The sequence below is a fragment of the Streptomyces sp. NPDC005811 genome (assembly GCF_040630405.1).
GTDB lineage: Bacteria > Actinomycetota > Actinomycetes > Streptomycetales > Streptomycetaceae > Streptomyces.
This window is the reverse complement of the sequence record NZ_JBEXXK010000069.1, coordinates 1-56997: the sequence shown is the minus strand read 5'-3', so window position 1 is coordinate 56997 and position 56997 is coordinate 1. Positions and strand designations below refer to the sequence as shown.

At 70.5% G+C, this 56997-nt stretch carries 51 protein-coding genes and 4 pseudogenes (1 of these 55 only partly in view); 29 read left to right on the top strand and 26 right to left on the bottom strand.

Annotation, left to right across the window (positions count from 1 at the left end; all coding sequences use genetic code 11):
* Positions 1-250: the 5' end (the start) of a restriction endonuclease gene (locus tag ABZ490_RS45450; protein WP_359004492.1), read on the bottom strand. 404 nt of this gene lie to the left of the window's left edge; the window shows 250 of its 654 coding nt (coding positions 1-250); it begins with the start codon at positions 248-250; the stop codon falls past the left edge of the window.
* A 102-nt stretch (positions 251-352) separates the two neighbouring features.
* Here ABZ490_RS45450 and ABZ490_RS45445 point away from each other — a divergent pair, with 102 nt between their 5' ends.
* Entirely contained in the window at positions 353-1747 is a 1395-nt protein-coding gene (locus ABZ490_RS45445; protein WP_359004489.1) for an HNH endonuclease, read from the top strand.
* A gap of 50 nt (positions 1748-1797) precedes the next feature.
* Here ABZ490_RS45445 and ABZ490_RS45440 read toward each other — a convergent pair whose 3' ends face one another.
* The 8 genes from ABZ490_RS45440 to ABZ490_RS45405 form a co-directional block, all read right to left on the bottom strand.
* Complete coding sequence (locus ABZ490_RS45440; RefSeq protein WP_359004486.1) at positions 1798-2982, bottom strand: Wadjet anti-phage system protein JetD domain-containing protein; 1185 nt, start codon at positions 2980-2982, stop codon at positions 1798-1800.
* A gap of 1 nt (position 2983) precedes the next feature.
* Positions 2984-6400 (bottom strand): ATP-binding protein, encoded by a 3417-nt coding sequence (locus ABZ490_RS45435; RefSeq protein WP_359004483.1) that lies wholly within the window; start codon positions 6398-6400, stop codon positions 2984-2986.
* The gene (locus ABZ490_RS45430; RefSeq protein ID WP_359004481.1) at positions 6397-7026 is read right to left on the bottom strand and encodes a DUF4194 domain-containing protein; all 630 of its coding nucleotides are present in this window, start codon (positions 7024-7026) and stop codon (positions 6397-6399) included. Before ABZ490_RS45430 ends, ABZ490_RS45435 begins: the two co-directional genes overlap by 4 nt.
* Positions 7023-8498: a DUF3375 domain-containing protein gene (locus tag ABZ490_RS45425; RefSeq protein WP_359004478.1), complete on the bottom strand. Its 1476-nt coding sequence runs from the start codon at positions 8496-8498 to the stop codon at positions 7023-7025. The genes ABZ490_RS45430 and ABZ490_RS45425 overlap by 4 nt, the downstream gene beginning before the upstream one ends.
* Positions 8499-8950: 452 nt before the next feature.
* Positions 8951-9706 carry a hypothetical protein gene (locus ABZ490_RS45420; protein ID WP_359004475.1) on the bottom strand — a complete coding sequence of 252 codons (756 nt, stop codon included), beginning with the start codon at positions 9704-9706 and terminating at the stop codon, positions 8951-8953.
* A gap of 261 nt (positions 9707-9967) precedes the next feature.
* Positions 9968-10288, bottom strand: a complete 321-nt coding sequence (locus ABZ490_RS45415; protein WP_359004472.1) for a hypothetical protein — start codon at positions 10286-10288, stop codon at positions 9968-9970.
* 148 nt (positions 10289-10436) lie between these two features.
* The gene (locus ABZ490_RS45410; protein WP_359004469.1) at positions 10437-11444 is read right to left on the bottom strand and encodes a M56 family metallopeptidase; all 1008 of its coding nucleotides are present in this window, start codon (positions 11442-11444) and stop codon (positions 10437-10439) included.
* Positions 11445-11448: 4 nt separating this feature from the next.
* Positions 11449-11874, bottom strand: coding sequence for a BlaI/MecI/CopY family transcriptional regulator (locus ABZ490_RS45405; protein ID WP_359004466.1), 426 nt, complete (start codon positions 11872-11874; stop codon positions 11449-11451).
* Between the two features lie 145 nt (positions 11875-12019).
* On the opposite strand from ABZ490_RS45405, the gene ABZ490_RS45400 reads away from it, so the two are divergent.
* The 8 genes and pseudogenes from ABZ490_RS45400 to ABZ490_RS45365 all read left to right on the top strand — a co-directional run bounded on the left by ABZ490_RS45400 (position 12020) and on the right by ABZ490_RS45365 (position 18303).
* Positions 12020-13396 carry a glycosyltransferase gene (locus tag ABZ490_RS45400; RefSeq protein WP_359004463.1) on the top strand — a complete coding sequence of 459 codons (1377 nt, stop codon included), beginning with the start codon at positions 12020-12022 and terminating at the stop codon, positions 13394-13396.
* Between the two features lie 107 nt (positions 13397-13503).
* Positions 13504-13758, top strand: a pseudogene (locus tag ABZ490_RS45395) (polysaccharide deacetylase family protein); the annotation flags it as partial.
* 76 nt (positions 13759-13834) lie between these two features.
* A complete protein-coding gene (locus tag ABZ490_RS45390; protein WP_359004504.1) occupies positions 13835-14119 on the top strand; it encodes a hypothetical protein in 285 nt (94 codons plus the stop codon).
* Positions 14120-14306: 187 nt separating this feature from the next.
* A complete protein-coding gene (locus ABZ490_RS45385) occupies positions 14307-14975 on the top strand; it encodes a DedA family protein (RefSeq protein ID WP_359004460.1) in 669 nt (222 codons plus the stop codon).
* Positions 14972-15577, top strand: coding sequence for a phosphatase PAP2 family protein (locus ABZ490_RS45380; protein WP_359004457.1), 606 nt, complete (start codon positions 14972-14974; stop codon positions 15575-15577). The genes ABZ490_RS45385 and ABZ490_RS45380 overlap by 4 nt, the downstream gene beginning before the upstream one ends.
* Entirely contained in the window at positions 15574-16314 is a 741-nt protein-coding gene (locus ABZ490_RS45375; RefSeq protein ID WP_359004454.1) for a phosphatase PAP2 family protein, read from the top strand. Before ABZ490_RS45380 ends, ABZ490_RS45375 begins: the two co-directional genes overlap by 4 nt.
* Positions 16268-16930, top strand: coding sequence for a response regulator transcription factor (locus ABZ490_RS45370; RefSeq protein WP_359004451.1), 663 nt, complete (start codon positions 16268-16270; stop codon positions 16928-16930). Before ABZ490_RS45375 ends, ABZ490_RS45370 begins: the two co-directional genes overlap by 47 nt.
* The gene (locus ABZ490_RS45365; RefSeq protein ID WP_359004448.1) at positions 16927-18303 is read left to right on the top strand and encodes a HAMP domain-containing sensor histidine kinase; all 1377 of its coding nucleotides are present in this window, start codon (positions 16927-16929) and stop codon (positions 18301-18303) included. Before ABZ490_RS45370 ends, ABZ490_RS45365 begins: the two co-directional genes overlap by 4 nt.
* Positions 18304-18309: 6 nt before the next feature.
* Here ABZ490_RS45365 and ABZ490_RS45360 read toward each other — a convergent pair whose 3' ends face one another.
* Positions 18310-19143 (bottom strand): hypothetical protein, encoded by an 834-nt coding sequence (locus tag ABZ490_RS45360; protein ID WP_359004446.1) that lies wholly within the window; start codon positions 19141-19143, stop codon positions 18310-18312.
* Between the two features lie 209 nt (positions 19144-19352).
* Complete coding sequence (locus ABZ490_RS45355; protein ID WP_359004443.1) at positions 19353-20192, bottom strand: hypothetical protein; 840 nt, start codon at positions 20190-20192, stop codon at positions 19353-19355.
* Between the two features lie 169 nt (positions 20193-20361).
* Between ABZ490_RS45355 and ABZ490_RS45350 the strand changes: the two genes are divergently transcribed.
* Positions 20362-21414: a sodium-dependent transporter gene (locus tag ABZ490_RS45350; RefSeq protein WP_359004440.1), complete on the top strand. Its 1053-nt coding sequence runs from the start codon at positions 20362-20364 to the stop codon at positions 21412-21414.
* Between the two features lie 45 nt (positions 21415-21459).
* Here ABZ490_RS45350 and ABZ490_RS45345 read toward each other — a convergent pair whose 3' ends face one another.
* Positions 21460-22944: an ATP-binding protein gene (locus ABZ490_RS45345; protein ID WP_359004438.1), complete on the bottom strand. Its 1485-nt coding sequence runs from the start codon at positions 22942-22944 to the stop codon at positions 21460-21462.
* Entirely contained in the window at positions 22941-23615 is a 675-nt protein-coding gene (locus ABZ490_RS45340; protein WP_359004435.1) for a response regulator transcription factor, read from the bottom strand. The genes ABZ490_RS45345 and ABZ490_RS45340 overlap by 4 nt, the downstream gene beginning before the upstream one ends.
* A 165-nt stretch (positions 23616-23780) precedes the next feature.
* Here ABZ490_RS45340 and ABZ490_RS45335 point away from each other — a divergent pair, with 165 nt between their 5' ends.
* On the top strand, positions 23781-24551 hold the full coding sequence (locus ABZ490_RS45335) for a hypothetical protein (protein ID WP_359004432.1): 771 nt from the start codon (positions 23781-23783) through the stop codon (positions 24549-24551).
* 111 nt (positions 24552-24662) lie between these two features.
* Here the strand turns inward: ABZ490_RS45335 and ABZ490_RS45330 are convergent, their stop codons facing one another.
* Positions 24663-25979 (bottom strand): HAMP domain-containing sensor histidine kinase, encoded by a 1317-nt coding sequence (locus tag ABZ490_RS45330; RefSeq protein WP_359004430.1) that lies wholly within the window; start codon positions 25977-25979, stop codon positions 24663-24665.
* A 155-nt stretch (positions 25980-26134) separates the two neighbouring features.
* Between ABZ490_RS45330 and ABZ490_RS45325 the strand changes: the two genes are divergently transcribed.
* The 5 genes from ABZ490_RS45325 to ABZ490_RS45305 are packed head-to-tail and all read left to right on the top strand — an operon-like array spanning position 26135 to position 31580.
* Positions 26135-26734, top strand: a complete 600-nt coding sequence (locus ABZ490_RS45325) for a hypothetical protein (RefSeq protein WP_359004427.1) — start codon at positions 26135-26137, stop codon at positions 26732-26734.
* A gap of 5 nt (positions 26735-26739) precedes the next feature.
* Positions 26740-27480 carry an ABC transporter ATP-binding protein gene (locus tag ABZ490_RS45320; RefSeq protein WP_359004424.1) on the top strand — a complete coding sequence of 247 codons (741 nt, stop codon included), beginning with the start codon at positions 26740-26742 and terminating at the stop codon, positions 27478-27480.
* The gene (locus ABZ490_RS45315) at positions 27467-28129 is read left to right on the top strand and encodes an ATP-binding cassette domain-containing protein (RefSeq protein ID WP_359004421.1); all 663 of its coding nucleotides are present in this window, start codon (positions 27467-27469) and stop codon (positions 28127-28129) included. The genes ABZ490_RS45320 and ABZ490_RS45315 overlap by 14 nt, the downstream gene beginning before the upstream one ends.
* Complete coding sequence (locus tag ABZ490_RS45310) at positions 28126-30777, top strand: FtsX-like permease family protein (protein ID WP_359004418.1); 2652 nt, start codon at positions 28126-28128, stop codon at positions 30775-30777. The genes ABZ490_RS45315 and ABZ490_RS45310 overlap by 4 nt, the downstream gene beginning before the upstream one ends.
* 56 nt (positions 30778-30833) lie before the next feature.
* A complete protein-coding gene (locus ABZ490_RS45305) occupies positions 30834-31580 on the top strand; it encodes a response regulator transcription factor (RefSeq protein ID WP_359004416.1) in 747 nt (248 codons plus the stop codon).
* A 122-nt stretch (positions 31581-31702) separates the two neighbouring features.
* On the opposite strand, the gene ABZ490_RS45300 is transcribed toward ABZ490_RS45305, so the two are convergent.
* The 3 genes and pseudogenes from ABZ490_RS45300 to ABZ490_RS45290 form a co-directional block, all read right to left on the bottom strand.
* Positions 31703-32581, bottom strand: coding sequence for a lysylphosphatidylglycerol synthase domain-containing protein (locus tag ABZ490_RS45300; RefSeq protein WP_359004501.1), 879 nt, complete (start codon positions 32579-32581; stop codon positions 31703-31705).
* Between the two features lie 65 nt (positions 32582-32646).
* Positions 32647-34134: a hypothetical protein gene (locus ABZ490_RS45295; RefSeq protein WP_359004413.1), complete on the bottom strand. Its 1488-nt coding sequence runs from the start codon at positions 34132-34134 to the stop codon at positions 32647-32649.
* A gap of 199 nt (positions 34135-34333) precedes the next feature.
* Positions 34334-34675, bottom strand: a pseudogene (locus tag ABZ490_RS45290) (helix-turn-helix transcriptional regulator); the annotation flags it as partial.
* A gap of 232 nt (positions 34676-34907) precedes the next feature.
* Here ABZ490_RS45290 and efeO point away from each other — a divergent pair.
* From efeO to ABZ490_RS45265, 5 genes are all read left to right on the top strand, one after another.
* Positions 34908-36071, top strand: a complete 1164-nt coding sequence (gene efeO, locus ABZ490_RS45285; RefSeq protein ID WP_359004410.1) for an iron uptake system protein EfeO — start codon at positions 34908-34910, stop codon at positions 36069-36071.
* A 29-nt stretch (positions 36072-36100) separates the two neighbouring features.
* A complete protein-coding gene (efeB, locus tag ABZ490_RS45280) occupies positions 36101-37339 on the top strand; it encodes an iron uptake transporter deferrochelatase/peroxidase subunit (protein WP_359004407.1) in 1239 nt (412 codons plus the stop codon).
* Positions 37340-37385: 46 nt separating this feature from the next.
* Positions 37386-38234 (top strand): iron uptake transporter permease EfeU, encoded by an 849-nt coding sequence (gene efeU, locus ABZ490_RS45275; RefSeq protein ID WP_359004404.1) that lies wholly within the window; start codon positions 37386-37388, stop codon positions 38232-38234.
* A 103-nt stretch (positions 38235-38337) separates the two neighbouring features.
* The gene (locus ABZ490_RS45270) at positions 38338-39207 is read left to right on the top strand and encodes an ABC transporter permease (protein WP_359004401.1); all 870 of its coding nucleotides are present in this window, start codon (positions 38338-38340) and stop codon (positions 39205-39207) included.
* A gap of 466 nt (positions 39208-39673) precedes the next feature.
* Entirely contained in the window at positions 39674-39970 is a 297-nt protein-coding gene (locus tag ABZ490_RS45265) for a hypothetical protein (RefSeq protein ID WP_359004399.1), read from the top strand.
* 48 nt (positions 39971-40018) lie between these two features.
* On the opposite strand, the gene ABZ490_RS45260 is transcribed toward ABZ490_RS45265, so the two are convergent.
* The 4 genes from ABZ490_RS45260 to ABZ490_RS45245 form a co-directional block, all read right to left on the bottom strand.
* On the bottom strand, positions 40019-41503 hold the full coding sequence (locus ABZ490_RS45260) for an ATP-binding cassette domain-containing protein (RefSeq protein ID WP_359004396.1): 1485 nt from the start codon (positions 41501-41503) through the stop codon (positions 40019-40021).
* Positions 41500-42342, bottom strand: a complete 843-nt coding sequence (locus tag ABZ490_RS45255; RefSeq protein ID WP_359004393.1) for an ABC transporter permease subunit — start codon at positions 42340-42342, stop codon at positions 41500-41502. Before ABZ490_RS45255 ends, ABZ490_RS45260 begins: the two co-directional genes overlap by 4 nt.
* Positions 42339-43229: an ABC transporter permease gene (locus ABZ490_RS45250; RefSeq protein ID WP_359004498.1), complete on the bottom strand. Its 891-nt coding sequence runs from the start codon at positions 43227-43229 to the stop codon at positions 42339-42341. Before ABZ490_RS45250 ends, ABZ490_RS45255 begins: the two co-directional genes overlap by 4 nt.
* Positions 43230-43345: 116 nt before the next feature.
* Positions 43346-44905 (bottom strand): ABC transporter substrate-binding protein, encoded by a 1560-nt coding sequence (locus ABZ490_RS45245; RefSeq protein ID WP_359004390.1) that lies wholly within the window; start codon positions 44903-44905, stop codon positions 43346-43348.
* 374 nt (positions 44906-45279) lie between these two features.
* Between ABZ490_RS45245 and ABZ490_RS45240 the strand changes: the two genes are divergently transcribed.
* Genes ABZ490_RS45240 through ABZ490_RS45220 form a run of 5 tightly spaced genes read left to right on the top strand, consistent with a single transcriptional unit; the run spans position 45280 to position 51142 of the window.
* Positions 45280-46269 carry a TauD/TfdA family dioxygenase gene (locus ABZ490_RS45240; RefSeq protein WP_359004387.1) on the top strand — a complete coding sequence of 330 codons (990 nt, stop codon included), beginning with the start codon at positions 45280-45282 and terminating at the stop codon, positions 46267-46269.
* Between the two features lie 25 nt (positions 46270-46294).
* Positions 46295-47290 (top strand): ornithine cyclodeaminase family protein, encoded by a 996-nt coding sequence (locus ABZ490_RS45235; RefSeq protein WP_359004385.1) that lies wholly within the window; start codon positions 46295-46297, stop codon positions 47288-47290.
* On the top strand, positions 47281-48654 hold the full coding sequence (locus ABZ490_RS45230) for a Y4yA family PLP-dependent enzyme (protein WP_359004382.1): 1374 nt from the start codon (positions 47281-47283) through the stop codon (positions 48652-48654). Before ABZ490_RS45235 ends, ABZ490_RS45230 begins: the two co-directional genes overlap by 10 nt.
* Before the next feature lie 46 nt (positions 48655-48700).
* The gene (locus ABZ490_RS45225) at positions 48701-49729 is read left to right on the top strand and encodes a cysteine synthase family protein (RefSeq protein WP_359004379.1); all 1029 of its coding nucleotides are present in this window, start codon (positions 48701-48703) and stop codon (positions 49727-49729) included.
* A 6-nt stretch (positions 49730-49735) separates the two neighbouring features.
* Positions 49736-51142, top strand: coding sequence for an MATE family efflux transporter (locus ABZ490_RS45220; protein WP_359004376.1), 1407 nt, complete (start codon positions 49736-49738; stop codon positions 51140-51142).
* Between the two features lie 78 nt (positions 51143-51220).
* On the opposite strand, the gene ABZ490_RS45215 is transcribed toward ABZ490_RS45220, so the two are convergent.
* Both ABZ490_RS45215 and ABZ490_RS45210 read right to left on the bottom strand, forming a co-directional pair.
* The gene (locus ABZ490_RS45215) at positions 51221-52228 is read right to left on the bottom strand and encodes a M56 family metallopeptidase (protein WP_359004374.1); all 1008 of its coding nucleotides are present in this window, start codon (positions 52226-52228) and stop codon (positions 51221-51223) included.
* Entirely contained in the window at positions 52225-52608 is a 384-nt protein-coding gene (locus ABZ490_RS45210; protein ID WP_359004371.1) for a BlaI/MecI/CopY family transcriptional regulator, read from the bottom strand. The genes ABZ490_RS45215 and ABZ490_RS45210 overlap by 4 nt, the downstream gene beginning before the upstream one ends.
* Positions 52609-52753: 145 nt before the next feature.
* On the opposite strand from ABZ490_RS45210, the pseudogene ABZ490_RS45205 reads away from it, so the two are divergent.
* Positions 52754-53156: pseudogene (locus ABZ490_RS45205) on the top strand (ABC transporter substrate-binding protein); the annotation flags it as partial.
* A gap of 263 nt (positions 53157-53419) precedes the next feature.
* Here ABZ490_RS45205 and ABZ490_RS45200 read toward each other — a convergent pair.
* Positions 53420-53644 carry a hypothetical protein gene (locus ABZ490_RS45200; protein ID WP_359004368.1) on the bottom strand — a complete coding sequence of 75 codons (225 nt, stop codon included), beginning with the start codon at positions 53642-53644 and terminating at the stop codon, positions 53420-53422.
* A 217-nt stretch (positions 53645-53861) separates the two neighbouring features.
* Here ABZ490_RS45200 and ABZ490_RS45195 point away from each other — a divergent pair, with 217 nt between their 5' ends.
* A complete protein-coding gene (locus ABZ490_RS45195) occupies positions 53862-54554 on the top strand; it encodes a hypothetical protein (protein ID WP_359004365.1) in 693 nt (230 codons plus the stop codon).
* A gap of 58 nt (positions 54555-54612) precedes the next feature.
* Complete coding sequence (locus tag ABZ490_RS45190) at positions 54613-55236, top strand: hypothetical protein (protein ID WP_359004362.1); 624 nt, start codon at positions 54613-54615, stop codon at positions 55234-55236.
* 31 nt (positions 55237-55267) lie between these two features.
* On the opposite strand, the gene ABZ490_RS45185 is transcribed toward ABZ490_RS45190, so the two are convergent.
* Together ABZ490_RS45185 and ABZ490_RS45180 are read right to left on the bottom strand one after the other, a co-directional pair.
* Positions 55268-55846 carry a hypothetical protein gene (locus tag ABZ490_RS45185; RefSeq protein ID WP_359004359.1) on the bottom strand — a complete coding sequence of 193 codons (579 nt, stop codon included), beginning with the start codon at positions 55844-55846 and terminating at the stop codon, positions 55268-55270.
* A gap of 806 nt (positions 55847-56652) precedes the next feature.
* Positions 56653-56997, bottom strand: a pseudogene (locus tag ABZ490_RS45180) (hypothetical protein); the annotation flags it as partial.

The window sequence follows — 56997 nt, the reverse complement described above, 5'->3', positions numbered from 1 at the left end:
GGTACTGCTTGCACTGCAGGATCACCAGGCGGTCGTCGCCGTCCCATACCGTGACGTCTGCGCCGAGATCGCTGGCACCTCCCACCCGCCTCGGCTTGGCGGAACCCGTCGCGCGCCTGGCCGGTTGGTCGCCAGAAGGTCTTCCTCGACTGGTTCGGCCCGCCCGCGGACTGCGCGGTGCCGTCCGACGACCCACGACACGCGCTCTGCTTCGGAGAACCGAAGGCGCAGGCTCGGAGCCAACGCTCATGTGAAAAGGACCTTGACCGGGCCACAACAGTTCAGGCCACGAGCCTGTCAGGTTAGATTCACTCCAGGTCCTCTTCCGTCGCCATGGAGTCACCAGCCTCACATGTCCGTACAGTTCGATGCCGTCTCGTTCAGCCCCGAGGGTGAGCAACATGTGCTGTGCGGCGCCACCCCCGCCGGATTCGGCGCGCCGGTCTACGTCCAGAATCCGGACGCACAGCCGAACGACGTCCTGAGGGGCCTGCTTCAGCGCTACCCTCGGCTACCGAAAGGGTTGAAGTCCGCGGGCCGGCTCAAGGCCGCAGGGCTGCGCGCGTCCAACCTCTTTCGCCCCGACGCCTACGTGCTCGGGCCTCCGCAGCTGGTCGCCGTCGCCGGGGTGACCACGAGCACCGGGCGCACGACGCAGGGATGGGAAGAGACCGTATATCCGCCGTCGCCTGTCTACCGCGCGGACCAAGCTGTCCCCTTCTCGGCGCCACCCGACGCCGACGAAGCCCAAGCCATCCGCCATGCTGCGATCCGTTGGGCGCGGGGCGTCCTCGACGACCCCGATGCGGTCATTCTGGCCGTCAGAGCCCTCGGGTCACCCGCTCCGTCCACCCCGCCCCTGGAACGGGCCGTGCCCTATGAGATAGCACTCACCTCGACCGGCGGCCACAAGAGATGGCATCAATTCATCAACCCCGAGTGGGATGCGACATTCCTGCGGCAGCTTCGACTAGGCCCTGCCGGCCCTGCGGACCTCGAAGCCGCCCCCCGTTTCCGCGAGGTAGCCGACACCCTGCTGCGCAGACTCCAGGGCAAGCGCGTCGTCACCTACGGACGCAACCTCCAGTACGCCGCGATCTACGCGGGGCTGGAGTACGCCTGGCTACGGGACGGCCTCCCCCACGGTGCCCTGTGGCCGGACACCGCGACCGCACTCACGAAGTTGAACGGAAGCCGCTGGGAGTGCGCACGTCTGCGCCACGGCGAGTTCGACAATAACTGGGACTTGGCCGCCGGTCACTTCGCGCTGCCGACCGAAGAACCGGCCACCGACGCACTCGATCGCTGCAGGATGACCGTTGCCCTGCTGCGTCGCATGGCAGATCCGGATCCGGCTCTGCGCTACGCGGAGCTGAATGCCCGGGCGGAGCGTGCCGTGCGAGACGGCAAGAGCCACCGCCGCCTGCCCCGAGGTGGTCAGCGGCTGAGCCGCATCGTCGCATCCCGTCATGCGGTGCTTGAGCGCAGCCAAGGGGGCTGCGAGAACCCTCGTTGCCCTGATCCCCGCTATACCTCGGCATTCAGCCGCAATGGCTCCTTCCTGTTGGAAGTGGATCACATAGACGATCACGCCAAGGGGGGCGCGGATCTTCCTGAGGTCATGATCGCTCTGTGCCCGAACTGTCATGCCTTGAAGACCCGTGGGACAGTGACCGACGAGTTCCGTGATCTCCTTCGCGCAACGGCTCTCGCCAGGCATCAGGAACTGCTCGCCGCGGTTCGATGAACCTGCCCCTTCATCGGCGCCGACAAGCCAGCTGGCCGTGTGTGCGGTGCCTAGCGGAGCTCGTTAAGGGCCTCTTCGAGCAGGTGGAACCGCACGCGTTCTTGTTCGAGTCGTACGTTGGGGCCGAACTCGCCGTCCACGAGGCTGTCGTAGACATCGGCCTCGTCCGGAGTGAGCGTGCCGAGAGGCTGGTGGGTGGGGGCGTCTTCCTTCACCCACTGGCTGCGGTGCTCCAGGAGAGTGTCCCGGTTCATCAGGATGGACTGCGTGTGCGGAAAGGCCCGACGCAGCCGGTCGAGGATGGTGAACCCGTGAGTGTCCAGGTCGCCCCAGTACACGAGGCGTATGCCGGGCAGCCAGTTCAGGGCGGACAGTTGGGTGACGGCGTAGCCGCCGCCGTGGATCACGATGCTGTGGGGCTGGTCGGGGAAGGCGAGGTAGGTGGTTTCGTTCTCGACGACGTACACGGCCGTGATGCCGGGCGGCGGGGCGGTGAGCTCATCGGCGCGGACCGTGAGTTCGCTGAAGCCCGTCGGCGACTCGCCCCCGAGCATGCGGAACCGCAGGTAGGCGGGCTTGTGCAGGAAGTGGAAGCGGGCGGCGAAGTCTGTGCGTGCGGCTTCGGTGTCGATGCGGTCGTCGGGAAGGCACTGTTCAAGCAGGGTGGTCAGGATGGCGCGGTGGCGTTCGATGAACTTGGTGTCCACGCCGGGTACGTCCAGCTGGCGCAGGTAGACGGCTGGGCCGCGGTAGTCGGCGATCCAGCGGATGGTGGCCTGGAGGCGGGGCCAGTCGGCTTCCCGCTGGAGGACCTGCATGGGGTGGGCGATCATCCAGTCGATGAGCGCGGGCAGTGACTCCTGGGTGGAGGTCAGCAGGGTTTGGTAGCGGGCGACCGAGGGGGTCACGCCGAGCAGGCGCCAGAGGCCGTCGCGGTCGTCGATCCAGACCCGGTCGGGGATGCTGTTCACACCCGCGAGGCGCCCGCCGAGTCGGCGGTATTCAATGCGTAGGTGCCGGTGTGCGCTGGGTGCCCACGATTCGGTCCAGGCGAGGACCTCTTCATAGTGGCGGGTGATGTCGCCGGCCTTCGGGCCGCGCAGGGGAATCCCGACGGGCTCCCAGGGTGCCCCGTCGGCGAGTTGGGTGAGATAGGTACCCGTGTTCCAGCGTTTACGGAGGCGTTCGAGGACAGTCTGCGGCGTAGTCCATTGGGAGCTTTGATGCGTCGTCATCTCAGTCTCCCGGTCCGGCTGCGGGCTGCAGAACCGCCAGGGTATGGGCGAGGCGTTCGCGGCGGTATTGGGCGATGGTCAGGGTGCGCAGGCGCGAATGGTGTCCGCTGGGGTTGTCGACGAAGCCGACGGCGGACACGTAGGGCTCGATGACGTGGATCTTCTGCAGTGGGGTGACGATGAGGAGTTGCAGCCCCAGACGCTTGAAGAGGTCCAGGGCGAAGCGGGCGGATTCCTCCGAGCCGCGTCCGAAGGCTTCGTCGATGACCACGAAGCGGAAGGTACGGCTTCTGCTGCTGGTCGTGTCGAGCTTGAACTGGTAGGCGAGGGAGGCGGCCAGGATGGTGTATGCGAGCTTCTCCTTCTGACCTCCGGACTTGCCGCCGGAGTCGGAGTACACCTCGTACTCGGAGTCGTCCTCGCGGCGTCGTTCGCTGGCGCTGAAGACGAACCAGTACCGCACATCGGTGACGCGCTTGGTCCAGCTGCGGTCGCTGTCCGCGTGGCCTTGTCGGCCCTTGAAGCGTTCGATCAGGTGCTGGACCTGGTGGAACTTCTCCTCGGAGTAGAGATCGGAGTCATCGCCGGACAGGACGTCGTCGGTGCAGGCGCGCAGTTCCGCGGTGAACTCACGGATCTCGGTGTTGGGCGTCTGCTCAGGCTTGAGCATGATGTAGCGGCCCGGGTTGTAGTCGATGCCGGCCAGCGACTCGTTGATGGTGTGGATGCGGTCGCCGATCTCGTCGGCCCAGATGGTCAACTGCGCGTGGAATCCGGCGATTTCGCGGATCACGTTGGTCTTCAGGTAGGTGCGGAACTGGTCCTGGAAGCGCGGCAGGTCGTCGGCGACGAGCTGCTGGTGCAGGGCACGGTATCCGGGGACGGAAGCGACGGAGGCGTCGAGTTCGCCGGCCTCGACCTGATAAGCCGTGCGGAAGGAGCTCATCCGGGCGGCGATCGTCTGGCCGAGACGTGTCTGCTCCTGCGCCCAGCGGCGTTTGTGCGCCGTCATCTCCTCCCGCAGCCGATTTTCGGTCTGCGTGCACTCCTGCGCGGTCCGGCACGCCAGGCGGGTTGTGGTCAGGCGCTGTTCGAGGGCCGGGAAGTGGGCCTGTGCCTCGCGGGCGGTCGGTTCGTCGAGTACGGTGCGGGCCTCGTCGCGGGCGCGTTCGGCGGTATCGCGTTCGCCGCAGACCCGGCCCCAGCCCTGGCTGGCCTTTTCGTAAGCGGCTTCCTGTTCGGTGATTTCGTCGGCGATCCGGGCGAGACGGCGGGTGAGTTCGTCCAGATCATGGGAGTCGGTCTGCAGACGCTGCTTCTCGCCCGTGAGTTCGGTGATGCGTCGTACTGCGGATCGCCAGTCGATCTCGCTGTAGTCCTGCATGGCCGCCAGCCGGTCGAGGACCTTGTCACGGCTGATGGCGTCCTCGTGGGCGGCTCCCAGCTCGGCCTTCTTCTTCTCCAGCTCGCGTTGGGCGCCGTGGACCCGGCCGGCCTGATCCAGCAGGGCTTCGATCTTCGCCCGGTTCGTCCAGCCGAGCACATAGGTGCTGCGGTCTTCGATGTGGGTGGTGTCGTTCTTCTCGTGACGGCCCCGCGCTCCCTTGATCGAACCTTGGACGGTGATGGCGAGTTCGGCGTGGCGGAAGTCCTCCATGGTCGGCACGCAGGTGTGGGAGGCGCGGCGTTCGAGCTCGCCGGCCAGCCACGGGGCGAACGGCGAGTCGTCGCGCACTTCGAGCTTGGTGAACATCGCCGTGGACGCGCCGGTGGGCTGGCGCCGCGGCGGGAGTTTATCCGGGACGCGGAAGTAGACCAGCTTCGTTCCCAGGTGGTGGTCGTTGATCCAGTCGGAGACGCGGGCGTACTCGTCGCCGGGGACCAGGAGGGACACGGCGAAGCCGCGCAGCAGCCGTTCGGCGGCTCCGGCCCATGCCTGTTCCGCGTCGCGGACCTGAATGAGCTCGCCGGCGAACGGCAGGGCGCTCTCCTCGATGCCGAGTTCGCGGCTCAGGCGGGCACGTACTTCCAGCTGCTTCCGCGGGATGTTGCTGCGGCGCGAGCGCAGGCTGATCAGGTCTGCGTTGAGGTCCTCGGCCTGCTGATTCAGTTGTGCAGCCTCGACCGCGAGTGTCTCCAGGGCCGTGCGCGTCTTCTGTGTCACCGCTGCGACGTCGTGCTGGGCCTGGGTGATCTCCTCCAGTCGGTCGGTGAACTGGGCCTGATCGGTTACCGGGGCCAGCTCGGCCTGCTCCAGCAGGGCGGCGTGCTGGCGGGCGCGCTTCTCCTGAGCGGCGCGCTGCTTCTCCGTCGCCTCGATCTGGCGCTCCAGTTCGCTCAGGCGCCCGCCGCCCAAACCCTCACGCTGCAGCTCCCACTGGCGCTCCTGGTCCCGCAGCCGCTCCAGTTCGTCTTTCGCGGACTTCTTCTCGCTGTCCAGACGGGCGAGCATCCGATCCGACTCGGCGCGCAGGGCTTCGTGCAGCACCGCCATGTGCTGGGCGATGAAGTACCGCAGGGCGGCCTGCTGGGCGTCGGCCTCCTCTATGCGTGCGGTCAGGCCCTCGTAGGCGTCGCTGTCCTCAAGCAGCGGAGTGAGGGCCTCGATCTGGGCGCGGGCCCGCTGAACGGAGTTGTAGGTGGTTCTCAGCGCGTCGAAGTGGCTGACGATGTTGTCGGTCATGGCCGCCGCATCGAACGGTTCGAGCATGTGACTGCGCACGAAGTCGTCCAGGCTGCCCACCGACTTCATCGACACCGTCTGATGGAAGAGTTCCAGTGCCTGCTCGGACTCGATGCCCATCCGGCGTCGGAAGTCCTTGCTGTAGGGCGGGAACGTCTTGTGGACACGGACACCGCCCGTTTCGAGGCGCTTCTTCAGCGCGCGCACCTCGGTGCCGAAGTCGGCGAAGTCCGCGGCGACGGACAGCGGCCGGTCGGCGACGAGGAACAGCCGCTCGGGGCTGGTGGCGTTCGCGTCGGCCAGCCAGAACACCTGTCCCAGCGTGACGGTCGAAGACAGTGCCGGGTTGGTGAACACGCCCAGGATGACCGAGTAGCTGCCCGGCTTGCGCAGCGCCACCGGCTTGGTCGTCCCGGTGGTCTCGTTGCGTTCGGACTTGTAGTGGCCCAGCACATAGGAGCGCAGGCTGCGCTCACCGCTCTCCGCGCCGGCAGCTTTGTTGTAGGCGATCTTGCGGGCGGGCATGAACAGGGTGGTGATCGCATCCACCAGGGTGGACTTGCCGGAGCCGATGTCACCGGTCAGCAGGGCGTTGGCGCCGCCGATGCCGAACGACCACACGTGCTTGTCGAAGGTGCCCCAGTTGTAGACCTCCAGACGCTCCAGCCGGAAGCCGGCCGCCGTCAGGTCGGTGGAGGTGGTCTTGCCGGCGGGGCCGGACTGGTCCGGGATCACTGCTGCTCCTCCTGGGGAGTGCGGGTGGCCGCGTACCGGGCCAGGCTTGATTCGAAGTCGGCGAGCCACTGCCCGTCGACGAAGGCCTTGATGATCCGCTGCACCTCGAACAGCTGCTCCTGCCCGCGAGCGCGGCGCAGGAACTGCAGGTCCGCCACCTTGTTGATGTGGCCGTCGATCTGGTCGATCAGGCGCGCCTCGTTGCTGCCGGCCGGGAGGAAGGTGCTGATCATCTCGACGATCTCGTCCCGGGTGATCATCAGGCGGGTGCCGTCGGCGCCCGCGTCGAACTCGGCGAGCCGCTTGCGCAGTAGTACGACCAGCAGACTGACGGGGTAGGACAGCGAGCGGCGGGGCATCAGCCGCGGCGGCGCCATGCGGGGATCGCGAACGACGTCGTCTTCGTCGTCGGGTTTCGACTGGAGGAAGGCGTATCCCTCCATCTCGTCGATCACCACGCGCAGCCCCATGACGTCGACGTAGTCCTTCACGTCGGCACTGTGACGCAACAGGGCGTCCCAGGCCCGCTCGTGCTGGTCGCGGAAGACCGGTCCTTTGAGCAGTTGGTTCACCGGTAGTGAGAGGGTGTGCGGCTGGTGCGGGGCGGGGGTGGCCGGCGTGGTCATCGGTCCTCCTCAGGGCCGGACGCCCAGGCGATGCCGGGGCTGGTGCGGGCGAAGGTGAGCACGGGTACGGTGGCGATCTGCTGGACGTCGTCCTCGCCGATCCAGGTGATCTCTTCTTGGCGGTGGTCGTCGAACACCGTGGTGAAACCGTCGTCCGGCAGCGCGAAGTAGGCGACCAGTTCGGCAAGCCCCTGCTCCAAGGGGTACTCGCGCAGCGTCTCGGCCAACGACACCTGGGTACGAGAGCCGAGCGCCCGGTGCACCGCGGCCGTGAGCCTGGCCGGATCCACATACACCGCCTCGAACAAGGCGTCGGCGGTGAACTCCTCGTCCCCCGCATGGATCCCGGTACTGTCGATCGCCGCCTTGACCACCGGCGCGTACAAAGGCCGCTCCATCGGCAGGACGATGGCCGGAGCGGCCGCATCGATCTCGGCGACCAGGTCCACGCCCGGCACATCACGCAACGCCAGGGCCTGTGCCTCGATACCGCGCACCAACTGCAGCACACGGCGATCCTCCGAACGCACCTGGTCGTCCAGGAACCGGCGCAGCTGATCCGACAGCTGCCGCACCGTCATCTGGGTACGTTCGGCGGCCTCCAGCCAGTCCCGGACCATGCGCCGCATCCTCGGATCGGGCTCTCCGATGGCCTCCATCGCCTCGACCGCGGCCAGCAGCTTCTTGAGCTCGTCCTGACGGCTCGGGGCGAGGAGGAAGTCGTAGAACGCCTGAAAGGTCCGGCCCTGGTCCGACTCCGCGATGCTCTCGCGGCTGCCCAGTACCTCGTCCAGGAGTTCGCCCTTGGCCCCGTCCCACGCGGCGATCTTGCTCCGCAATTCCCGGTCGAGGTCCCGGAAGTTCGCCTCGACCTCGCGGAAGTCGGCCAGCAGCCCATGCGCCGTCGACGTCACCTGCTGATAGCGGTCCCGCAACGCCGCGCTCTCCAGAACGACTACCTCGCCGGCCTCAACACGCGCGATTTCCTGGTCGATTTCATGCCGTCGCCGAGTGAGCTCCGCCAGCCGCGCCTCGGGGTCGGTTTCTGTGCCGAACGTCATCTGCCTCAGCAGGTCAAAGATCGTGTTCAGGCGCGACTCTGTACCGACGAACGAACGCTCTTCCAGCGACCGGACCCACGCGATGGCTTTCTCGACCGCAGCCGTGGCGTCATAGTGCGGCTCGTCCGAATCCGGCGGATAGTACGTGCGCAGCCAACCGATCCCCTGCCCCGACCAGTCGTCCAGATACGCCTTCGCGGACTTGGGAAACGTGCCCTGCCCCAGCCGGTCGTTGAGTGCGAACAACTCGTCGTCCAGCCGTTCGACAAGCTCCGCACGGGCGATCGAACGCGCCCCTTGCTCGACGAACACCTTGTTGAAGAAGCTCAGCATCAGCGCGGCGTTGTCGGCCTTCAGCAGCCGCCAAGCAGCGCTCTGCTTTCGCAGCGCGACCAGACGGTCGTAGTCCAACTCCATACTCCCCGCCCTCTCACTACCCCGGCCATGCAGCCGTGCACAGGCATTCCGCGCCGACCACAAGAAACCGTAGAGGCCACCACTGACAACGGAACTCTGCAGAGTCGACGAATGGATGGGCCGACTCGGCCGCGAGAACGCAAAAAGCCAGGCGAGAGGGCAGATTCATCTGGGTTGCAGATCATTCCCACCCCTTACCCCCGAGCTATTTCCGAACATAATTTCGAGTTCCGCGCCATGTCGTCTGTGCGGACGAGTAGCCACGCCGTCGCACCTTGATGCCGCTACGACTCTGGACGCCGCACCCCACCAGGCAACGCGCTGCCGTACTGCGCCTTCACGCACCGCCTTCCGTACCCGGCGATGTCACCGGACACGGAAGGCGGTAGCGCACGACGGGGCCGGTCAGCCGGAACCACGCCCGACGTCGGCTGCGCGCGTTCTCGTCACGCGGCCAAGGGCGTTGCCGCTTCCTCCTCCGCGGGAGGCGCGAGGAGCGGGAAGGCACAGTCGTCGGGGCGCCGGCCCATCCGCTGCAGCGTGAGCGCCGCGAGCAGTGCCACACCTGGACCGGTCACCGGCGAACGCTCCATCCCCACGTAGTAGATCCCGTCCTCGTCGGGTTCGACATCCACGCGGTCGAAACTGACGGACAGGGCGGCGCAGTACCCCCACAGGTCCGCCCGCAGTCCGCTGGGAATGTCCGTGCGGACCCAGACGAGAGGATGCGGCGCGCCCTGTTCGTCGTAGCCCATGGTGACTGCCGCCCCCACGCCCTCGGGAAGGGGGTAGGCCTCCTCCGGCACGTCCTCGGCCGTGCCGTCGAGCGCGTCGGTGATGAGCGTGCGCACTGCCGCGATCACCTCCTCGTCGCCGCGCCAGCCGTGCAGTGGGCCGTAGTCGGTCCCGGCGTAGAGCTCGCGCACGTTCTGGCTCTGTTTCGGGCGTTCGGGTGGATCGACTGCCGGACAGTCCTCCAGGCCGATGTCCTCCAGGGCGGTCTCGGCGTAGGTCACCCCGTCCTTCGAGTCCACCGTGATGGCGGACCAGCCGTGCTGGATGTATTCGGAGAACAGCCTGCGGATGAGGCGCGCCTTCGCCTTGTCGGACAGTCCGGGGACGGTGACGACGACGATCAGGCCGCGGAGGACGATGAGCCATGCCTGGTGGTCGTCGATCAGTTCCTGCTCGGAGAAGGACACGCCCAGGAGCTCTCCGAGGCTCTCGACCGGCAGAGCCCACGCGTCGTGAGCCCGCAGCTGAGGCGCGGCCTGTGGCTGCTTCGAGCAGGTCTGGGCATTGTTCGTGTTCGTGTGAACCGGATTGGACACCACGATGCTTCCTTTCGCCAGGAAATTGGGTAAGTCGAGTCTTCGGCGAGAGGTCGCACAGGGGCGCGTAAAGTAGGAAAAGCTCTTTTCGTGTGACCTGAACCAGTCAGGCTGCGGACCGTCGTACCCGGGTCAACGCCTGTCACCCCAGCGATACCGTTCCTCATCGGCCCCGTACGGAATCCAGCCTTTCGGAAACAGCTTCAGCTCCTCCGGTTCTTCGGTGCCGGACTGCGCGTGTCGGCGCGCCCCGGACAGCCACCGGCGCGCTGAAAACGAGTTGAAGCTCGTCGGCGTCAGCCTTCTCCGCGATTCGGCGTCCCCGGGATCGCAGCACGCGCGCGGCGCGGTCGCCTCCTGCCACCTGGCGACCTGTTCGAGGGAGATCTCTGCAAACTGGACCTGCGCCGCCCGTTCCTTTGCCTCCTCCGCGGCCTCACGCCAGCTGACCACCCGCTCCCACCAGCACCCCCTCCAGCGGCGGCTACTTCTTCGCCCTGCCCGGGGTGCACGACAGCAAGGACTGGCTCGTCCTCGCGCTGCCCGCCACCTGAGCCCGTGCCGCCGCCTTCGGTGTGAGGGCCGCGAGCGCGTCACGGCATCAGGGGCGATGCTCACAGCCTTCCGGGCGGCCCTGCCCGCCGCAGCAGAATTCGACCCCGTCCCGGTCGCCCGCTGTGGACGGCGCGTTCGCGGCGGCGGCTCGCGTCGCGCACTGCGCACTGTCCATCATCCGATCGCTGTCGGACGCGGCATTGGCGAGGCTCGTGCAGCACACCACCAGCAGGAGGCCGCCCGCCACCAAAGGCAGACTCCGGCGGCGCGGCGGCGGGGCGAGCAGGGCCCGTACCCGCTGCGGTACGACTCCCCCCGTTGCCGCCAGACCGGTGGGACGGGCCGCTCCGGCTGACGCCAGGGCGGCGCGCCCGACGGCGTGGGCGACGACCGTGCGATCGCTGACACAGAGCGCGGCCTCCTCGTCGGCCCAGCGTTCCAGAACGTAGTCACCCGCGACGGCCAGAGGACGCAGCAACGGGTTCAGAGCAGCCGTGAGCCGCCACAGAGTCTGGAAGAGGTGGTGGCGGCCGCGCAGATGTGCCCGTTCGTGTGCGAGAAGGGCCGCGCGTTCCCGGTTGCCGAGGCATCGCAGCATCCCGCGGGAGACGACGATCCGCCCGGGCCTTCCAGGGAGGGCGAAGGCGATCGGGGCATCGTCGTCCAGTACCGCCAGCTCGGTCTTCTCCGGCAGGCGGGCGCACTCGCGCCGCGCCCGGGCAACGTGCCGGAACCGGGATACCGCGGCCACGCCCAACGAGATGGCGCCCGAGACGAGCAGCAGGGCGCTGCCGACCGCGACGACCAGGTACACGGGGTCTTCGGCGCGCAGCGCGGCGACCGACCAGCGGCCCTCCTCAGCGATCTCGGGAATCTGCGCCACGCCGGTGAAGGCCAGCAGGGCGAGCGACCCGGCCCAGCCGACCGCTGTCACCAGCGCGGCGCACGCCAGCGCCCAGGCCGCAGGGCGCGGCGGCAGGAGCCGCGCGAGCCGCGGCGCGAGCAGGGTGAGCACGGCCGTGACGGCGAAGGGGACGTAGACGCTGATCAGCACGGCTTCACGGCCTCCCCTCGGAGCGTTCGTCATCAGCTCGGGGAGCCTGTCCGGACAGCAGCTGGTTCAGCACCTGCTCGTCCTGCGCGGACAGCTCCGACACGAACCGGGCCAGGACCGCCTCACGGTCGGAGCCGCCCTCCAGCAGCGAGTGCATGCGGTGAGCAGTGTGGGACGCCTCGTCCCGGGCCGGCTCGTAGGCGTAGCCACGGCCCTCGCGGTGCCGGACCAGCATGCCCTTGTCGTACAGCCGGGAAAGGATCGTCAGAACGGTCGTATAGGCCAGGTCGCCCGGCAGCGAGTCCCGGACCTGGCGGGCGGTCAGGGCTCCGTCGGCAGCCCAGAGCGCGGCGAGTACATCGCTCTCCAGTTCACCGCGCGCCCTCCTCCCGGAAGCCTCGTGCGCGTCCTCGCCGCCTTGCGCATCCACCGGATGCCTCCCTCCGCCGCCCGTTCGTGCGCACAGCCTACCCGGGCACCTCCTACGAGTTGTAGGAGGTATGCTCCGGGCTTCAGGCCGCGAACTACTACAACTTGTAGAGCTCCATCGCTCCCGTCATGCGCGGAGGAAACCCATGCCCCACGCCGCATCCACGGCGTCCGGATCCGTGCTCGCGGGCGCCATTCCACGTCAGCGCGCCACGACACCCGTCGAACGGCGGATCGCGCTCGTCTCCGCGAGCCTGGGCGCCGGTCACAACGGCGCCGCCGCCGAACTCGCCCGCCGTCTCACCACTCAGGGCCACCTGGTGGACCGCCTCGACCTGCTGGATCTGCTGCCTGCCCGGCTGGGCCGCACCGTGCAGGACGGCTATCACCGGATGCTGGTGCGGGCTCCGTGGGCCTATCAGCGGATCTACTCCCGCACCGAGTGGGCCGGAGGCGGCGGGCCGGTGGCACGGGCACTGCTGCGGTCGGCGGAGGACCGGGTGCTGCGCGCGCTGCCTCCGGGTACCGGGGCGGTCGTCTCCACCTACCCGGGGGCCAGCCGAGTGCTGGGGAACCTACGCCTGGCGGGGCGTCTGAACGTTCCCGTCGTGACCTATCTGACCGACTTCTCGGTGTATCCACTGTGGGTGGCACCCGGCGTGGACGTTCACCTGGCCGCCCACGCGATACCCGCCGCCCAGGCACGAGCCGCCGGCGCGCGGGACGTGCGGGTGTGCGGTCCGGTCACCGACCCGCTCTTCACACCCCCTACCACGGCAGAGCGTGACCGGGCGCGGGCGGGGTTCGCGCTCCCGCGCCATGCGCCGCTGGCCCTGCTGGTCGCGGGATCGTGGGGGGTCGGTCCGGTGCGGCAGGTCGCCAGGGGGCTGCGCGAGTGCGGCGCCGCCGTTCCGGTCGTCGTGTGCGGCCGCAACGAGAGTCTGGCCAGACACCTGCACGCCGACGGTGTCGAGCACGCGTTCGGCTGGGTCGACGACATGCCCGGCCTGATGTGCGCCGCGGATGTCCTGGTCCAGAACGCCGGCGGGCTGACATCCCTGGAGGCGTTCGCCTCGGGCCTGCCCGTCGCCAGCTACCGCTGCATACCCGGGCACGGACTGATGAACGCCGCCGCCCTTCACGAAGCGGGGGCGGCCGTGTGGATCCGCAACCCGGCCGACCTCAAGCAGACGCTGAACGACCTGATCGACGGCCCGCTCGGACACCGGCAACGGGAGACCGGTCTCGCCCTGTTCGCCAGGTCGCCGGACAGCGGCCCGGCCGCCGAGATCGCCCGCCTTCACCACGCCACCGTCCCCGACCACGGCCGTAAGATCGCCGCACAGCGCCGCAGCGCCCTGCGTCGGCTCGCCACCATCGCCGCCCTTGCCACCGCCCTGTGGACAAGCGCCGTCGCCATGGGAGTCGCGACCGACTACGACGGACCGGATTTCCTCCGCACTCTCGGCCACAGCCTCGACCCGGACGCCCACGTGCCGCCGATCGGGGGCCACCACGCGTGAACGCCGCCCGGACCCTGCGCACGGCCGCGCTCGCCACCCTGCCTGCCTTCGTCGCCGTGCACACCGCTCCCGTCGTCTCCACCTTCGGGCCGCTGCGCAACCACGTCATGCCCCGGCTCTCGGGCCGAGGCCGAGCGGACCACGTAGCGCTGACCTTCGACGACGGCCCCGACCCCCGCTCCACCCCGCACTTCCTGCGCCTCCTCGCCCAGCGCCGGACGCACGCCACCTTCTTCCTGCTCGGCAGCGCAGCACACCGCAACCCCGGGCTCGTCCACGAGATCGCGGAATCCGGTCACGAGATCGGCGTCCACGGCTGGCTCCACCGCCCCCTGCTGCTGCGCAGCCCCCGAGCCACGCACGAGGATCTCCGCCGGGCCCTCGACACCGTCGGCACGATCACCGGACAGCGCCCGGTACTGCCCCCCGTACGGCGTCATGTCCGCCGCGGCCCACCTCGCCGGCCACGGCCTTGGCCTCACACCGGTGCTGTGGACCTGCTGGGGCGAGGACTGGACGGCATGCGCGACGCCGCGCTCCGTTCACCGCACCGTGGTCGCGGACCTGGACGGCGGCGGCACGATCCTGCTGCACGACTCCGACTGCAGCTCCGTACCCGGCGCCTGGCGCTCGTCGCTGGGCGCGCTTCCCGGCATCCTCGACGCCTGCGAGGAGCGCGGCTACGGCGTCGGCCCGCTGCGCGACCGCGGCCGACCTCTGTGACACGCCCGCCCCCGGGAGCTGCGAACCCCTCGCCCACCCACAGACACCTACTACATCTTGTAGAGGTAAGCTCGACTAGGTGCGGCATCAAGGCAGAGGACATCACCTGCAGTCCTACACATCGTCTACAAGAATGTAGTCGATACGTAACCGCTACGTCATTGTCCCCAGGAAGGGGCTCCCGACCATGAGCACACCGGTGCACTCCGCCTCGGTTCTGGCCGTCAACGTGCTGGATGCCCACTCGTTGCTGGCGGCCTTCGGCGTGCTGGGTGTCGGGGTGGTGATGTTCGCCGAGACGGGCCTGCTGGTTGGCTTCTTCCTGCCGGGCGACTCGCTGCTGTTCACGGCCGGCCTGCTGTGCACGGGTTCGGCCGAGGGGAGCGTTCACCTGTCCCTGGGACCGCTGCTGGTCGCGGCGGCGGCCGGCGCCCTTGCCGGGGCGCAGTGCGGGTATGTGCTCGGCCGGAAGGCGGGTGGGGCCCTGCTGGCCCGCAGCCGCTCGCGACGTCTGCACGAAGGGGCGAGACGCGCCGAGGAGCTGCTGGAACGCTACGGATGCGCGAAGGCGATCGTGCTGGCCCGATTCGTACCGGTCGTACGGACCGTTCTCAATCCGGTGGCGGGCGCACTGGAGGTGCCGGTGCGGACATTCGCGCTGTGGCAGGTCGTCGGCGGGCTGGTGTGGAGCCTCGGCCTAACTCTGGCGGGGTACGCGCTGGGCTCCTCGATCCCGAATGTCGACCGTTACCTGCTCCCACTGGTCGCGTTGATCGTTTTCGTGTCAATGGTTCCGCTCCTCGCCGAGGTGTACAGGGCTCGTCGGGAAGCCCGGCCCGAGGGAGGGCTCAAGTGATCATGGCTTTGGACGGGTCGTCGGTCGACGGCTCCCTCTACTCGGACGTGGTGGATACGGCCCGGCACGCTCCGGGCTGGCTGGACACCGCGATGGCCTTCTGGTCGACGTACGGGCTCGCGCTGTTCGCAGTTCTGGCTGCCGTGGGCTGGTGGTCCGCGCGGCGTGCCGGGGGTGCGGCGGCGGTGACGGCGCTTGGCGTGCCGGCGGTCGTGGTCGCGGCGTACGGCGTGGATGCCCTGGTGAAGCTGGCGGTGCGTGAGGACCGGCCGTGCCAGAGCCTCCGGGTGAAGACCCTGGAGGCGTGTCCCTCGCCCGGTGACTGGTCCTTCCCTAGCAACCATGCGGCGATCGCGGCCGCCGCTGCCGTGGCGCTGTTCTTCGTCTCGCGCCGGCTGGGCGCGGTCGCGATTGTGGCCGCCGTGGCGATGGCGGTCTCCCGGGTGTGGGTCGGCGCGCACTATCCGCACGACGTTGTGGCTGGGGTGATGGCCGGTGGGCTCGTCGCGCTGGGGGCGATGCTCGTTCTGCGACGTCGGGCGCCGTCGGTGGTCCGGTGGATCGGCTCCGGCCGCCTGCGTCCACTGCTGACGGCCTCGTGAACCGGCGCGACGCCGCCGACCTGGCGGGCACCATCGGTCTCGGCGCCTACCTGGCCTTCGGCATCCTCACCTGGGTGGTGATCGGCAACGACGGCGCTCCGCTGTGGGGGGACAACGGTTTCCTGGTCTGGTCGCTCGGCCACCGGCCGGACGTGGCAGTGTCTGTGGCCCGAGGGGTGACGGATACCGGCAGCGGCAGCATCCCTTATGTCCTCGCGGCGGTGGCGGGCGTGACAACGGGGCGAACCGGGCGGCAGCGGGTGCGGGCCGCCCTGCTGAGCCTGGCCTGTCTCGGCGCGGGGCAGACGCTGCGCTACGGGGTGATGGCTCTCGTCCAGCGGCCGCGCCCGGCACCTGCCGACTGGGCGGCGTCGGCGAGCGGCTGGGCATTTCCTTCGGGGCACACCACCACGGCGGCCCTCACCGCGGGGCTGCTGATCGTCGCGGTCTCGCTGCGCGCCCCGCGCGGCGCCACCGCGCTCCGCGTCGTCATCGGGTGCTGGGGCGTGCTGGTGGGCCTGTCCCGGGTCTATCTCGGTGTGCACTGGTTCACCGACGTCATCGGGGGTGGGCTGTTCGCCACCGGATGGCTCGGCGTATGCCTGTATGCAACGGCCCGGTGGCTGCCCGACTCGTTCATCTCGGGCACGCCCGACACACCCGGTACATCGGAAAATCCGACGGAGGACCATGCGCCACAAGATCCTGGTCGTCGAGGACGATCACGCCCTGCGTGACGTGCTGCGCCGCGGCCTCCTGGACGAGGACTTCGCGCCCGTACTCGCCGCCGACGGCGCCACCGCGCTGCGGCTGGCCACCGATGACGTCGCCGCGGTCGTCCTGGACGTCGGGCTGCCCGACGCGGACGGCCGGGACGTCTGCCAGGCGCTGCGCGCCAATGGCTTCGCCGCCCCCATCATCTTCCTGACGGCCCGCCACCACATCACCGACCGCCTGTCCGGATTCTCCGCCGGCGCCGACGACTACCTGCCCAAGCCCTTCCATCTCGCCGAACTCGTCGCCCGGCTGCACGCCGCGCTCAAACGTTCCGGTCCTCCGGTCCCGGCCTCGGCCGGAGATCTGGTGCTGGACCCGACCCGGCACAGCGCGAGAGTCGGCGACGCCCACGTCGACCTGTCCCCCACGGAGTTCCGCCTGCTCGCCGCGCTCGTTGCCGCGGGCGGCGCCCTCGTGCCCCGCCGTGACCTGGCCAGGGCCGCCTGGCCGGACGGCGCCCAGGTCAGCGACAACACCCTCGACCAGTACCTGAGCCGGCTGCGCCGCAAACTGCGCGAGGTCGGCAGCGGCCTGAGCCTCACGACCGCGCGCGGCATCGGGCACCGGCTGGCATGAACCGTTTTCCGCGCCGTCTGGCGCCCCGCACTCTGCGCGGCCGGCTCTCGCTCGTGGCGTTGACCACCGCCGCGCTCCTGATGACCGTGCTGACCGTCGTGTTCAACACCGTGATGGACCGGCACCTCCAGCACCAGGCGGACGACGAACTGCGCAACCGCGCCGCCGCCGTCGCCACCACCATCGACACCAGCGGTCCCAAGGTACGAGTCCTGGAGACCGTCAACGACAGCCTTCTCGACGCGAACGTGTGGATCTACGCCGGGACACGGCTGCTGGAGAAGCCCCCTTCCACTACGGACGACAGCCCCCTGGCCCGAGCTGCCGGCCGGCTCGCCGCGCAGGGGAAACCGGTCTGCACGACCGTGCACGCCGAGAACCCCCCATTGGTCCGCATGTGTTCCCGACCCGTGTCCGGCCGGCGCAGCACCGCCACCGTCGTCACGGCCGTGGACCTCGCGCCGTACCGCAACTCCGCGGACACCCTGCTGCTGGGCTCGCTGATACTGGACGCCGTCATGCTCGCCTGCACCTACGTGCTGACGCGGCTGGCCGTCGGACGGGCGCTGCGCCCCGTGCGCACCATGACCGACCAGGCCACCCAGTGGAGCGCCGTCGGCTCCGACCAGCGTTTCGGCGCCGAGGAGCATCCGGCCGAACTGGCCCGCCTCGGAACCTCGTTGGACTCGCTGCTGGACCGCATCCGTACCGTGCTGCGCCACGAGCGGCAGCTGACCGGCGAGCTGTCCCACGAACTGCGCACCCCGCTCACCCGGATCATCATCGAGCTCGACTGGTGGCGGGCCCGCCCGCGCTCCGCCGCCGAGACCCGCGCCACCCACGAGGTGATAGCGGAGGCCGCCCAGTCCATGCGCACCATCTGCGACACGCTGCTGAACGACGCCCGCGAAAACGCGCAGAACACCACCACGGCCGTCGGCGCCACCGTCCTCGCACCCGTCCTGCGCCGGCTGGCCGAGAACCTCGGCGCACGCGAGCAGGTGAAGACCGCCGTCGACGCACCGGATCCGGGTCTGGAGGCGGGCGTCGCGCCCGCCCTGCTCGAACGCATCGTCAGCCCGCTGCTGGCCAACGCCGTCCGCCACGCCCGCACCACGGTGACCGTGACCGCGCGGCGGCGGCCCGGCGGCGTCCGCATCGCCGTCACCGACGACGGCTCCGGCGTTCCGGAGGCGTTCCGCGACAACCTGTTCCAGCCCGGCCGCCGTGCCGACCCTGGCGACGGACACGACGGCGCGGGCCTGGGGCTGCCGCTCGCGCGGCGTCTGGCCCGCGCCGTCGGCGGCGAGGTCTCCCACGACCCCGGGCACACCCCCGGAGCGCGCTTCCTGGTCGACCTGCCCGCCGGGTGACCGGACTCAGTCGGCCTGCTGGGCGACCGTCTCCCGCTCCGGTCTGCGCGGGGCGGCGGTCCTGCGCTCCTGGACCTGCGCGTAGGCCATCAGGCCGACCAGGACGGCCAGTAGCACGGCCGAGGAACCCGCGGTACCGAGGTCCAGGCCGCCCTTGGCGACCGGCTTGGTCAGGAAGTCACCGGCGGTGGCTCCCAGCGGGCGCGTGAGGACGAAGGCGATCCAGAACAGCAGCACGTTCGGGACGACGGGTGCCTTCATCAGGGCGACGAGGACGGCGAGTGCCCCGGTCACGAGCAGCGCGCCGCCCGCGTAGCCGAGGCCGGAGCTGTCGGAGAGGAAGTCGCCCATGGAGGTGCCGAGGGTGTTGGAGACGAGGATCGCGGACCAGAACAGGGCCTCGCCGCGGAAGGTGACGATGTCGCGGATCTGGAAGGTCATGCCGGTCGCCTTCCAGACGGCGAAGATGACCAGCAGGATCGAGATGAGGATCGCGGCGCCGGTGGGGTAGCCGAGACCCAGGCCCTGCGGTCCCCAGCCGAGCGAAGTGGTGCCGCCCGAAAGGTACTTGGCGCTGGCGTCGCGGTTCATGAAGTCGGACATCGTGGTGCCGGCCATGCTGGTCGACAGGATCACGGTCCAGTAGTAGAACGGGTGGTAGCGGCTGGACCTGAGCTGGACGACCAGGGTCACCACGAACAGGAGGAACAGCGCGATCGTGGTGAGGAAGTAGCCGAGCTTGAGGGTCTGCGCGAAGAGGTCGCCGGCCGTCTCGCCGAGGGTGGTGGCTGCGATCTTCATGACCCAGAACGCCAGCGTCACTTCCGGGAGTTTGTTCATCACCGACCTGGTCGTGCTCGCGACGTCTAAATCGGTGAGGAGTTCTGGTTGTTCCAAGGTGGGGGGCTCCTGTTCGGTCGTACGTCAGAGCGCCCGCCCCGCGTCGGAGACGAGCGCCCTGTGAGAAGAGGTGACCGTGAGGGTGGTCACCGGAGCCGACCTTGGCAGGTTCAGCCTGAACGCATCCTGAACGCCTGCCGCGTGCCTGCTCAGGCCGCGTGCCGCGCGGTGCGCTGAGGATCCGTCACGTCCTTTCGGGTCACGGAGAGATACACGACCAGGGCAAGTATCACCGTCAGGAACACGGCGCTGGTGACGACGGTGCCGAGGCCGAGGCCGCCGTCGCCGGTGGGCTGGGAGAGGTAGTCGCCGATGGACGCGCCGAGCGGACGGGTGAGGATGTAGGCGATCCAGAAGCTCCACACCGCGTCCAGCCCCAGCTTGAAGTGTGCGAGGGCGACCGCGGCGATGGCCAGCCCGAACAGCAGCGCGGAGAGCCAGTAGCCGAGGGCCATGCGCTCGGAGACCAGGTCGCCGGCTGCGGTACCGAGGGCGAAGGTGAACAGGACGGCGAGCCAGTAGTAGGACTCACGGCTCGGGGTGTCGATGTGGTGGATGGACAGCGTCCGCTCGCGCCGGTACCAGACCACGAAGACGATCGCGAGAACGACCGCGAAGACGGTGGTGCTGGTCTCCAGCGGCACCCCCATGTTGTCGGTCAGGTTGTCGCTGATCAGCGTGCCGACGACGCTGATCAGGGCGACGGCGAGCCAGTACACGCCCGCGCGGTACGCGGTGGTGCGGAACTGCACCACGAGGACGACCGCGAGCAGGGCGCTCATCAGCACCGACACGCCGGTCAGGCCGAGCCCGGCCTTCTCGTTGAGCAGGTCGGCCGCGGTCTCACCGACCGTCGTGCACAGCACCTTGATGATCCAGAAGAAGACGGTGACTTCCGGCACCTTGTTCCAGCCCAGTCGGTGACCGGAGGGCGCCACCTGGCCGTCGGCCGCCGTGGCCGCAGGCGTCTGTGAGGTCTCGTATGTCATGAGGCCCGACCGTGCCACGGGATACCTGAACACATCCTGACTGCCGTGCGGCATCAGCTCCTGATCCCACCCCGCCCGAACACCATGAGTGCCATGACGACTCATGATCACGGCTCCCCCATAGCGGCGTTCCGCCCCGTCCCCTCCACCGCTATGAGAGAAGACCCCCTTGAACCGTCCGACTGGCTCCCGCCCGCCCGCTGACCGAGCGACGACCTGGCTGCGCCGCCGACTCGGCCGGGCCGTCGTGCTGTCCTATGTCGCTGCCCTGCTCCTGCCCGGTCCCGGTCTATGGCTGCGCCGAGAGCACGCCCTGCCGCTCGGCACCACGGCCAGCCTGCCGCTGAGCACCGGCCCGCTGCTGCTGTCCCTGGTGCTCCTCTCCGCAGGACTGCAGGTGCCCGTCCGTGAACTGGGCCGTCTGCTGCGCAGCCCGACCGCCCTGCTGGCCGGGCTGGTCCTGCACCTGGTGATCCCGCTGCTGGTCATCCCCGTCGTCGCGTTCGGACTGCACCTGACCCCCGACAGCGACGGCGGCAGCGGGCTGGTCACCGCGATGATCCTGATCGTGGCGATGCCCGTGGCCGCCGGAGCCACCGTGTGGACCGGCAAGGACGACGGCGACCAGCCCACCATGGTGGGGCTCGTCCTCGCCTCCACCCTCCTCAGCCCACTCACCGTCCCGCTGGTCATCACCACCCTGCTGCCGCTCCTCAGCGACGGCTACGCGGACACCCTCAGTGCCACCGGGCGCACGGTCCACGGCGGCTTCGCCCTCGTCGGCGTGGTCCTGCCCTGCGCGGCCGGCGTCCTGGGCCGGCTCGCGCTACCGACGGCGTGGCTCAGTCATGTGCTGCGGGTGATCGTGCCCGTGGCCCTGATCGGCTCGCTCCTGCTGACCTACATCAACGCCAGCGGCGCCCTGGACTCCTTCCTCGCGCACCCGCGCCCGCTGCTGCTCGGCGCGGCGCTGGCCGTGGCGGCGCTCGTCTGCCTGCTGTCCTTCCTGCTGGGGCAGGCCGCCGCACGCCTGCTGCGCCTGGACGCCCCCGCCTCCTCGTCGCTGACGCTCGCCTGCGGCATGAACAACAGCAGCGCGAGCGCGGTCCTGATCACCACCACCCTGCCCGACAAACCGCACCTGCTCCTGCCCGTGCTCGCCTACGGTCTGCTCCAGAAGACGGCCGCGAGCCGCGTGGTGGCCGCGACCTCGCGTGCCTGAGCCGTCGGACCGTGCGCGGACGCGGGTGGTGGCCGTAGACGAAGATCACCGCTTGTACCCGGGTGCGGGTGACGCAGGTCCTGCCGGTAGCCCTTCTTTCTCGCCCTGCTCCGTCCCGGTGAGCCGGGACGAGTCGCACAGGCTTACGGTCACGCAGGCCCCGCCCGACGGGTGGTTGGCAAAGCTCACCCGGCCGCCGTGGGCCTCGGCGATCGTCGCGACGATGGAGAGGCCGAGCCCGCCGGCCCGCGCGTCGGGACTCGGGTTCGGCGGCGGCCCGGCGAGCACGGCGGGCGGGAAGCCCTCGCCCTGGTCGTGCACGCACACGCGCACCACGCCCTCCGCCTGTTCGGCGCTGAGGGTGATGCGGCCCGGCCCACAGGGGCCGGAGTGACGCAGGGCGTTGTCGAGGAGGTTGTGCAGGACTTGGCGCAGCCGTACCGGATCGAGGTCGGCTTCGGGGGTGCTGGAGGGCTCCACGCTGATCGCCGCGCCCTCGGCGGTCGCGCGGGCGCGGAACGCCTCGGCGGCGTCGGTCAGCAGCCGCGGCAGGGAGACGAGTTCGCGTCGCAACGGGAGCCGGCCCTGTCGGGTGCGGGCGAGGACGAGGAGGTCCTCGGCGAGCCCGACGAGCCGGTCGGTCTCGGCGGCGGCGGAGCGTACGGCGGCTTCGAGTTCGGCACGGTCACGCGGGCGTGCCGTGGCCAGTTCGAGCTGGGCCCGCAGCAGTGCCAGCGGGGTGCGCAGTTCGTGTCCGGCGGTGTCGACGAAGCGGTGCTCGCGTTCCAGCGCTTCCTGTAGCCGCGCGAGCATGGCGTTGAGGGTACGCGCCAGCCGGGCCAGTTCATCCCCGGTGGGTGGGACGGTCAGACGCCGTTCGGGCTCGGCCTCGGAGATCGCGGCGGCCTCCCGGCGGATGCGTTCGACCGGCCGCAGGGCCGCGCCCGCCAGCAGCCAGCCCGCCCAAGACGAGGCCACCAGGGCGAGCGGACCACCGACGAGCAGCAGGATCAGCAGCCGGTCCAGTGCCTCCGTACGGTCCCCGAGCGGTGCGCCCACGACGAGGACGGCGGGCCGGGCGGCCGTCCCCGGCAGGCGGACGGGCAGGGCGAGCAGCCTGGCAGGGTCGTCGATACCCACGACATGACGGCTGAGGAAGACCGGCTCGGTGACGGTTCGTGCGGTGCCCGGCGGCAGCATGGGCGCTGCCGCGACGGCCGGGGTCGTCTCGACGACGTCGCCCTGCGGCGACAGGATCTGGCCGAACGACTCGTCGGGGTCGACAAGTCCGCGGCCCGCGTCCAGTGGGGCCCTTTCGCGCTGGGCCAGCGAACCGACGGTGGCCGAGGCCCGTGCGCGCAGGTCGAGGTCGACGGCGCGGGTCAGCTCTGTGCCCATCCGGGTGTAGAGGAAGGCGCCCAGCGCGCTCAGCACCACCGCCATCGCCAGGCAGAAGGCGAGAGTCAGACGGAGCCGGACGGGGAACCGAGTCAACGGGGTGCGCACGGCCCGCAGTGTCCTTGTGGTCATCTCTCGTCCCGCAGCCAGTAGCCGGCGCCGCGTGAGGTGCGCAGTGACTGCCGTCCGAAGGGACGGTCGATCTTCTGCCGGAGGTAGCCCACGTACACCTCCACGACATTCGAGTCCGCGTCGAAGGTGAAGTCCCAGACGTGTTCGATGAGTTCGGCCTTGGACAGCACCTGGCCGGGCTGCCGCATCAGGCACTCCAGCAGCGCGAACTCCTTGGCCGTCAACGAGATCGGCGTACCGTCGCGGGCCACGGAGCGGGTCGCCGGGTCAAGGGTGAGGTCGCCGACGGTGAGCACGGCGGGCCGCTCGCGGGCGCCCCGGCGCATCAGCGCGCGCAGCCGGGACAGCAGCTCGGCGAGCGCGAAGGGCTTGACGAGATAGTCGTCCGCGCCCAGATCCAGGCCCCTCACCCGGTCCTCGACGGCGTCCCGCGCGGTCAGCAGCAGGACGGGCGCCCACCGGCCGGCGGCACGGATCTGCCGCAGCACGCCGAACCCGTCGGTGCCCGGCAGCATCACGTCCAGGACGACCACATCGTAATCGGTCTCATGGGCGTACCAGAGGCCGTCCTCGCCGGTGGCGGCCACGTCGACCGCGAAGCCGTTCTCCGCCAGGCAGCGCCGCAGCAGCTCGGCCATGGGCGCTTCGTCCTCGACCACGAGAATCCGCATGGCGCCTCCTCGCACAGGCCCTGCCCGTCCCAGCGTAGTGCGGGCGGATAAGCAGACGCTGAGTCCGTCCGGGCGGAGCCCACGGGGACACGTGGGAACCGTTTCAGGTTCTCCTCAGCCACCGGCGAGCAGGCTCGAAGCCCACCGCCCCACGAGGGAGCCCCGATGACCGGCAAAGACATGACACGCAGAGCACTGGTCCTCGCCGTCGCCGCCGGCTGCACGGCCACGGTCGTGCTGACGGCCTGCTCGTCGGGTTCCGGGAGCTCGGGCCACCGGTCCGCGGCGCCCACGACGGTCAGCCCGGCTCCCCGCGGTTTCTCGGCGACCGTCGACAACCCGTGGTTCCCGCTGCCGCCCGGCCGGACCCTGGTCTACAGCGGCGTCAAGGACGGCACGAAGACCACGGAATACCTCACCGCCACCCGCGAGATCCAGAAGATCACCGGCATCCCCTGCCGCGTCGTCGAGGACCGCCTCTACACCGACCGCACCCTCCACGAAGCCACCCGCGACTACTACGCCCAGGACACGCTCGGCAACGTCTGGTACTTCGGCGAGGACACCGCCGAACTCGACGCCCACGGCAACATGATCTCCACCGAGGGCACCTGGCGCGCCGGCCGTGACGGCGCCCGCCCCGGCGTCTTCCTGCCCGCCCACCCCGCACCCGGCGCCGGCGGACAGCAGGAGTACTACCCCGGCCAGGCCGAGGACCGCTTCCAGGTCCTGGACCTGACCTCCCGGGTGTCCGTCCCGTACAAGACCTTCAGCGGGGCCCTGCGCACGAAAGAATGGACGCCGCTGGAGCCCGGGGTCGTGGACAACAAGTACTACGTCAAAGGCATCGGCACAGTGAAGGAGGTCACGGTCGCGGGCGGCCCGTTCGAGGAGAACGTGCTGACCGCGGTGACGGGCCAGGGAGGAGGCGAGTGATCCCCAAGTACTTCAGCCACCAGGAACGATCCCCACCGCACCGCCGATCCACTTCGCGACGGACGTCCCCGGCCCTGCCGCGACCGAGAAGGTGACGCGAAGACGGCCACCTCACACAGACCCCCCTTGTGTCTCATCCTGATCGAGTGGGACGAGCAGCGTGAAGGTGGCCGGGTGGCCGCTGCGCAGGGAGAGCCTGCCGCCGAGCGAGACCGCCAGGTCACGGGCGAGAGCCAGGCCGATGCCCGCTCCCGGCCCGCCCCCGGTGTGCCCGCGGTCGAAGAGCCGGGTCGGCTCGCCCTCCACGGCGCCCTCGTCGCTCACGTCGAAGGCAACGGCGTCGTCCAGATCCCGCACGGTGACCCGGACGGTGCCGCGCCCGTGCACCCGGGCGTTGTCCAGCAGGACGCCGAGGACCTCCGACACGGGCGCGCCCGGGACCAGGACATCGGCCGGTGCGTCCCGTGTGGGGCACTCCAGGCGTCGGCCGTCCCGGGCGAACAGGCCGTGCCAGCGTTCTTCGGTGTCCCGCAGCAGCTGCCGTACCGCGACCTTCCGCGCGGCAGGGCGGGACACCTCCCTTGCACCGGCGAGCCGCAGCACCTCCTCGACCGTGTGGTGCAGGCGGTGGGTGGCCGCCAGTGCTTCGGCCAGCACAGGCCGCAGCCGGGCGTCGTCGTGCTGGGCGAGACCCGCCTCCAGGGTGAGCTGAAGGCCGGTGAGCGGGGTGCGCAGCTGGTGGGAGGCGTTGGCGGTGAAGTCGCGTTCGTGACGCAGGACTTCGGACAGGCTGTGCAGCATCTCGTTGTGGGTGCGGGCCACCTGGTCGATCTCGGCGATGCTGCTGGGGGCTGCCCGGGCGTTCAGGTCGCCCTCGGCCACGGCCCGGCAGTGGCGGGAGAGATCCTCCAGCGGGGCGGCCAGCGCCCGTGCCTGACGGCGGGCGACGACGACCGCCACGGCCAGGGCCAGCGCCGCCACGCCCAGCAGCACCGCCCAGACGGCGAGGACACGGTCGCGGACAGAGGCGGCAGGAGAAGAGGCCCGCACGACGCCGATCACCTTCTCGTCGTGCGAGACGGGCACGGTGACCACCAGATCGCCGCCCGAGTGGTCCCGTACGGCCTCTCCGCCCAGAGTCCGACGGACCGGGGCGTCGCCCGGGCGCGGACCGCTGCCCGCCCGCAGCCGCGACTGCGGGTCGTACAGGCCGAGGCGCCCGCCCGCCGGGGGGCTGGGCAGTTCCACCGGGTCACCGGTCGCGTAGTCCGGGCTCACCCGTACGGCCCCGGCCAGGGCCGACCGCTCCAGGGTGTCGCGCTGGTCGGCGTACAGGGACGATCTGATGGCCAGGGCGAGCGGGACGGCGAGGAGGACGACGGCGACCAGGGCGGCGGTCAGGGCGACTCGCACCACGCGCTGTCTCATGACCCCATCATGCGGGCCGCCCACCTGGGCCGACGCGATGCGCCACACGCTTTTGCCGTCGTCTAACCCTCGGGGAGCGATGCGTTAACCGGCCGCTGCCTAGCGTCGGCGCCATGGACCGTCCGGTCCGAGGATTCCCCTGGAGGGCAGTGGCCATGGCAGCACGCACACGGACGTACGCGGTCGTCGGACTGGCCGTCGTCGCGGCGGTGACCGCCGGCTGTTCCGGGTCGGGTTCAAGCTCCGGCTCCACTGCTTCCCCGGCCCCCACCGAGTCCAACCCACCCGGCGACATCCCCGACAACCAGGTGTACGTCGCCTACCGGCCGGCCGGCGGTTCCTTCACCGGCTTCACCGTGAAGGTGCCCGAAGGATGGGCCCGCACCGACCAGGGCGGCGCCACCGTGTTCACCGACAAGCTCAACACCGTGAAGATCACGGCGGTTTCCGCCTCCCGCAGGCCCACGACCGGTTCGGTCACCAGCACGGTCGTACCGCAACTGCGCTCACAGGTACCGAAGTTCGCCGCCGCCAAGGTGTCGGAGGTGACGCGGCGCTCCGGCCCCGTGGTCCTGCTCACCTACCAGGGCGACTCGGCGAAGGACCCGGTGACCGGCAAGGTGGTGCGGGACGCGTTCGAGCGGTACGCCTTCCACCGCGCCGGGCACGAGGTGGACCTGACCCTGTCCGGACCGGTCAAGGCCGACAACGTCGATCCCTGGCGCATCGTCAGCGACTCCTTCGGGTGGCGGTGAGCAGGATGCCCGTCGACTCGCGCGGCTCCGGCGGTTCGGCCGACGACGTGCTGACCGCCCGCGAGCTGTACCGCTTCTACCGGGCCGGCGAGGAGGAGACGCTCGCGCTGCGCGGGGTGTCGCTCAGGGTGCGGCGCGGTGAGACCGTCGCGGTGGTGGGGCCGTCCGGGGCCGGCAAGTCGACCCTGCTGGCGTGCCTGGCGGGACTCGACGAGCCTTCCGGGGGCGAGGTCCGCGTGGACGGCGTACGGATCAGCCACCGGCCCGAGACCGAGCGGGCCCGACTGCGCGCCCGGCACATCGGCGTCCTGCTGCAGACCCGCAACCTGCTGCCGCATCTGAGCGTGCGCGACAACGTCCGCCTGCCCCAGCGGGCGCGGGGCCGCCGCGCTCCCGTCGCGGCCGAGGCCCTGCTGGCTCAGGTGGGGCTGGCCGGGCGAGCGCATGCCCTGCCCCGGCAACTGTCCGGTGGGGAGCTGGCACGGGCGGGACTGGCTGTCGCGCTGGCCAACGCGCCCGCCGTCCTGCTGGCCGACGAGCCGACCGGAGAACTGGACGGTGAGACAGAGCAGTCGGTGCTCTCGCTGCTGCGCGAGCGGGCCGCGCAGGGCTGCGCGGTCCTCGTCGTCACACACAGCGCGGAGGCGGTCCGGGCCGCGGACCGGGTGATCACGCTGGCGGACGGCAAGGCCGTCGACGGCCCGCCGCCGCACGACCGCGAGGAGACGCACGATGTCGTCGGATGAGGTGCTCGTGACCTGTACGGACGCGGCTCTGACTTTCGGCCGGGGAGCGCAGGCGGTCGTGGCCGTGCACGGCGCGGACCTGAAGATCCGGGCTGGAGACCGGCTCGCGGTGGTCGGCCCCTCGGGGTCGGGTAAGAGTTCCCTGCTGCACCTGATCGCCGGGCTCGAACAGCCCACCCGCGGCACCGTCATCCGTACCGCCTCCCTCGGGCCGTACGACATCGGCCTCGTCTTCCAGGGCGACAGCCTGATCCCCGCCCTGAACGTGGCCGAGAACACCGCCCTCCCGCTGGTCCTCGCCGACCGGCCGGAGGGCGAGGCGAGGCAGACCGCGCTCACCGCGCTCGCCCTGGTGGACGCCGCCGGCCTCGCCGACCGGCTGCCCGAGGAGATCTCCGGCGGGCAGGCCCAAAGGGTGGCCGCCGCCCGGGTCCTGGCCCAGGCCCCCCGCCTGATCCTCGCCGACGAACCCACCGGCCGGCTCGACCACGCCACCGGCGCCCGTGTCCTGGACGCGCTGCTGACGGCCGCCGACCACACCGGCGCGGCCCTCGTCGTCACCACCCACGATCCGGCCGTCGCCGCCGGACTCACCGTCCGGCGCACGATGCGCGGGGGACGGCTGCTCGCACCCGAGGAGGTGTCATGATCACCGCGTGGACCGGCGGGCTGGCCCGCCACCGCACCGGTCGGCTGCTGGCCGCCCTGGCGGGCGTCGCGCTCGCGGTAGCCCTCGTCGCCTCGCTCGGCTCCTTCCTCACCGCGTCGAAGGCCACCATGACCCAGCGCGCCCTGCGCTCGGTCGCCGTGGACTGGCAGGTCCAGGTACAGCCCGGCGCCGACCCGGACACCGTCCTGTCCCTGGTGCGGAAGGCCCCCGGCACCCGCACCGCGCTCCCGGTCGGCTTCGCCCGTACCAACGGGTTCACCGCCCGCGTACAGGGCACCACCCAGACCACCAGCCCCGGCATGGCCCTCGGCCTGCCCGACGGCTACCGCGCCCGCTTCCCCGACGCCGTTCGCACGCTCTCCGGCTCCTCCTCCGGGGTCCTGCTGGCCCAGCAGACCGCCTCCAACCTGCACGCCGCACCCGGCGACACCGTCGGTATCCAGATCCCCGGCGCCGGGCTGCGGCAGGTGAAGGTGGACGGCGTGGTCGACCTGCCCCAGGCCGACTCGCTCTTCCAGACCGTCGGCGCCCCGAGCCAGTCCCAGCCGACCGCGCCACCGGACAACGTCGTCCTGCTGCCCGCCGCCCGGTTCGCCTCCCTCACCCGTGGCGCCGCCGCCGTCACCACCCAGATCCACGTCGCCCGCGACACCACCCGCCTGCCCTCCGACCCCGCCTCCGCGTTCTCCTCGGTCACCGGTGCCGCCCATCACCTGGAGGCCCGCTCGACAGGCACCGCCCTGGTCGGCGACAACATCGGTGCCGCCCTCGACTCCGCCCGCCAGGACGCCCTGTACGCGCAGATCCTCTTCCTCTTCCTCGGCGTACCCGGCGCCGTCCTGGCCGCCGCACTGACGGCGGCGGTCGCCTCGGCCGGTGGTGAAAGGCGCCGCCAGGAGCAGGGCCTGCTTCGGCTGCGCGGACTGCGTCCCCGCCAGATCACCGGTCTCGCGGGCCTGGAAGCCGCCCTGATCGGCCTCGCCGGGGGCATCGCGGGACTGGGAGTCGCCGCGCTCACCGGCCGTCTCGCCTTCGGCACGGCCTCCTTCGGCGCGAGCGCCGGGACGTGGTCCGTCCGGTACGCCATCGCCTTCGTGCTGGGGGCCGCGGTGGCCGCCGGGGCCGTCCTCGTCCCAGCCTTGCGGGACCTGCGCTCGGTCACCGTCGCCGACACCCGCAAACAGCAGAACGTACGACGCGCTCGGTCGCCCTGGTGGATGCGGTACGGCCTGGATTTCGCGCTCCTGATCGGCTCGTGGCTGGTCTTCCGCGCCTCCTCCGGCAACCAGTACGCCCTGGTCCTCGCCCCTGAGGGCGTTCCCAGCATCTCCGTGTCGTACTGGGCGTTCCTCGGCCCCGCCCTACTGTGGATCGGCGCGGCGCTGCTGCTGTGGCGCCTCACCCTGCTCGCCCTCGCCCACGGCCGTGCCGTCCTGGCCCGGCTGTCCCGCCCGCTGACCGCGACCCTGTCCGGCACCACCGCGGCCGTGCTGGCAAGGCGCCGCCGCCCGCTCGCCCGCTCGGTGGTACTGCTCTCCCTGGCCGTCTCCTTCGCCGTGTCGACCGCCGTCTTCAACGCCACCTACAAGCAGCAGGCCGAGGTCGACGCTCGGCTGACCAACGGCGCCGATGTGACCGTCACCGAACCGCCCGGCACCCAGGTCGCACCCGCCTCCGGGGCAGCTCTGAAGATCTCGGGCGTACGGCACGTCGAACCCCTCCAGCACCGTTTCGCCTACGTCGGCTCCGACCTGCAGGACCTCTACGGCGTCCAGCCAGGCAGTATCGCCAAGGCCACCTCACTCCAGGACGCCTACTTCGCCGGAGGCAGCGCACCGCAGCTGATGCGGCGCCTGGCCCAGCGCCCGGACAACCTGCTCGTCAGCGTCGAGACCGTCCACGACTTCCAGCTCTCCCCCGGCGACACCGTCAACCTGCGTATCCAGGACGCCCGCACCAAGGCCCTGCGCACGGTCCCCTTCCACTACGCGGGCATCGTCAAGGAGTTCCCCACCGCCCCCAAGGACAGCTTCTTCGTCGCCAACGCCTCCTACATCGCCAGGGCCACCGGCAGCGACGCGGTCGGCGCCTTCCTCCTCGACACCGGCGGCACCCATCAGAAGCAGATCGCCGCACAGCTGCACCGGCAGCTCGGCACCCGTGCCACCGTCACCGACCTCACCCAGACCCGCGGGACCGTCGGCACCAGCCTGACGTCCGTCGACCTGGCCGGTCTGACCCGAATCGAACTCGCCTTCGCGGTACTGCTCGCCGCCGGAGCCGGCGGCCTCGTCCTCGCCCTCGGGCTCGCCGAACGACGTCGTACCTTCGCGATCGCCACGGTCCTCGGCGCGCGGGCGGGCCAGCTGCGCGGCATGGTCCTCACCGAGGCCCTGCTGCTGGCCGTCGGCGGCCTGGCCGGAGGCACCCTGATCGGCTGGGCTCTGTCGGAGATGCTGGTCAAGGTCCTGACCGGGGTCTTCGATCCCCCACCGGCGGCCCTGTCGATCCCCGGTGCCTACCTGGCGCTCACCGCGGCAGCCGCCGTCACCGCCGTCCTCGTCGCGGCCCTCAACGGCATCCGCAGCAGCCACCGCCCCGCCGTGGAGGAGCTCCGCGACCTGTGATTGCGCCGGACACCGACGACGGGCCCCTGACCGTCTCCGCTCCTAGGCTGTCGCCCATGCGCACATCCGCCGCACCCGACCGCAGCCGCGTGCGGGTCCTCCTCGTCGAGGACGACGACGTCATCGGCCGCCACCTGGAAGCCGGCCTGCGCGGCCACGACTACGCGCCGACCTGGTGCCGGACGGGGGCGGGCGCACTGACCGAGGCCGCGCGGGCGCCTTACGACGTACTGCTGCTGGACCTGGGGCTGCCGGACATGGACGGCCTGGACGTGGCCCGGAACCTGCGCGCCCGTCTGCCCGACCTGCTGATCGTCGTATTGACCGCGCGGACCGGGGACATCGACGTCATCGCCGGACTGGACGCCGGAGCCGACGACTACCTCGTCAAGCCGTTCAGCATGACCGTGCTGCTCGCCCGGCTGCGGGCGCATCTGCGACGGCAGGCAGTGGCAGCCCCGGCCCGGGAGCCGGCGCGGCTGGGCGATCTGGTCGTCGACGTCCCGGCCCGGCGCTGCACGCTGCACGGTGTCGGCATCCCCCTGCGGGCGAAAGAGTTCGACCTGCTCGCGGTGCTCGCCGAGCGGATCGGCGAGGCGGTGTCGCGGGAGACGTTGATGGCCGAGGTGTGGGACGAGAACTGGTTCGGGTCCACCAAGACCCTCGACGTGACGATGGCGGGCCTGCGGCGCAGGCTGACCGAGGCCGCGGAGGCGAGCGGCGGCCCGGCCCGGATGCCGGAGATCACCACGCTGCGGGGGCACGGGTACCGGCTGGAACGGCAACCGGATCCGCCGGAGTGAGCAAAGTGGGTAGGAGCCTATGGCTCCGCCGCACCACCCTCGCCGGCTTGGGCAGCGGTCTCCCGAGCAAGACGGAGGAACCACGCCCGTAGTCCGCAGAAGCCACGGCACCCCGAGCCGATTCACAGGGCGGAGCGGCGGGCCAGCAGGCCCAGGACCAGGAGGCCGGGGGCCATGGGCAGCCACCCGGTCAGCAGGCGGTAGCCGAGGACCGCCGAGACGGCCGTGTGCCCCGGGGCTCCGGCCGCGGTCAGCGCGAGGGCGAGCGCGGCGTCCAGCGACCCCAGCCCACCGGGCGTGGGAAGCAGCGCCGCCGCACCACTGGCGACGAGGTACGCCATGACGACATGGCTGGTGGGCAGTGAGAGGTCGAGCGCGTGGACCACGGCGACGACCACGCCGGCGTGGAGCAACGTGAACGCGACCGAGCCGCCCCACAGGGCGCAGGCCCGTGCCCGGGAGCGATGCACCTCCCGCACGTCTGCCACGGCCTGCCCCGCCACCCGCCTGAGCCGACCGCTGGCCACGACCGCCGACACGACGGCTGCCACGGCCACCAGCGCCCAGAGCAGCACGTGCGGCACCCGCGCCGACAGCGGCACAGCACCCGGCGAGGCCAGCAGCAGCACCACGCCCAGCACACACCGGACGATCCCGCCGGCGGCCGCCTTCACGGCCAGCGCGGTCGCGGAGCGCCTGGTGGACAAGCCGCACCGCGTCAGGAACCGCAGGTTGACCAAGCCAGCTCCGGCCCCTGCGGGCAGGAGGTGGTTGGCGGCGCACGCCGCGAACTGCGCGGCCACCAGCCGTCCCCGCGGCAGCCGTTCGACGACCGCCCCCTGCTGTGCCACCGCCGCGCACACCCACGTGGCGACGGTGGCGCAGCAGGCGAGCAGCAGCCATTCCCCGTCGGCGGCGGCCAGTTGGTCGGTCCCGCTGTCCAGCGTGGAGCGGTGCGCGGCCAGCACGCCGCCTGCGGCGACGAGCACCGCCGATGTGATCCCCAGCCGGAGGTACAGGCGCCGGCCCCCGGTCACGGGCACGCGGTCGGACACGGTCACGGCAGTCACCGCCCCTGCCGCACGAAGGGAGTGATGTACGCGTGCAGCGCTCCGGCTGGTTCGACCGGCCAGCCGCGCGCGTAGGCGGGCGGACGGCCCTCCGGCCGGGTGAGGACGGCGAACGGTGTCCGGTGGGCGGCCCGGGTCAGTGCGGCCGCCGTGGTGCGGGCGTCGTGGCCCGCGGTCTGGGCGGAGCCGCAACCGGTGTAGAAGGCGATGGGCACGGCCTCGTAGCCACTGAGCAGGCACGGTGGTCGCACGCCGAGCGTGTGGAGGGCGGTCGCGGTCCGGGACCAGTCGGTGCGGGCGGCGGCGGCGCTGTGCACGGTCCTTTCCAGGACGACGTACTGCACGGCCAGATGGCCGGCCAGCCCGACCACCACCAGGCCGACGGCAAGAGCGCGCGCGGCACCACGGGCCGGGACGGTGACCACGTGGACGAGGCCGTGGGCGACCGGCAGGGCGAGCAGGGCATAGGCGGGCAGCAGGAAGCGGGGGGCCGCGTAACCGATGAGGAAGAGGTAGGGGACCGCGGCCGTGAGGGCGCAGGCCGCCGGGAGCGCAACCGGCATCGCGCGCCGGGCACGGACGGCAGCCACGGCTCCGAGGGCGGCGAGCGGAAGCAGCGCAAACCACCACAGGGTCACCGCCGGACCGGGGACCGGACCGGTGCAGGGCCGGCACAGTGTGCGTCCGCCGAGACTGCGCACCTGGTCCAGCACGGCGAGATGCCGACCGAGGCCGCCCTGGACGCGAGAGGCTTCCGACAGGCGCTGCATGAGCCCGCCATAGCTCACGTACGCCTCGATCACCCACTCGCCGACGCCCGCCAGCAGTCCGGCGGCCGGCACGGCGAGAAGGCGCGGACGGCGCAGGGAGAGCACGAGCAGGGGCAGCACGGCATAGACCGCGTCCAGGGGACGCATCCACCCCATCAGCGCCGCGCCCGCGAACACGCCCCACCAGGCCGCCCGGTCCCGGGTGTTCACGCGGGCGCGCAGGAAGCAGCCCACGCAGGCCAGTGCTCCGACGGCGACCCAGTAGTTGGGCATGGCCTCGGGACCGTAGAACAACGTCACCCACAACGAGGCGAACAGCGTGCCCGCCAGGGCCAGGACACCCGGCATGAGGTGGGCGCGCCAGACCCGCAGGCCCAGATAGAGGGCGAGGCCGGACAGCACCGCGAGATACACCCTGAGCAGGACGGTCGAGTCGGACCACGACGCGATCGGGGCGACGAGCAAGGAGATGCCGCGGGCACGGGGCGCGCTGAAGAACGCGGCGGGTGCGTGACCGCTGACCTGACTGACGTAGACGGTCTCGTCCCAGCCGAGTCCGAGGCCCGGCCGCACGAGGACGAGCTGGGCGACGGTGAACGCGGCCGCGACCGCCGCGAGCCGGGGGTCCCCGCTCAGGCGCCGGGGCCGGGGCGCCCGCGCCAGGAGAACGGTGAGCGGGCCACCGGTCTTCGTGACGTTCGCGCCGTCGGCCATCGCACACCTCTTTCACAGCACGCCACAGACCAATGGCTCCTACAACTCGTAGGAGGTCACTCCACCCTACGGGTTGCAGGGTGAGAGGCGAGTGAGGAGACGGTTTCCTCCGCGAGGCGATGGGGCGGGTCGGCCGGGCCGCGTCGGCCTGCCAGTCGGCGCTCGGGCGGGCGAACCCGAGGTCACGGGCGAAGATCACCGCCTGGACGCGGCCCCGGACGCCCATCTTCGCGAGGGCGCGGCCCACATGCGTCTTCACGGTCGACTCGGCGACGACGAAGCAGGCGGCGACCTCGCCGTTGGTCCAGCCCTTGCCGATGGCCACGAGGATCTCCCGCTCGCGTTCGGCGAGGGAAGCGAGGCATGGATCCTCGCCCGGGGCGCCCCGTCCGGCGGGCACATGCCGGGCGCACGCGTCCAGGATGCGGCAGGTGAGGGCGGGCCCGGCACGGCCACCGGCCCCGTCCCCGCCCCCGCCCGGGTCAAAGCCCCCCCTCGTCCAGGCACCGGCCCGCAGTGCGGTTCCCGCGCTCCTGGCCATGGCCCTGGCATGTACGGCGACCGGAGCATCGCCGCTGGTCGGGGCCGTCCGGCTGCACCACGGGGTCGAGGTCACCCAAGGCGAGCACCTCTCCGAATGACGGCCCACAACCCAGCGTGAGATACGTGAAATAAGGGAAGCCTTCCCTCACTGTCTACATTTACGTAGACTCCGCTCCGGCCGGGCAGGTGCGTCCGTGCCGTCGGCCCACCCGTGTGAATCGAGGCTCCCCATGTCCGCCAGACCCCGTCCCCTTCTGCTCGGCGCCGGCATCGCGACAGCCGTCGTCGTCACCCTGTCGGGCTGCACGCAGAAGGCGTCGGGCGAAGACGGCGCGGTCACGGTGACGGCCTCGGACTCGGCATGCAAGGTCTCCAAGGCCGAGTTCGCGGCCGGGCACGTCACCTTCGCCCTGGAGAACACCGGCTCCAAGGTCACCGAGGTGTACGTACTCTTCCCCGACGACCGGATCGTGGCCGAACGCGAGAACATCGGCCCCGGCACCAAGGCGTCCCTGGTCGCCGAACTCAAGGCGGGGGACTACGAGATCGCGTGCAAGCCCGGCATGAAGGGCGACGGCATCCGCCAGAAGATCAAGGCCACTGGCGAGAACACGGCCGCACAGCGCAGTCCGGAAGCGGACGCCGCGGTCGCCTCCTACCGCTCCTACGTGCTGGCCCAGGCCGAGCAGACCCTGCCCAAGGCGAAGGCGTTCACCGACGCCGTGAAGACCGGCGACGTCGAGAGGGCCAAGCAGCTCTACGCCCTCTCACGGATCGGCTGGGAGCGCACCGAGCCGGTCGCCGAGTCGTTCGGCGACATCGACCCCAAGGTCGACGTCCGTGAGGACGGACTGGAGGAGGGGCAGGACCCGGCAACCGATTGGACCGGTTGGCACCGTCTGGAGAAGGCTCTGTGGGCCGACGGCAAGATCGGCGCGCGCGAGAAGGAACTCGCCGACCGGCTGATGACGGACCTGGGCGACTGGGTGAAGAAGGTCGGCACCGCCGAGATCACCCCGACGTCCATGGCCAACGGCGCCAAGGAACTCCTCGACGAGGTCGCCTCCGGAAAGGTCACCGGTGAGGAAGAACGCTACTCCCACACCGACCTCGTCGACTTCAGGGCCAACCTTGAGGGTGCCCGGAAGTCCTACGACCTGCTCAAGCCGATCGCGGTGAAGAACGACCCCTCTCTCACCAAGGAACTCGACAAGCAGTTCACCGCGCTTTCGACACTGCTGGACACGTACCGCACGGACAAGGGCACGGACCAGGACTCCTACGAGTACGTCTCCTACGACAAGGTCGCCGAGGCCAAGCGCAAGGAACTGTCCGACGGGGTGAACGCCCTGGCCGAGCCTTTGTCGAAGCTCGCTGCCGCCGTGGCGAAGTGACCCGCGCACCACGACCGTCAGGAAGGCGTATGTCCGAGGAACCGCGAACCTCCGCACCTTCGCGTCGCGTGATGCTCGGCTGGGGCGGCGCCGGGCTCGCGCTGGGCGCCGCCGCAGCGGGAGGCACGGCCGCCCTCGCCTCGCGCGGTGACGACAGCCCCGGCGCGGACGGCGGCGCCGTCTCCTTTCATGGCCGACACCAGGCCGGTATCGCCGGCGCCGTGCAGGACCGCCTGCATTTCGCCGCGTTCGATGTGAAGACCGAGGACCGCGCCGAACTGGTCCGCATGCTCAAGGAGTGGACCCGGGCCGCCGAGCGGATGACGGCGGGCGGCGCTGTCGGCGACGGCGCGTACGGGGGCACACCGCAGGCACCGCCCGACGACACCGGCGAAGCCCTCGGCCTTCCTCCGTCCCGGCTGACGCTGACCGTCGGCTTCGGCCCCTCCCTCTTCGACGACCGGTTCGGCCTGGCCGACCGGCGGCCCGCCGCCCTCGTCGACCTCCCGAAGTTCCCCGGGGACAACCTCGATCCGGCCCGCAGCGGCGGTGACCTGTGTGTCCAGGCGTGCGCGGACGATCCGCAGGTCGCGGTGCACGCCATCCGCAACCTGGCGCGTATCGGATTCGGCACGGTTGCGGTGCGCTGGTCCCAGCTCGGCTTCGGCAAGACCTCCTCCACCACCCCGGACGCGCAGACCCCGCGCAACCTGTTCGGGTTCAAGGACGGCACCCGCAACATCGCGGGCACGGAGACGGACCGTCTGAAGAAGTTCGTGTGGGTCGGCGAGAAAGACGGCCCCGCGTGGATGACCGACGGCTCGTATCTGGTGGCGCGCCGGATCCGGATGCACATCGAGACCTGGGACCGTACCCCCCTTCAGGAGCAGGAGGACATCTTCGGGCGGGACAAGCGCGAAGGTGCTCCCGTCGGCAAGGCGCGCGAGCACGACGAGCCGTTCCTGAAGGCGATGAAGCCGGACTCACACGTCCGGCTCGCGCACCCCGACTCCCACCACGGCGCAACCCTCCTGCGGCGCGGCTACTCCTTCACCGACGGGAGCGACGGACTGGGACGCCTCGAAGCGGGCCTGTTCTTCCTCGCCTACCAGCGTGATCCCCGTACCGGATTCCTTCCCGTCCAGACCGGCCTGGCGCGCTCCGACGCGCTCAACGAGTACATCCAGCACGTGGGTTCGGCACTCTTCGCCATCCCGCCGGGCGTCCGTGACACGGACGACTGGTGGGGCCGGGCGCTGTTCGTCTGACGCACCCGAAAGCGCACCACTGCTTCAACCGGAGAAAGGAACCGGCGTGTTCGGCAACTACCTCATCGGACTGCGCGAGGGGCTGGAGGCGAGCCTTGTCGTCTGCATCCTCATCGCCTACCTCGTCAAGACGGGCAACCAGCGCCGGCTGCCACCGGTCTGGGCGGGCGTCGCCATCGCCATCGCCCTCTCACTCGCCTTCGGCGCCCTGTTGCAGTTCGGATCCTCCACGCTCACCTTCCAGGCCCAGGAAGCCCTCGGCGGCACCCTGTCCATCCTCTCGGTCGGCCTGGTCACGTGGATGGTGTTCTGGATGCGGCGCACCGCCCGCCACCTCAAGAGCGAACTCCAGGACAAGCTCGACACGGCCCTCGCCCTCGGCACCGGCGCCCTGGTGATCACCTCCTTCTTCGCCGTAGGACGCGAAGGACTGGAGACGTCCCTGTTTATCTGGACCGCCGTGCAGGCCAGCGGCGACGGTGTCCGCCCGCTCGTCGGCGCTGTACTGGGCCTGGCCACCTCCGTGGTCCTGGGCTGGCTGTTCTACAAGGGCACTCTGCGGATCAACCTCGCCAAGTTCTTCCGCTGGACCGGCGCCATGCTCGTCGCCGTCGCCGCCGGCGTCCTCGCCTACGGCATCCACGACCTCCAGGAAGCCGACCTCCTGCCCGGCCTGCGCAACCTCGCCTTCGACATCAGCGGCATCATCCCACCCGACTCCTGGTACGGAACCCTGCTGAAGGGCATCTTCAACTTCCAGCCCGACCCGACCGTCCTCCAGGTCACCGTCTGGCTCCTCTACCTCATTCCTGTGATGGCCCTCTTCCTCGCCCCCGAACGCCCTCGCCCGGCCGCCCAGCCCCGGCAACCAGCGCCCCGGCCGACGGCCGAGTAACCACAAAGCCCGGTTGCCTCCGCCCACGACCGAACCACCGGGTGGCAGCGATCGACTCCGAGACTTCCCGCAGACCCGGACACCGACACCGACGGTGATTGCCATGAACTCCGCCTCGGCCGCACTGCTGCCGGTCAACGCCGTGCTCGCCTGGGTCCTGGCCGTCCTCCTGGCCGTCGCCGTCGCGGTCACGGCCGTGGCCCGGCTCTCCCCCGAGCAGAGCTTCGCCCGTGCGCGCGAGGTGCTGACCGCCGGCGTGCGCGCAGCCCTCCAACTGGCGGCCGTCTCCGTCATCATCGGCTGGGTCGTCCACCACGGCGCGGCCCTGCTCGGTTTCCTGCTGCTGATGTACGCCGTCGCCGTGCGCACCGCGGGTCGCAGAATCACGTCGGACGGCACGTGGTGGTGGGCGGCACTGCCGATCGCGGCCGGCGTCGTCCCGGCCGTCGCACTCCTGCTGGCCACCGGCCTGCTGCCGCCGCGCGGCATCTCCCTCATCCCGGTGACCGGCATCCTGATCGGGGGCGCGCTCACCGCGACCGTGCTGGCCGGACGACAGAGCCTGGCCACGCTGGAACAACGGCACGGCGAGGTCGAAGCCGGCCTCGCGCTCGGCCTGACGGAGCGCGAGGCCAGGATCGAGATCGCCCGCCCCGCAGCTTCCGACGCGCTGGTGCCCGGCCTGGACCAGACACGCACGGTCGGGCTGGTCACCCTGCCCGGCGCGTTCGTCGGCATGCTCCTGGGGGGAGCCGACGTGCTCACCGCCGGTGCCGTGCAACTGTTCGTCCTCGTCGCCCTCATGGCCGTGCAGGCCGTCGCAGTGGCCGTCACCCTGGAACTGGTCGCCCGTTCCCGCATCACGGCACCCCGGCGCGGTACCGAGCCGCCGTCCCGGCGGCGGACATGGTCCTCATGGCGGACCCGCCGCACCACACGCGGCAGTTCGGCCCCTGAAAGCCCGACGTCATGATCGGGCGAGCAGCACCGCAGCAACTCGTATACGGCCTGCGTCGCCACGACGCCTTCCTGAGCGGCCACCGGACCCGCCCGGTCGGGCCGTCCCGACCGACGGCCGAGACCCGAGGCCGACAGCGTTCTCCCACCCGTGCGCCTGCCCCGGGAGGGAGATGATGTCCGAGAGCAGGAGGCCCAGCGCCGAGTCCGTCGACGCCGCGGTTCCACAGGCCGAGCAAGTGGTGGAATGGCTGGCTGCCCGTGGCGAAGTCGAGCGGACACTCCGCGCAGCCCTCGGGGGACTGCCGAGCGAACGGGAAGAACGCCTTGCGCGGATGGCGGACGTACTGCAGGCCACCGCTCGGGGACTTGAACCGCGGGCAGCCGCCGTGTGGGCCGGTGTGCCCGGACCCCTTCTTCACCAGTGGCTGGCGAACGACCTCGATTTCGCCGCGGCTGTCCGAGCGGCCTCGGCCCTGGCCATGGCCAACGTAGGTCACCCCGGTGAGTCGCAGACCTCGGCGATGGTCCGTGTCGTGGTCCAGGCGATGAGCGGAGGCGCACCGTTCGGGGAGGCCGCCGACGCGGCGGGGCTGAGCACGCGCAGCCTCCGCCGGCTGTGGCGCGCGTCGCCCACCCTGGTCGCTCTGCTGGAGGCGGCACGGCGTGTCCGGTCACGCAAGCCCGAGACGTATGTCCCGTCGACGTACCGGCCCAGGAAGCCGGGGAGGAAGCCGCTCGAAGGCGGATACCGCCTTGTGCGGCGTGACGCCCCCTGAGAAGGCAGCCCTGAGTCGTTGGTCAGGAACCAAGCACGTGCTGGGGCGTCAGGCGGGAAGCAGTCCTGTGGTGGGACCGCTGTCCGTGAGGTGACCTGCGTCGAGCAGGTGGACGGTGTCGGTGTAACGGGCGACCAGGTGATGTTCGTGGGAGACCACGACCAGGGTCATCCGGTGTTCCGTCCGCAGGCGGGTGAGGAGGTCCATGATGGCGGTCGCGGTGTCGGCGTCGAGGGCGGAGGTGACCTCGTCGCAGAGCAGGATGTCGGGGTCGGCAGCGAGGGCGCGGGCGATGGAGACGCGCTGGCGTTGTCCGCCGGACAGTTCGCCGGGGTGGCGGTCGGCGTAGTCGGCGGGAAGGCCGACCTGCGCGAGGAGTTCGGCAACGCGGTCGGGACGGGCGCTCCTGGGGAGATCCGTGTGCAGGCGCAGTGGCCTGGACAGCTGCTGGCCGACGGTGTTCCGGGGGTTGAGAGCGGCGAGGGGATTCTGGGGGATGAGCTGGATGCGTCGCCGCTGTTCCCGCGTGCGGCGCTGCACCCGGGCGGCCAGGGGGCTGCCGCCGAGGGTGAGCTGCCCTGTGTGGGTGGGGTGGAGTCCGGCGAGGACGCGCAGCAGGGTGGTCTTGCCCGATCCGGAGGACCCGATGACGGCGGCGGCCGAGCCGGGGGCCGCGGTGAACGCGACACCCGTCAGTGCGGGACTCCGTCGGCTGCCGGCGACGAAGAACGCGTTGATCGCCTGCGCGGCGATCGACTCTCCCCCGGGCTTGTCGCGCGGGCTTGTCGGGGCGGCAGGCATGCTGACGGCCGCGCGCGGTGCGGACGTGGTCCTGGGAGTGATCCGGACGGTGTGATCGGCGCAGGTCTCGACGAGGTGGGGGTCGTGGGTGGCGATGACGACCGCGAGGTTCCGGCTGCCGGCGAGGTGGCGCAGCAGGTCGGCGATCTCCTCACGCACTGCGGCGTCGAGTCCGGCGGTGGGCTCGTCCAGAAGAAGAACCCTGGGGGTACGGGCGAGAGCGCGGGCGAGGGCGACGCGTCGTTGCTGGCCGCCGGAGAGAGCGGTGGGCCTGCGGTTGGCGATCCCGGTGTCGACGGGCAGGCGGCATTCGGCGAGCAGGTCGAGGACCTTCTCCTCGGCCGGGTCGGTGGCGAGTTCGGCGACCAGGCGGCGCACGGTCATGCGGGGGTCGAGGGCGGAGCCGGGGTCCTGTCCGACGTAGGCGACCGTCGTACGGCGCACCAAGCGCAGTTCGTCGGCCGACAGCAGGTGCGGGGTGCGCCCGAGGACATCGAGGGCACCGGTGACGACGGCGCCCTGGGGAAGATGGCCGATGAGCGCACGCAGCAGGGTGGTCTTGCCCGAACCGGAGGCGCCCATGAGCGCGGTGACCTGTCCGGGATGGATCTGCGCGGTGGTCTCGGGCAGGAGGACCGGGCCCCCGGGCAGGCGTATTTCGAGACCGGCGACGGAGACGAGGGGTGGTCGCGTCGTGTCCTGGGAGGTGGTGGCGGGGGCGGGATCGCTCATGCGCGGGTCACCGCCTTCGCAGTGGTGTCGGGAGCCAGGGAGAGGGTGACCAGGTTGACCGTGACGGCCAGCAGGGCGATGGCCAGGCTGGGAGCGAGGACGGCCCACGGGTTGAGGAGGATGCCGGAGGCGTTCTCACGGACCATCAGCGACCAGTCGGAGGCGGGCGGCTGGGGTCCGATCTGAAGAAATCCGGCCATGGAGATGACGTAGACGGCTTCGACGAACCGCAGTCCGAAGAGGGTGAGGATGGTGGAGCGGAGGTTCGGCAGGATCTCGCGCAGGGCGATGTAGGTGGTGGACTCGCCGCGTGCCAGGGCCGCTTCGACAAAGCCGGCCGTGGCGAGAGGGGACGCGGCGGCCGCGACGACCCTGACCGCGTACGGCACGCCGAGGACGACGGCGGCGGCGATCACGGCCCAGCGCCCGCCGCCGGGCCAGGCGAGGGCGATGAGCATGATGCCCAGAAGGGGCGGCAGGAGGATCGCGATGTCGGCGCTGCGTTCGACCGCACGGCCGAGCAGGGGCCGCAGTACGGCGACGCAGCCGATCAGGGCGGCGGCCAGGGTCGTGACGACGGCGACCAGCAAGGCGCCTGCGGTGAGAAGGGTGCCGCCGTGCAGGACGCGGCTGAGCACATCACGGCCGAGCTGGTCTCCCCCCAGCGACGCTCCGTTTCCGGGTGCGGCGAAGGGAGCGGTGACGGGGGTGTCGATCGTGTGCGGCGCCACGATCGGTCCGGCGAGCGCCAGCAGCAGCAGGCCGGCCGGCACGACAAGTGCGGTGGCTCTCGCCCGGCGGGAGGGCCGACGTGTGGCCGAAGGCGCGGCGGCGGTCATGCGCGGGCTCCCAGGGTGGCGTGGCGGATGAGGTCGGCGGCCAGCAGCACCAGGCTGATGACGGCTCCGGCGCACATGACGACCCCGGCGATGAGCGGGGTGTCGCGCGCGGCGACCGCCCCGGCCAGGACGGTGCCGATACCGGGGTAGTTGAACAGGGTCTCCACCACGACCGCCCCGCCGAACAGCAGGCCGGTGGAGGTGGCCAGGCCGGTGGCGACGGCCGGTACGGCGCCGGGCAGCTGATGCTTCAGCAGGATCCGGTGCACGGGCAGTCCGTCGAAGTGGGCGGCTTCCACGTGCGGGGTGGACGCCTGGTCGGCCAGCGCGCCCCGCACGACGCGGGTGTTCCACCCGGTCTGCGGGATGACCAGGGCGAGGACCGGCATGATCAGCATGGTCCAGGTCGCGGGTCTGCCGTCGCCGCCGGTCACCGTGACAGCGGGCAGCCACCCCGTCCACAGGGACAGCACCAGCAGCAGGGCGGCCGACACCACGAATTCGGGCACCGCGAACGCGGCGGTCGCCGTGTGGGCGATGATGCGGTCGGTCAGGCGGCCGGGGCGGGCGGCGGCCCAGCACCCCAGCAGCAGGGCCAGGACCACGGTGATCACGAACGCGCTGCCTGCGAGGACAAGGGTGTTGGGCAGCGGGTCGGCGAGCAGTTCGGTGACTTTCTGGCCGCGCGCGGAAGTGCCCAGGTCACCGGTGGGCAGTGCGGTCATCCAGTCGGCGAACCGCTCCCACACCGGGCGGTCCAGGCCCAGCAGGTGGCGGCGTTCGGCAAGGTCGGCCGCGCTCTCCCCGCGCTCGGCGGAGGCGCTGGCCGCGTCTCCCGGAAGCAGTTCGACTGCCGCGAACACCAGCGCGAGCAGGGTGACGAGCATCAGCAGCCGCCGCCCGAAGGTTCCCGCGATGCGGGCGGCGAGCTGTCCGGCACGGCGTGGGGCGGTTGCCGCCCCCGCGTCGGGAGCGGCCACCCGGCCGGTGCTGGCCGCGCGGCTCAACGCAGCCACACGCCTTCCAGCTGGACGCGGCCGTAGCCGGCGAGCTCGGGCAGGTTCTGGACCTTCGCGGCGGCGAGGTCGATGCCGTCGGCCATGCCCCACAGCAGGTAGCCGGAGCGGTCGTACTCGATCTGCTGGAGTTCCTTCAGCGCCGTCACGCGCTTGTCGGGGTCGGCGGTGCCGATGACCTTGCGGTAGGAGGCGTCGAAGCCTGCGTCGTTCCAGCCGGCTTCGTTCTGGCCCGCTTCGCCGACCATGGTCTTGGAGGCGAAGAAGATCACCGAGTCGTTGGTGCCCCAGTAGGTGGTGTAGAAGTCGCCGGTCTTCCAGGTCTTCTCCCAGAAGGCGCCCGACTCCTGCTTGACGACCTTGATCTTGATTCCGGCCTCGCGGGCCTGCTGGGCGAACAGTGTCGCGGAGTCGGCGAGACCGGAGATGTCCTCGGTGGTGACGAGCTCGTAGGTCCTGGACAGGTCGAAGCCCGCGTCCTTCAGCAGTTGCCCGGCCTTGGCCAGGTCCTGCTTGCGCTGCGGGATGTCCTTGGCGTAGGCGGGATCGCCGGTTCCCAGGATGTCGTTGGCGACGGTGCCGTAGCCGGACAGGACCTGCTTGACCATCGCCTCCCGGTCCACGACGAGGCGCATCGCCTCACGCACCCGCTCGTCCGCGAAGGGGCTGCCCTTGACCGTGCGCATGACGATCGGCATCGCCATGTCATCGGGGCGGCGCAGCACCTGGACGTCCTTGCGGGATGCGGCGGTACGGGCCGCGACGGCTCCGGCGTTGGAGGCGAGGTCGATCTGTCCGGCGAGCAGCGCGTTCGCCATCGCCTGCGGGGTTTCGAACATGGTGACCTCGATCGCGTCGAGGTGCACGGTGCCGCCGTACCACTTATGGTTGCGCACCAGGCGGGCGTTCCCGCCGCGGAACCAGTCCAGTGTGAACGGGCCGGTCCCGGGGGCCTTCGCGATCTCCGAGTCCTTGGTGTCCTTCTTCATCACGAAGGAGGTGAAACGGGTCAGGAGCGGAAACTCGGCGTTGGCGTAGTCGGAGACGAGTACGACGGTGTCCGCGCCTTCGGCGCTGATGTTCTTGGCCTGGATGCCGGGCAGGCGGGCCGCGCCGGAGGGGGTGTTGCGCAGCCGCTTCAGCGACCACACGACGTCCTCTGCGGTGACCGGCGTGCCATCGTGGAAGACAGCACCCTCGGCGATCTTGAACTTCCAGGTCTTCAGGTCCGCCGACGGCTCCCACGAAGCGGCAAGGCGCGGGGCGGTGTTGGTCTTGGCGCCGGGGACGGTGAGGGTGTCGAAGACGAGGGCAAGGATGAGGTAGTCGCTCTCGTTGGCCTGGGTGCCGTGCGGGTCCCGGGTGATCGCACTCGCGCGTCCCAGTGCGCCCACTCTCAGGGTGCCGCCGGAGCGGGGCTTCTCCGTTGCCGCACCAGAAGCCGCGGCGCCCCTGGAGTCCTCATCGCCGCCGCTGCAGGCTGCGAGGAATCCGGCCACTCCGATGCCGGTGCCGGCCCACAGCAGCTGTCGTCTGGTGACTCCCACGTCTTGTCCTCGTCTCAGGTCGCACTGGCCATTTCTTAGGTTTACCTAACCTGATCCGGCCAGACTCCGCAAGACGCCCCACCTCGCACCAGAGATCACGAGAGGCGATCGAGTTCACCTCAAGTCTGCTGGTCAGAAGCATTTTTGATGGCTCATCAGATATGTTCACGGTAACCGAAAATCAGACTACGTTGATGTAGTCAATCACATCCTTTAGGGTTGCCTTACCTAAGTGGCGGGGTTACGTTCCTGGTGTCCGGCACCCGTCCCCGAGCCGCGCCGGGCCCTACGACGCTCGCCCCGTTCCCACCTCATTCGAGCCGGTGCAGCCGCATGCCCGCGCTTCGTTTCGCCCTGCCCTGGAAGGTGCCACCGTGCCCACCTGCCCTGCCCCGGTACGCCGTCTCGACGCCACCACCGCAGCCGAAATGACCACCGCCGCAGCCCAACTGCTCGCCGACCACGGCTCTGCCACGTCTCCCGGTCTCCTGGCTGCCCTGCCCGAGGCGTGCACAGGGCTCAGCAACGAGGTGCGCCACGCGCTGCGGCCCGTGGACACCGCTGACGGCCTGTTCGTCCTGCGGGGCCTCCACCCCGACGACACCGCACTCGGACCCACGCCCGGCCACTGGTCGACCGCCGGTGACGCCGGGGCTCTGTGGGACACGGTCCTGCTGCTCGTCTCGGCACTGATGGGCACGCCGATCGCCTGGGACGGCCAGCAGGACGGCCGGTTCGTCCACAACATCGTCCCCTCCCCCGGCCACGAGAGCGAGCAGACAGGCGCTTCCAGCTCCGTCCTGCTCACCCCGCACACCGAGGACGCGTTCCACCCCGGTCGCGCCCATCTGCTCCTGCTGTGCTGCATGCGCAACCGCGACAACATCGCCACGACCGCGGCCAGCATCCGCCGCACCGAACTGGACCGGGCGGATGTCGAGCAGTTGAAGCGGACGGTCGTGCCGATCCTGCCCGACGACGCCTACGAGCAGGCCCGACAGTTCCCCGGCCGGCCTGCCCCGGTACCGACCCTCTTCGGCGCCCCGGAAGGTCTGACCATGCGTTTCGACCCCGCCTACACCCCGATCGACGAGGCCGACACCGGCTGGAGCGACGCGTACCACCGGCTGGAGGAGGAACTGGCCCGGGTGTCGGTCACGGTGAGCCTTGAGCCCGGCGACGTGCTGGTCGTCGACAACGACATCGTCGTCCACGGCCGAGTGCCGTTCCGCGCCCGCTACGACGGCACCGACCGATGGCTCAAGCGGGCCTCGGTGCGTGTTCCCGGCCGCACGACCCGCCCCGAGGCGGAAGCAGCCGAGCACGGATACGGCCAGGCCGCCCTCGAAGCGTACGTCCGCTGACACCCCGACCCGGCTGGAGGAACCTGTGACCGGCATACCCTCGGACCGCCGCCTGCGGATCCTGTCCACCAGTGACCTGGCTGGCATCGACATCACCCTCAGGGACGTGCTCGCCACCGTCGAAGGCGCCTACCGCACCCTCGCTGACGGCCTGTCGGACAATCCGCGCAAGCTCACCGTCAAGCCCGGCGACGGCCACTCCGTCTCCTACGCGATGCTGGGCCGGGACGGCACCCGCGAAGTCGTCGCCGTCAAGACGTCCTACAAGCACGGCTTGGACAAGGGCCGCGAGGAACAGCACTACTACACGACGCTGACCCTCTACGACGACGTCACCGGTCTGCCGGTCGCGATGATGGACTGCTCCCGGATCGGCTCCCTGCGCACCCCCGCCGTATCCGCCCTGCTGGCACGTGAACTGGCCACTCCGGGCTCACGGACGGCGCTGGTGGTCGGCACCGGCACCCAAGGCCGCCTCGCCCTGCCGTTCCTGGTGACCGCGCTACCCGATCTGGAACGGCTGCTGATCAGCGGTACCCATCCCGACGGCCTCGCCGCCGTACGGAAGGAACTGCACACCCACTTCCCCGACCGGGACGTCGAGGTCGTCTCCGACCTGCGGGCCGCGGCCGGGGAGGCCGACATCATCGTCGCCAGCGCGGGCGGCCACACGCCGGCCGCCATCGAGGCCGACTGGCTGGCGGAAGGCACGCTGTCCGTCCTCGTCGGACACGGACTCGCGCCCTCCACCCTGCACCGCGCGGACCGCGTCATCGCCACCAGCGAAGCCCAGATGAACGTCACGGGAGTCGACATGGCCGACACCGACGGCAAACTCCCCTCTGTCGACGCCGAGTTCCCCGCCGTACTGGCCGGTGCGGCGCCGGGACGCACCTCGCCGACGGAGCGGATCTTCGCCTACAACAGCGGCCTGGTCGTCACCGACATCGCCCTCGGCCATCGCTTCGCCCAACTCGCCCTGGGTACCTGCCTGGGCACCGAGGTGGCCCTGTGGCAGTGAGCACCCCCGCACACTGGCCGGCCCTGCCGGTGCTGCCGGATGCCGCCACGAACGCGGTGGTGGCATCCGGACTGCTGCCAGAACTCGCCTACGCTCTCGGCGGCCCCTTCCACTTCCTGCTCCCCGACGCCTTCACCGCCAACCTTCACGCCATGCAGAGGACTCTGGAAACGGCCGGTGTGGAGGGGTTCGTCTACTACGCGAAGAAGGCCAACAAGGCGGCCGTCTTCGTCGAACAGGCCGCCGCGCACGGCGCGGGCGTGGACGTCGCCTCCGCCGCCGAACTGCGCGAGGCACTCGGGCACGGGGTACGCGGCGAGCACCTCATGGTGACCGGCCCTGCCAAGGACCGCGCACTGCTGCGCCTGGCCGTCACGCACAGCGCCCTGATCGCCGTCGATGCCCTCGACGAACTCGACGCCGTCATCACCACCGCGCTGGCGGGGCCCATCCGACCGGCCCGCATCCTGCTGCGCGTCCTGCCTCCGGCGCAGCCCCACAGCCGCTTCGGCATGACCGACGACGAACTCGCCACCGCCCTGGACCGGTGCCTTCAGGGAGGCGAGGCCCTGCGGATGGAGGGGTTCAGCTTCCACCTGTCCGGCTACGCCCTCCAGCCCCGCGCCGACCTGGCCGCCCGCCTGGTCGGGAAGTGCCGCACGGCACGGGACATGGGCCTGGCGGCCGGCCGTGTCTCCATCGGCGGCGGTCTGCCCATCAGTTACACCGACGCCGACAGCTGGCACACCTTTCTCGACACCCAGCAGCCCGCCCATTACCACGCCGACAAGACCTTCAACAGCAGCGACTTCTACCCCTACCACTCGCCCGTGTCCGGCGCCCGCGCCCTGGAGTACCTGCTGGAGACCCGCCCCGAACACGGGCACGGCACACTCGCCCAGATCCTCACCGACGCCGGGGTGGAACTGTTGATGGAGCCCGGACGTGCCCTGCTCGACCAGGCCGGCGCCACCGTGTTCACCGTCCAGGGAGCCAAGGACCGCGAGGGCTGCCAACTGCTGACGGTCAACGGCACCAGCCTGAGCCTGTCCGAACAGTGGTTCAACAGCGAATACCTCCCCGACCCCCTGCTGATTCCCCTGAAGCCGGCCACCGCGTCCGGGGTGTTCCCGGCGAGTGTCGGCGCGGCCACCTGCCTGGAGTCGGACATGCTCACCTGGCGCAAGATCGCCTTCCCTCACCGGCCCCGGACCGGTGACCTCCTGCTCTACCCCAACACGGCCGGCTACCAGATGGACTCCAACGAGTCCCCCTTCCACGACCTGCCCCTGCCGCCCAAGGTCGTCATCGACCACACCGACCGGCCCCGGCCGCGCTGGCAGCTGGACCGCCACTTCACCTGATCACAGCCCGCCCTCGCCTTGCCCTCCCCCTCACAGGAGTCTTCTGATGCCCGGAGCCCTTCAGCGGCCCGCCGTGGTCTCCCGCATGTCCGACCTGATCGGCTGCACCCCTCTGCTGGAACTGGCCACGACCGAGACCGGCAGCCGCCTCCTGCTGAAGCTGGAGATGTTCAACCCCACCGGCACCGCGAAGATCCGTATGGCCCGCGCCATGATCGACGCCGCCGAAGCCGCCGGGGAGCTGCGGACCGCAGGCCGGATCATCGAGTCCACCTCCGGCAACACCGGCCTGGGACTGGCCGTGATCGCCGCCGAACGCGGCTACACCTTCACCGCCGTCGTCGACCACCACGCAGCCGCCGACAAGCTGCGCGCCATGAAAGCCCTGGGCGCCGAACTCGTCTACATCGTCAACGACGGCGCCGAAGAACTCGCCACCGCCGCCAGGGAAGAACTCGCCGAGGACATGGCCCGGGACGAGGACAACACCGTCTTCACCGAACAGCACAACAACCCTGCCAACGGTGTCGGTTACTTCCCCGTCGCCCACGAGCTCGCCCAAGCCCTCGACGGCCGCCTCGACATCCTCATCGGCGCGGTCGGCACCGGCGGGGGCCTGTGCGGCACCGGCCGCGAACTGGCCAGGCTCGTATCCGGCTTCACCGTCATCGGCGTCGAGCCCAAGGGGTCCATCGCCTTCGGCGGGCCCGCCCACGACTACTACCAGTCCGGCACCGGCACCCCCGAAGGCGCCGAGATCGGCGCACTGGTCGACTTCGACCTCATCGACGAAGGCGTCAAGGTCGGCGACATCGAAGCCTTCGCGACCTGCCGCGCCGTGGCCAGGACCGGGCTGCTCATCGGCGGCTCAGCCGGCGGCGTCGTGTACGAGGCACTCACCCGCCTGCCCGCCCTGCCGCCGGGCACCACTATGGTCGCCCTCATCAACGACGGCGGGGAGAAGTACATGGACACCGTCTTCAACGACGCCTGGATGCGTGAGCGCGACCTCCTCAGTCCCGCAGTTGAACGCGAAGTCGAAGACCAGCTCACCAAGCTCCGCAGGAACCGGTAACCCCCGATGCTGACCACGCTTCTCCGCGACAGTCGCGCGCTCGGTGCCCTCGCTGTCCCCCTCGTCCTCACCCAGCTCGCGCAGGTCGCCCTGACGACCACCGACACCGTGATGATGGGCCTGCTGGGCACCACCGAACTCGCGGCCGGCGGCCTCGCCATCGTCATCTTCAACCAGATCCGCACCATGGGCGTCGGCCTGGTCACCTCCGTCGGCAACCAGATCGCGGCAGCAGCAGCCCGAGCCGAGCAGGCCACTCCAAGCACCGGCCCAGAGGACGCGCAGCAGGCAGCGCACAACGAAGTCCGCAGCATCGTCCGGGCCGGCCTGGCCGTCGCCACCCTGGCCGGCGCCGTCGGCGCGCTCGTCATGATCCTCATCGGGCAGTCCCTGACCTGGCTCGGGCAGAACACCGACGTCGTCGACCTCACCCGGACGATGCTCTACGCCCTCGCACCCGGCCTGCTGCCCTGCCTGTGGTTCCAGGCCATACGCCAGTTCACCGTCGGCATGCGCAAGCCCCAGGCCCTCCTCCAGATCACCCTCGCCTCCATCGCCGTCAACGCCGGACTCAACTGGGTCCTCGTCCACGGCACCTTCGGCCTGCCCCAGCTCGGCCTGACCGGCGTCGGCATCGCCACCTCCACCGTCTACCTGCTGTCCTTCCTCGCCCTCTACCTCGCCGCGAGAACACACCCCTACCTGGCCCCGCTCCTCACCCTCGACATCGCCCGTGCCGACGCCGCCACCGTCAAACAGCTTCTCGGCCTCGGCATCCCGATCGCGGCCACGTACGGCTCCGAAGCGGGCTTCTTCTCCGTCACCGCCCTCATGGCGGGCTCCTTCGGCCCCGACGCGCTCGCCGCCCACACCGCCGCCAACCAGCTCGTCTACATCGTCTTCCAGACAGCCGTCGGCCTCTCCCACGCCGCGTCCATCAATGTCAGCCGCGAACTCGCCCTCGGCAACCCCGAGGGGGCCCGACGCATCAAGAACACCGCACTCGCCTGCGCCGCCGCCGTCATGACCGTCGTCGGCATCGTGTACCTCACCCTGCCGCGCCTCGTCCTGGCCCCCTTCCTGGAGACCGGCTCCGAACAGGCCCTCACCATCGCCACCCACCTGCTGATCGTCACCACGTTCCTGCAGTTCTTCGACTGCACGCAGAACATCGGCGTCGGACTCCTGCGTGGCCTGAACGACACCAAGAGCGGCTTCCGCATCACCCTCATCGGCTACTGGGCCATCGGACTCCCCGCCGCCTGGCTCTTCGCCTACGCCCTGGAACTCGACACGGTCGGCATCTGGCTGGGACTCCTCACCGGCCTCGCCGCCACCGCCCTGCTTCTGCTGCGCCACTACAACACCGCACTCGCCGCAGCACAGCCCCGGCCCACCACGGCAGCCGCCTGACCTCACCGGTACGGGAGCAGCCGGAAAGCCCCCTTCGCCGTGCCACGGGCAATACGGCCGTCGAAGGGCCTGCCTTTCTCAGGGAGCGCCGTTCCCGAACAAGGCGCGCAACGTATCCCACATACCCGAGCAACCCGACGGTGTGGTGACGCCGACCAAGTCCTGCGCCGCGTACTCCACGTACTCGTGCAACCCGTAAGCCAGCGCAAGAGCTCCCACGGCCGCGACGACCACTGTCCCGGCCAGAGCGGCGACTCCGACCCGTCGGGCACCGCCTCGCAGAGCCTGCGGCTCAGGCGCCAACAGGGCCTCGACGCGCCGCGGCACGGGTCCACTCGTCACCGACAGCAACGGATACCCGTCGGCACGGCCGTGAGATGCCCCGGCCAGCGCCGCTCGGGCGATGGCCGCAGCCGCCACCCGGCGGTCACCCACGACCGCGGCCGCCTCCTCGTCCGCCCAACGCTCCAGATGGAAACCCAGCGCTTCACGCAAGCCCCGCAGAGCGGGGTGCACCACGGCAGCGAGATCGGCCACTGCGGACAGCAGATGGTGACGACCCGCCAGGTGCGCCCGCTCATGAGCCAGCAACACCTCACGCTCACTCGCCTTCAGGGACCGCACCATCGCGGACGTCACCACGACCCGGCCACGCCGCCCCCGGTAACCGGGAAGCGCGAAGGCGTCCACATCTCTCCCGGAAACCACCAGCAGGTCGCCGTCCCCCGTGCCCCCGTCCGCCGACAGCCACGCAGTCCTGAGCACAGAACGGTGCTGAAACCAGCGCCGTACGAGCAGCACGAGCTGGACGAGCATCACCGCTCCAGCAACACAGGCGAACGGAACGGCAGCCGGCCATGCCTCCAGCACCCGCACCAAAGACAACTGCTCCAGTGCGGCGAGGAACGGGACATGGAACAGGCCGACCAACGCCGCGATCGTCCCACCGGCCAGCAGGACCGCGGCCCCTGTCAGTACCCAGCACGCCTCGCGCGGCGCAAGAACACCCGCCAGGTGCCGTGCGATCGGCGCCGCACCCCACGGAATCGCGAGAGCCAGCACGACCAGCACCAGTACATACGTCACGAAGAGCCTTCCTCGGCTTCCAGCAGCAGGCGGCGCAGAGTCTCCTCGTCGGACGCGGACAGCGAGGACACGAACCGCTTCAGCACCAGTTCGCGACGCGGCTCGCTTTCCAGCTCACGACGCATGCGGCCCGCGGCAAGTCCCTCCGCGTCCTCCACCGGCTCGTAGGCGAATCCGCGTGTCACAGGGATCCTGCGCAGCGTGCCCTTCTCGTAGAGGCGACTGAGGATGGTGGCCATCGTCGTCCTGGCCAGCCCTTTGTCGAGCACGGCGTTGACCTGCTGCGCGGTCATCGGCTTACCGACCTGCCACAGGACCGCCAGCACGTCCGCGACGAGCTCACCGTGCGGGCGCCTCTCGTCCTCACCACTGCGCGACATCTCTCTCCCGTCCTCCCGCACCCCACCATGGCGCGGCGGCCCAACTCGCTCACACCCCAGCGGCGTCCACAACGATGCAGACGATTACTGCGGATGCACTAAGGCATACCTTATTTAACGCCCCCGAATGACTTGCGTGCCGCCCCTCGACGCCCCCGTCGACCGCAAGGCTACGGTCGACAAGATCCTCGACGGCCCGGGACGACCTGCGTACAGGCCGCTGCCGGTCGACTACCCCTGGTACGCGAAGGGCAGCGCGGGAGAAGGACCTCGGCAAGGCCCAGCGGATGCTGGACCAGGCGGGCTGGAAGACCGGCGACGGCGGTATCCGCGCCAAGGCCGGCCGAAGGGCGACCTTCACCCTGCTCTACCCGTCGGGCGACAAGGTTCGCAAGGGCCACGCCCTCGCCTACGTCTCCGACGCCAAGAAGGCCGGCATCAAGGTGCAGGTGGAGAGCGCCGCCTGGGAGGCCGTGGAGCCGAGGATGAAGGACGACGCGGTCCTCGCCGGCTTCGGCAGCACCGGCGACCCCGACTTCGGCCTCCACAGCGCCGAACCCCTGCGCGCCACCGGCCGCCGCGACGCACTTCTGACGCCCGGCAGGTCGATCCCGGCCAGGAACCGCCAGTCCCCGGCCGTCACCCATCAGTCATCCCGCCTGAAGATATTTCCGCAGGACATGATCACGAAAGGTATGCACCACCGGCAGCGAAGAATCTGCTGGTGAGCTCCTTGCGAGGCGAACCAGCACCTGCCCTCACACCAAGCTGACCAGCGAAGCGCCCGAGGGCTACAGCCTGAGAACTCTTCCTACTCAGCCGTTGAAACCAGTGCGAGGCACTCGAGGCACCACGACTCCCCGGGCACATCGAGATCCAGCGGAACCTCCCGCACGCCCGAAGAGGCCGCCAGCCCCTCCTCTTCGCTACACGCGATCGCCTGGAAGTCCTCGACCACGGCCCCGACCGGCGCATGCCAGACCAGCCAGCCGGAGCCGAGGCCGCGTCCACGAATACGTTCTGAAGTAGCGATCACGACGGTCTCCTACCGGCGGCTCCCTCCGAGCCGCTGCCAGCCCCATGCTCCTGACACATTGCGCCAGGGATCTGGGGAATTACGTGCTCTGTCGCTGATCTTGTGACGGTGTGGGTGTGCCAGCGGCGACTGTGATCATGATCCGCGTGTACTCCGCGGAGTTTCGAGGTGCTGTTCGATGGACAACGTCCCGCGCCGAGCCTCACAGTTGTCGGCCATGGGGGAGCTGCTCGACATCATGGGTGCGGTGGTCGGCGCCGGCGGCCTGGCGCTCACGTACCTCGGACTCAGGCATCAGTGGAAGCAGGCGCGGGAACTGGGCGTCCGACAGGTGGCTCTTCAGACGCGAGAACGCGAAACGGAGCGCCAAGACGCGACACTGCACGCGTCCATGCTGCGCGTGGCGGTCGGCAAGCAGCCGTCCCGCCTCGGCTTGTCGGTCGCCCTCTGGTGGCTCACCGTGACGAACGACAGCACGCAGCCGTTCACCGGCGTGGCCCTTCGCTACGGCGACCAGGCACTTGCTCCTGCCGAGCTCAACGGGCTTCTGGGTCCCGGCGCGTGCGTCACGAAGGCGCTTCCGGTCAACGGAGAGGAGCCCGACCCGGCGCGGTGCTTCGTGGAATTCACCGACGTCGCCGGACGCCCCTGGCGCCGCTTCGCGTCGGGGGACCTGCACCGCGGTCACCTCGGTCCCTTGGACGGTGAGGTCCGTTGGGAGGCGGGCGAGGCTCACCACGTTCGCGCGGCCCTCGTTGGGGGCTCGGAAGTGAGCGCGGGCAGCGGGGCAATCGCTGCGACGGGGGGTTCACTCTCGGGAGGTTTAAACGCGCGGACCGTCGTCGCCGTCGTGTGTGGCATGGCGGTGACCGTGGTCATGGTCGTCGCGTGGTTCGTCACCGTTCGCTGAGTGACCGCAGCCTCGTTGACCGCCACCATCCGCCGCAACTCCCGATACGCTCCCGCCCATGGACGTACCCTGGGCCTCCATCATCGCCGGAACGACGGCCGTCTTCAGCGCCGTCGCCACGGGTGGCGCCTGGCTCGCAGCGCGCCGGGCCAACTCCACCGCGGACGCGGTCGCTCGCATCGAGCGCGAGCGCTGGCACGCCGACCTCACGCCGCAGTTCAACGTGACCATCGAGCGCGGCGACGGTGACCGCGCCACGCTGAGCGTGCACCTGGCCGGCCCGCTGCCCCTGGGCCACCTGGACGAGGTCCGCGTGGAGGTCAGGCAGAGCGACGACATGGACTACACCCCCAGGCTCGCGGGCGGGCCCACGCCGGAGCAGGCGGCCGCCCAGGTGTGGGGGCCGCTGCGGTTCGTGCCTAGCTCGGACGGCGCGGACGCGAACGGGCAGGTGATCCCCGGGTTCCCGCTGCGCGTGGGCGCTGGCCGGCCCCTCGCGCTGGAGCGCACGCGGTCACCCCTTTGGTGGGAGGGCAACGACCGGGAGGCGCGCTGGCGGGACAACTGGCTCAACAAGCCGATGCGCCTGGTCCTCACCTGCCGCCGGGACGGCTTCGCCCCCTGGACGGTGCCGTACGAGGTGGACGTACCGCAGGTGCCCCGAGTGCGAACCATCGGCTGACCGCAGCCCTACCCTGTCGGCCTCCGAGGGACTACTTGGGCAGGGCAAGGCTTTGAGCCCCGAGCGCGAACAGCAACCTCCCGCCGGATGTGGCGATCTGCGCTGGTGTCGGCTGACCAGGGTCGGAGCTGCTTCCGACCGGTGTGCCCGTCCCGGCAGTTTTCTTCTTCTCCATCCAGCCGGATTGGGTGCGCCACTGCTCGCGAACGGCCTCTAGGCGGCTCGCGCGCACCTTGCCACTCGCAACGAGCGCGGCACCGAGCATCTTGACTCTCAGCTCAAACGCCAGCGCCTGCGGCGTTGCCGGGGCTGTGGCCTCGCGTGAACGGACCACCGCACGGTGAAGCTCAGGCGGGTCGAACAGCGTCCGAGCCTTCGCCACGATGACCTCCTCGTTGAAGACCCCCGTGTAGAGGGCGTCACGGACAGCATGTAGGAACTGCCGACGGAGGTGTGGCGTCCCCAGGCGGGGGTCGTCCAGCGGCGCGATGAGTTGGCGCGCGCCTTCCAGAGCCTGGGCCTTGGTGCTTCTCGGGTCGCCGACGTGAGTGGCAAGTGCGCGTAACGCTTGGTGGGTCGGAACCCAGTCGTCACCCCAGTAGAACCACATAGCCAGCGGAACTCGCGCGAGCAACGGGATGCGCGGGGTCTCGACTCTCGCGTGCAAGAGCAGCAGGAAGACGCGGCGCTGCTGGGCTGAGTGGAGTGCCTTGTCCGAGCCGTGAGGGCCTGATCGTCGCCGTTGCGGGCTGTTCAGCAGCCCCAGCGAGACCCAGTCGTGTATGAACGTCGGGTAACGGGGTAGCCCGCGAGCGCGGCGTCATGGACGAGGTCATCGATGGTGCCCGGGCCGTTGATCGTCACCTGTGGAAATTACACCGATCCCGTGCGGCTGAGGGGCCGTTGGCGCCACCGGCGGCGAGTTTCCCCTCCTAGGCTCAGACGTGCCCAGGGGAAGACCACCGTCAGCCGAACCTTGGCGGCGTGGCCGACGGTGGTCCCCTGCCGGCGTGGCATCAAGCACCCGACGAGGAGACCGATGGCCAACACCGTGAAAGACCATATGGCAACCCCGCCCGACCCTCGGGGAGCCAGAAAGTCACCTGGGCGGAGGCGCGTATCCCGTTACGCCAGCTTGATCGGGCTGAACATGATGCGAGGGGCAGCCTCCGCGGCGGGAGCCAGCGCCATCGGCTGGCTGCTCGTGTGGCTTCAGTGCCACTGAACCCGAGCACAGGGTGCCGGTAGCGGGGGCCGGGATCTCGGTGTCGACCTTGCCAACCGGCCGCCAGGGAGCGGGTGACAGTGCCCTCGGTGACACTTTCGACCGGTCGCTGTCATCGCTCCTGCTGATCCAGAACGTGGATGTGGGGCCCGCCCACTGGACGAGCCCCACCCTTGATCACCGCTTTCGAGCTACCGTGACTGGAGCCACCAGATCACGTAGCCGATCGCGAAGCCACCGACGCCTGTGCCCGCGCCGTAGGCGACGCCGAGGACGAACCGCCTGGCCAGCGGCTTGCCGCGCCGGGCGAGCCGGTTTTGCCGCGGCGGCTGGCCAGAGGGAGAACCCTCAGGCGGTGCTGGCTGAGCCTGTGACGCGTTGCTAGTGCTCTGACCGGATTGGTTCGCCGGATTGGTGGTCGTGGCGGTTGGATGTGGGGGTGACGACCGATCCCGACCGCTGGAGGCGCGGTGGCTGAGCAGGTCCGTGTGCGCAGACTGACCGACCAGGAGGGGCAGAAGCTGCAGCAGATCGTG

Coding starts and splice junctions, on each gene's coding strand:
- ABZ490_RS45430 (WP_359004481.1), bottom strand. CDS start 7,026: ATGACCACGCCGGCCACCCCCGCCCCGCACCAGCCGCACACCCTCTCA.
- ABZ490_RS45320 (WP_359004424.1), top strand. CDS start 26,740: ATGCCCGTCGACTCGCGCGGCTCCGGCGGTTCGGCCGACGACGTGCTG.
- ABZ490_RS45225 (WP_359004379.1), top strand. CDS start 48,701: ATGCCCGGAGCCCTTCAGCGGCCCGCCGTGGTCTCCCGCATGTCCGAC.
- ABZ490_RS45365 (WP_359004448.1), top strand. CDS start 16,927: ATGAACCGTTTTCCGCGCCGTCTGGCGCCCCGCACTCTGCGCGGCCGG.
- ABZ490_RS45440 (WP_359004486.1), bottom strand. CDS start 2,982: ATGACGACGCATCAAAGCTCCCAATGGACTACGCCGCAGACTGTCCTC.
- ABZ490_RS45315 (WP_359004421.1), top strand. CDS start 27,467: ATGTCGTCGGATGAGGTGCTCGTGACCTGTACGGACGCGGCTCTGACT.
- ABZ490_RS45185 (WP_359004359.1), bottom strand. CDS start 55,846: ATGTGGTTCTACTGGGGTGACGACTGGGTTCCGACCCACCAAGCGTTA.
- ABZ490_RS45445 (WP_359004489.1), top strand. CDS start 353: ATGTCCGTACAGTTCGATGCCGTCTCGTTCAGCCCCGAGGGTGAGCAA.
- ABZ490_RS45310 (WP_359004418.1), top strand. CDS start 28,126: ATGATCACCGCGTGGACCGGCGGGCTGGCCCGCCACCGCACCGGTCGG.
- ABZ490_RS45190 (WP_359004362.1), top strand. CDS start 54,613: ATGGACGTACCCTGGGCCTCCATCATCGCCGGAACGACGGCCGTCTTC.
- ABZ490_RS45295 (WP_359004413.1), bottom strand. CDS start 34,134: ATGGCCGACGGCGCGAACGTCACGAAGACCGGTGGCCCGCTCACCGTT.
- ABZ490_RS45220 (WP_359004376.1), top strand. CDS start 49,736: ATGCTGACCACGCTTCTCCGCGACAGTCGCGCGCTCGGTGCCCTCGCT.
- efeB (WP_359004407.1), top strand. CDS start 36,101: ATGTCCGAGGAACCGCGAACCTCCGCACCTTCGCGTCGCGTGATGCTC.
- ABZ490_RS45270 (WP_359004401.1), top strand. CDS start 38,338: ATGAACTCCGCCTCGGCCGCACTGCTGCCGGTCAACGCCGTGCTCGCC.
- ABZ490_RS45330 (WP_359004430.1), bottom strand. CDS start 25,979: ATGAGACAGCGCGTGGTGCGAGTCGCCCTGACCGCCGCCCTGGTCGCC.
- ABZ490_RS45250 (WP_359004498.1), bottom strand. CDS start 43,229: ATGCTCGTCACCCTGCTCGCGCTGGTGTTCGCGGCAGTCGAACTGCTT.
- ABZ490_RS45325 (WP_359004427.1), top strand. CDS start 26,135: ATGGCAGCACGCACACGGACGTACGCGGTCGTCGGACTGGCCGTCGTC.
- ABZ490_RS45360 (WP_359004446.1), bottom strand. CDS start 19,143: ATGAACAAACTCCCGGAAGTGACGCTGGCGTTCTGGGTCATGAAGATC.
- ABZ490_RS45265 (WP_359004399.1), top strand. CDS start 39,674: ATGGCCAACGTAGGTCACCCCGGTGAGTCGCAGACCTCGGCGATGGTC.
- ABZ490_RS45345 (WP_359004438.1), bottom strand. CDS start 22,944: ATGACCACAAGGACACTGCGGGCCGTGCGCACCCCGTTGACTCGGTTC.
- ABZ490_RS45385 (WP_359004460.1), top strand. CDS start 14,307: ATGAGCACACCGGTGCACTCCGCCTCGGTTCTGGCCGTCAACGTGCTG.
- ABZ490_RS45210 (WP_359004371.1), bottom strand. CDS start 52,608: ATGTCGCGCAGTGGTGAGGACGAGAGGCGCCCGCACGGTGAGCTCGTC.
- ABZ490_RS45195 (WP_359004365.1), top strand. CDS start 53,862: ATGGGGGAGCTGCTCGACATCATGGGTGCGGTGGTCGGCGCCGGCGGC.
- ABZ490_RS45305 (WP_359004416.1), top strand. CDS start 30,834: ATGCGCACATCCGCCGCACCCGACCGCAGCCGCGTGCGGGTCCTCCTC.
- ABZ490_RS45340 (WP_359004435.1), bottom strand. CDS start 23,615: ATGCGGATTCTCGTGGTCGAGGACGAAGCGCCCATGGCCGAGCTGCTG.
- ABZ490_RS45400 (WP_359004463.1), top strand. CDS start 12,020: ATGCCCCACGCCGCATCCACGGCGTCCGGATCCGTGCTCGCGGGCGCC.
- ABZ490_RS45390 (WP_359004504.1), top strand. CDS start 13,835: ATGTCCGCCGCGGCCCACCTCGCCGGCCACGGCCTTGGCCTCACACCG.
- efeO (WP_359004410.1), top strand. CDS start 34,908: ATGTCCGCCAGACCCCGTCCCCTTCTGCTCGGCGCCGGCATCGCGACA.
- ABZ490_RS45355 (WP_359004443.1), bottom strand. CDS start 20,192: ATGACATACGAGACCTCACAGACGCCTGCGGCCACGGCGGCCGACGGC.
- ABZ490_RS45260 (WP_359004396.1), bottom strand. CDS start 41,503: ATGAGCGATCCCGCCCCCGCCACCACCTCCCAGGACACGACGCGACCA.
- ABZ490_RS45370 (WP_359004451.1), top strand. CDS start 16,268: ATGCGCCACAAGATCCTGGTCGTCGAGGACGATCACGCCCTGCGTGAC.
- ABZ490_RS45255 (WP_359004393.1), bottom strand. CDS start 42,342: ATGACCGCCGCCGCGCCTTCGGCCACACGTCGGCCCTCCCGCCGGGCG.
- ABZ490_RS45335 (WP_359004432.1), top strand. CDS start 23,781: ATGACCGGCAAAGACATGACACGCAGAGCACTGGTCCTCGCCGTCGCC.